Source organism: Candidatus Syntrophosphaera sp. (genome assembly GCA_019429425.1).
Taxonomy (GTDB): Bacteria; Cloacimonadota; Cloacimonadia; order Cloacimonadales; family Cloacimonadaceae; genus Syntrophosphaera.
Genome location: JAHYIU010000006.1, coordinates 1 through 56,656, shown reverse-complemented (window position 1 = coordinate 56,656; position 56,656 = coordinate 1). Strand labels below are relative to the sequence as shown.

The window sequence follows — 56,656 nt, the reverse complement described above, 5'->3', positions numbered from 1 at the left end:
AGGGACCGAACTGTCTCACGACGTTCTGAACCCAGCTCGCGTAACTCTTTAATCGGCGAACAGCCGAACCCTTGGGACCTTCTTCAGCCCCAGGATGAGTTGAGCCGACATCGAGGTGCCAAACACCGCCGTCGCTATGGACGCTTGGGCGGTATCAGCCTGTTATCCCCGGAGTACCTTTTATCCTTTGAGCAACGGCCCTTCCATTCAGGACCGCCGGATCACTAAGACCTGGTTTCCCACCTGCTCGACCCGTCAGTCTCGCAGTCAAGCTCCCTTATACCTTTATGCTCTGTGGCTGATTACCAACCAGCCGGAGGGAACCTTGGCAAGCCTCCGTTACTCTTTCGGAGGCGACCGCCCCAGTCAAACTGCCCACCTGGCAATGTCCGATCGCTTTACGATCGTTAGTAAATCAATACAATAAGGGTGGTATTTCAACGTCGGCTCCACACACACTAGCGTGCACGCTTCATAGCCTCCCACCTATCCTACACATACTGCACCAATTTACAATACCAAGCTACAGTAAAGGTTCACGGGGTCTTTCCGTCCGTTCGCGGGTAAGCGGCATCTTCACCGCTACTTCAATTTCACCGAGCCCCTGGTTGAGACAGCGCCCAAATCGTTACACCATTCGTGCAGGTCGGAACTTACCCGACAAGGAATTTCGCTACCTTAGGACCGTTATAGTTACGGCCGCCGTTTACCGGGGCTTCATTTCGAAGCTTCTCCCTCTTTTACGGAGTGCAGGATCGTGGATGCGTGCAGACGTGGAAGCGTGGAAGGGTGGAAGCATGTAACCTTGCTATGGACTTGCGATCACAAGTCCCGGCCTTGGTTGCACGTTTTCACGGCATATTTCACGTTTTCACGATCTGTTTCACCTTGTCACGAACCTCTGCGCTCGGTAAAAGAGGGATGACCTCTCCATTTAACCTTCCGGCACCGGGCAGGTGTCAGTCTATATACCGTGGGTTTCCCCTTCGCATAGACCTGTGTTTTTGATAAACAGTCGCTTGGGCCTCTTCACTGCGGCCCCCTCTCGCTTGGGATGTTCTCCTTCACGATAACGGGGCACCCCTTCTCCCGAAGTTACGGGGTTATTTTGCCTAGTTCCTTAACCAGAGTTCGCTCGAACACCTTAGGATATTCTCCTCGCCCACCTGAGTCGGTTTGCGGTACGGTCTGTGCATGACTGAAGCTTAGAAGCTATTTCTCGGCGACGTCTGTACACGGGCTTTGCGGCTTGCGCCTCGTCCCACGCCTCGGAGTATGCGTGACCCGGATTTGCCTGGATCACCTCCTACACGCGTTCAACTGCTATTCCAACAGCAGTCCCCGCTGCACCGTCGCGTCACTCCATCGCATCATACACAGGTTCAGGAATATTAACCTGATTCCCATCAGCTTCGCTATTCGCTACACCTTAGGGGCCGACTAACCCTGAGAAGATTAACTTTACTCAGGAATCCTCGGGCTTGTGGTGTGCGGGTTTCTCACCCGCATTGTCGTTACTCATGCCGACATGGTCTCTTGTGCTCGCTCCAGCATATCTTACAATACACCTTCGGCGCAGGCACAATGCTCTCCTACCAGCAACGCGCAAGCGCGCTGCTCCGCAGCTTCGGTAAGATGCTTATAGTCCCGATTATCTTCGGTGCTCTACCACTCGACCAGTGAGCTGTTACGCACTCTTTAAATCATGGCTGCTTCTGAGCCAAGATCCTGGCTGTCTGGGCAATTGAACATCCTTACGCACTAAGCATCTATTTGAGGACCTTAGCTGACAGTCTGGGTTGTTCCCCTCTCGCACGTGAAGCTTATCCCTCACGCCCTGTCTCCCAGGTATTGATTAACGGCATTCGGAGTTTGATTGGGTTCAGTAAGCTTGTGAGCCCCCTAGCCCATTCAGTGCTCTACCTCCGTTAATGTCCACCTGAGGCCATACCTAAATATGTTTCGGAGAGAACCAGCTATCTCCGGGTTTGTTTGGCCTTTCACCCCTACCCACAGTTCATCCACCGCTTTTTCAACAACGGTTGGTGCGGTCCTCCAGTTGGTTTTACCCAACCTTCAACCTGACCATGGGTAGATCACCCGGTTTCGGGTCTAATACCATAAACTTCACGCCCTGTTAAGACTCGCTTTCGCTACGGCTCCGTGCCTGTAACACTTAACCTCGCTTATGACATTAACTCGTCGGCTCATTATGCAAAAGGCACGCCATCACCAGCGCCAACGATATCCGTGAAAATCGTGGAGCAGTGGAAACGTGTAACATCCGGCCAAACCTCGCATCGAAGGCTTGAACCCGGGTTACACCCTTTCACGCTTGCACGTTTTCACGAACATTGTTGGCGCCAGCTCTGACCGCTTGTAGGCATACGGTTTCAGGTTCTATTTCACTCCCCTCCCGGGGTGCTTTTCACCTTTCCCTCACGGTACTGCTACGCTATCAGTCACCAAATGTATTTAGCCTTACGAGATGGTCCTCGCGGATTCACCCAGGATTTCTCGTGTCCCGGGCTACTCGGGATCCGGCTACCAATATCAACCCATTTCGACTACGGGACTTTCACCCCCTGCGGTCGAACTTTCCAGATCGGTTCGTCTATAAGTTGAGATCAGATGTCGCCGTCCCACAACCCCGGCCAAAAGGCCGGTTTAGGCTCTTCCCCGTTCGTTCGCCACTACTGAGGGAATCGTTTTTACTTTCTCTTCCTGGCGCTACTAAGATGTTTCAGTTCACGCCGTTCGCCTCCAGCACCGATTGAACACCCCATTCCGCTTCCCATTATCAGGAAACAGGGATGGTCAATCGGTGCCGGATGACAGGTCTTCAACCTGCCGGGTTGCCCCATTCGGAAATCCCCGGATCAAAGCTCGCTTACAGCTTCCCGGGGCTTATCGCAGTTCGCCACGTCCTTCTTCGCCATTTGGTGCGTAGGCATCCACCATACGCCCTTTGTGCTTTCACCAATGTATCCTTGTGTGTTATACTCTCTCTCTCACCGCGGATCCACTCTATATTCTGGTAAAGATCTAATCTAAACTTGTATGTATAAAAATGTTTATTGATGGTGGAGAATGACGGATTCGAACCGACGGCCTCCGCCTTGCAAAAGCGGCGCTCTCCCAGCTGAGCTAATTCCCCTTTATCATTATAGAGGTAGGAATGGAGGAAGGCTTCTTGCCTTTTTGCACCTTATAAAGGAGGTGATCCAGCCGCACCTTCCGGTACGGCTACCTTGTTACGACTTAGTCCTCCTCACGAAGCACACCTTCGAAAGCTGCTCCCCTTGCGGGTTGGCTCACCTCCTTCGGGTGCACTCCACTCGGCTGACTTGACGGGCGGTGTGTACAAGGCCCGGGAACGTATTCACCGCGTCATGATGTTACGCGATTACTAGCGATTCCAACTTCATGAGGTCGAGTTGCAGACCTCAATCCGAACTGAGGTAGCTTTTCTGAGATTCGCTCCACATTGCTGTCTCGCTCCCCTCTGTAACTACCATTGTAGCACGTGTGTAGCCCCGGTCATAAGGACCATGATGACTTGACGTCGTCCCCACCTTCCTCTGCGTTGTTACCGCAGCGGTCCTTCCAGAGTCCCCAACTTAATGATGGTAACTGGAAGCAGGGGTTGCGCTCGTTGCGGGACTTAACCCAACATCTCACGACACGAGCTGACGACAGCCATGCAGCACCTGTCTCGAAGTTCCGGCAAGCCGGCACTCCCTCATCTCTGAAGGATCCCTCGGATGTCAAGACCGGGTAAGGTTCTTCGCGTTGCTTCGAATTAAACCACATGCTCCACCGCTTGTGCGGGCCCCCGTCAATTCCTTTGAGTTTCAACCTTGCGATCGTACTCCCCAGGCGAATCACTTATCGCGTTAGCTACGGCACCGAATCCTCTACGAAACCGACACCTAGTGATTATCGTTTACTGTGTGGACTACCAGGGTATCTAATCCTGTTTGATACCCACACCTTCGCAGTTTAGCGTCAATAACGGCTTGGAAGACTGCCTTCGCCTTCGGTATTCCTCCTGATCTCTGCGCATTCCACCGCTACACCAGGAATTCTGTCTTCCCCAACCGCATTCCAGATCCACAGTATCTAATGCCGTACAACGGGTGAGCCGTTGCCTTAAACTTTAAACTTATGGATCCGCCTACCTGCCCTTTACGCCTAGTAATTCCGGACAACGCTCGCAACCCCCGTGTTACCGCGGCTGCTGGCACGGAGTTAGCCGTTGCTTATTCATATGCTAATATCTCTACACCCATGCTATTTACATGGATGTCACTGCTCACATATAAAAGAACTTTACACCCCGAAGGGCTTCTTCGTTCACGCGGCGTCGCACTATCAGTCTTTCGACCATTGTAGACTATTCTCGACTGCTGCCTCCCGTAGGAGTCTGGGCCGTATCTCAATCCCAGTGTGGGCGACCACCCGTTAAGGCCGCCTATCTATCATCGCCTTGGTAAGCCGTTACCTCACCAACTAACTAATAGAGCGCAGGCTCATCCCCAAACGGCAGCCCGAAAGCCACCTTTCAAATGTCCAAAAAGGACACTCACATCCGGTATTAGCCCAAGTTTCCCTGGGTTGTCCCCGTCTTGAGGGTAGATCACCTACGTGTTACTCACCCGTTCGCCACTCTCAGATCCCCGAAAGGATCCTACCGTTCGACTTGCATGCCTAATCCACGCCGCCAGCGTTCGTCCTGAGCCAGGATCAAACTCTCCATCATTTTATAATGATTGAATTGACAAGAGCTTTTCCTCTCATTCCCACTCTATAAACTGTTAAAGATCTAAGCGTTCTCAAATCTTGCGATCATCAAACGCACGTTTAGTCATAACTTTTCAGGGCCGTATTTTTGTCAATGGAAAAATTGCACCGAGCCGCATTTATTTTATTTTAGGACGCGCAACTGATTGTAGGGCATGGCAATAAAGATCAACGAAATAATTCTGGCAGTCCCCTTCCAGGATCTGAGATCAAGGTGGTTGACAGCTTTCATTGGATTGCGGACTTGGATTTTCTCCAGCGAAAATTCCGCACTTGACACAAACAGGCTGGTCCAATAAATGATAAACTGGATGGGAGAAGAATGAAAACAGAGCATAAAAGAGCAATAGTCCTCCTGAGCGGAGGAATGGACAGCTTGGTCACCGCCGCGGTCGCAAACCGTGACTGCGACGAGCTAAACTTTCTGCATGCCAGCTATGGCCAACGCACCCAGGCCAGAGAATTGGCAAGTTTCCAGGCCATGAGCGAGCACTACAAACCCCGGCGCAGCGAGGTCCTGAACTGGGATTGGTTTGAGAGGATCGGCGGATCGGCCCTGACCGATCAAGCCATGGAAGTTCCTGTTCATGGCCACAGCCAAGGGATTCCGATGACATATGTGCCCTTCCGCAACGCCAATTTGCTTTGCGCCGCAGTGGCCTGGGCTGAGGTCATCAAGGCCAGCTACATCTATATTGGGGCCGTGGAAGAAGACAGCAGCGGTTATCCCGACTGCCGGGAAGTGTTTTTCCGTGCCTTCCAGGAAACTATCACGGCCGGCACCCGGAACGACTGGGAAATCCGCTTGGCCACTCCCGTTTTGCACCTGAGAAAAACAGAGATAGTGAAACTGGGCAGGGAACTAAAAGCACCCTTTGAGCTTTCCTGGAGCTGCTATGTTGGCAATGAAACTGCCTGTGGCGAATGCGACAGCTGCCGGCTGCGCCGGAAAGCATTTGAACTGGCGGGGGTTGAAGATCCGATCCCATACCGCAACAAGAGATAAAGAAGACCTGCGATGAAAAAGAACATACTGATCATCCTGACCGGCGGAACGATATCCATGACCTCCAAAGGTTCGCTGGGCGTGGTTCCCAGCTCGGAACTGGCGGGGATATTACACGAATTTCCGCAATTGGAAAGCGTTGCCAATGTGGAGGTGCTCGATCATTTGAATCTCCCCAGTCCTTACATCACACCGGAGATGATGCTCGAACTGGCACAATTGATCGATCTGAAGATCATTGATTATGATGGAGTGGTGATCACTCATGGTACCGATACTTTGGAAGAATCTGCGTTTCTTTGTGATCTGGTCCTGACTACCCGCAAACCGGTGGTTTTCACAGCGGCCATGCGCAGCGGCAGTGACATCGGCTTGGACGGGCCACGCAACATCATCGGAGCGGTGAGGGTTGCCAGCCACCACGATTCTGCCGACAAGGGCGTATTGGTCGTGATGAACGATGAGATCCACACAGCCAGGGATGTCGTAAAATCCGATACCGGCAAGGTGGACGCCTTTCGCTCCATCGGATACGGGCCCTTGGGCAGCGTCGATCCGGATGCCATCGTATATCACCGTTCTGCTTTATACCGGGAAAACGTCTGGACCGACAAGCTCGACACCGCCGTTGACCTGATCAAGGCAGTGGCCGGCATGGATGGAAGATACATCCAAAGCTCCCTGGCAAACGGCGCCAAAGCCATAGTGATCGAAGCTTTCGGCAGAGGCAACGTGCCCCGAAGCCTCATTCCTGACATCCAGGACGCGCTGGCCAGGAATATTCTGGTGGTGATCAGTTCACGCACCTACACTGGCAGAGTGCTCTCAGAATATGGATACGAAGGCGGCGGAAAACATCTCTCCGATCTGGGCTGCATCCTGGCGGGTGATCTGAAAGGCGTCAAGGTTCGTCTCAAGCTGATGGCACTGTTCGGAAAATACCAGGATTCCGAGGTGGTGAGGCGTTTCTTTCTGCAGAGCAGGAACTAGAGGCAGGAGGATCGATGCGACAGGAAATTTGGAAAATAGCCATGCTGGGGCCCGCGCCTCCTTTTCGGGGCGGGATATCGCAATTCGCCCTGATGCTCGCCACAGAGTATCAAAGGCGGGGATACAATGTCAAAATGTTCAATTTTATCAGGCAATATCCCCAGATCCTTTTCCCGGGCGATTCCCAGACCACAGAGTTCAGTTCCCAGCCAGACCTGGACATCGAACCGGTGTTCACGCCCTATCTTTGCGGAACCTGGAATAGGGCCGTACAAGAGATCCGGAATTTTGAACCCGACGTCGTGATCGTTTCCTATTTTTTGCCCTGGTTCGCCCCCTCCTATGCCTGGATCTGCAAGCGCTTGCGGGGTATCAAGATCATCTGTCTGGCGCATAATGTTGATTTTCATGAAAAGTGGCCTGGGGCGGATGTCTTGACCAAAGCCTTTTTCAAGCATTGCAACAGGATCGTGGTCTTATCCGGGGCCAGCTTCAGAGACCTCCAGCGCAAAATGCCTGCGGCGGTCTCCTCCCGAGGCCTGCAGGCTTTTCATCCCATTTATGATTGTTATGGTGAAGTTGCGGCTTCTGACGGAAACAAACAGCCTGGAGACCCCACCCTGTTGTTTTTTGGCCTGATCAAGGAATACAAGGGGCTGGATGTCTTGCTCAAAGCAATGAAAAAGGCGGCCGGCAAGGTTTCCGGATTGAGGCTCATAGTTGCGGGCGAGGTCTACGGCAATCCAGCCCAATATCGGAAAATGATCCGGGAATTGGGGCTCGAAGACCGCGTGGAAGCGCATTTCCGTTACGTTACCGACCTGGAGATCGGAGGATTTTTCCGCAGCAGCCATGCTTGCGTACTGCCTTATAAAAGCGCCACGCAAAGCGGCGTTATCGCCACATCCTACAGTTTCAACGTGCCTGTGATCTGTTCAGACGTGGGCGGTTTGAGCGAGTATGTGCTGGCAAACGAAACTGGATTGTTGGTCCCTCCCAATGATCCTGATGCTTTGGCACGGGCGATCATTCGTTTCTTCAATGAGGGCTTGTTCCAGCCCATGAGCGCGAACATCCCGGCCTTCAAAGAACGCTATTCCTGGCAGACTCTGGCCGACATGATCCTGGAAGCCTGAATGCGCCTGCTTTTGATCACCTATTATTTTCCGCCCTGCGGCGGCGCTTCCGTGCAACGATGGTTGAAATGGCTGCCAGACCTTGTGCAAAGGGGGTTTGAGGTTACCGTTCTCACGACTCGGTCCGGGGATTATCCCTATCTGGATGATAGCCTGCTGGCAGAAATACCGCCTGAAGTCAAGGTCCTGCGCTCCCACGCACCCAGTTCCGGAAAGATCTGGAAATTGTTGATGGGCAGGAATAGCTCCCTTCCCCACGGAAACCTCGGTTCCATGAAAAACGCGGGGTTGAGGCACAAGATCATAGTCTGGCTCCGCTTGAACCTGGTCATACCGGATCTGCGCAAAGCATGGAACCCCAGTGCATACAAAACTGCGGTTGAGCATTTGCGCCACAACCCCACCGATATCGTGATCACAACCGGACCGCCCCACTCCACCCATTTGCTGGGCCTGAAACTCAAACAAAGGCACAAACTCAGATGGGTGGCGGATTGGCGGGATCCCTGGACCTCGATCTACTACCTGAAACTGAATCCGCCCTCAGCCCTGAGCATGCGCATCCACCGGCATCTGGAACGCAAAGTGGCCCTGGGTGCCGATCTGAATACCGTCGTCTCTGAGTACCTGGCAAAACAACTGCCAAGTGTTAACTCAAGTGTGGTCTACAACGGTTTTGATGCTCGCAAGTTTGATTCCTTGAGAGATCAGACCTTTGGCAATGAAAACGGGACCACCTTCAGGTTGAAGTATGTGGGAAACATCACGGAAGGCCAGGAAATTGGGCTCCTTATCCGGATGATAGCCGAAGCGCTGCAGGGTGAGAGGTATCAGCTGGTTTTCATTGGTACGCGCCTGAGTGATGAGCAGAGAGAATTGCTGCGGGATTTGATGCCCGGAAGCCATTTGGCCAGAGACTTCGTACCGCACCAGGAAGCCTTGGCGGAAATGGTCGATTCCGAAGTTTTACTGCTGTTGATCAACTATTATGAGGGCTCGGAAGGCATGCTAACCACCAAACTATTTGAATACCTGGCCTCAGGAACCAAGATCTTCTGCCTTGGCCCCAAAGGCGGGGAAGCGGAAAAGCTCATTCTTGGCTACGATGCAGGGGCATTCCTGGATGCGGAAGACACCAAAAACGGCCAGGATTACCTGAGAAAGCTGTTCAAGGCCTGGGAGCGGAAAGAGGATATCGAGAATCACAGGGATGTTTCTGCCTTAAGCTCACAGAATCAGGCACTTAAGCTGATCAAACAACTCGAGGGTATAAAAAGGGGTTGACAGAAACTGACCCCATTTATCTTTGTGACAAATGATTAAGAATATAAGAGGATAACCATGCCCCAACACAAGTCACCGCTAAAAAGAATGAAGACGGACGCCAAGCGCCAGGCCCGCAACAACTATGTCAAACACACTCTCCGGACTCTGGACAAGCAGATCAGAACCGACATGCCCGCTGAAGAGAAGAAGGCCATGTTGGATAGGATCTACTCCGAGCTGGATAAAGCCGCCAAGAAAGGTGTTATCCACAAACGCACAGCGTCCCGCCGCAAAGCCCGGGTGGCCGCTTTCATGAACAAAGAACAGGAAAAGGCCTGAGACAAGTTTTTCAGGCACCAGGATGGAGAGTTCAAAAGCTCCTGGCTGTCCGATTATAATCCTGCTTTCGCTTGCCTACTCACCCCATTGGCAAAATGAAGATTGCATATGAAACGTAAGCGCAGCCTGGTTGCACGGATCTTGCGTTTCATCCTGGGCCTGCATCTCTGGTTTTGGGCGATCATTGCCGCGCTTAGCCTCCTTTACAGCTTTGTGAACCCACCCGTGACGCCTCTGATGCTGCAAAGATACCTGGTCAGAGGCTATGACTGGCATAAACGCGAGTACATCAAGCTGGAGCATATCCCCCGCAGCACGGTCAACATGACCGTCACGATCGAGGACGGCAACTACTACAAGCATTTTGGGTTCGAATGGGAGATGATCAAGCAAGCCTGGCAGCGGAACCAGAAATCAGGCAAAATAAGGTTTGGGGCCAGCACCATCAGCAACCAGGTGGCTCGGACGATCTTTTTGACCACGGACAGAAATCTGCTGCGCAAATACCTGGAAGTTCAGGTGACCCTGATCATGGAACTGCTCATGAGCAAAGACCGCATGCTGGAACTCTATCTGAACTATGTCGAATGGGGCAAGGGAATTTACGGCATCCAAACCGCGTCTCTCCACTATTATGGAACCGGATGCCAAAACCTGGGCCGTGACCGATCAATGAAGCTGATCTCGATCCTCAGCAGTCCGATCAAACATTCTCCCCAAACCTACTATCAATCACGCTCAGCCAGGCAGCGCTACACCATGCTGCAGAGATACTATTAGTTCGTTTTCGCCGATGGAAGAGAAATTCCTCTACCATATCTGGGACGCCGGGCATCTGCTCACTCCGCTCAAAACTGTGAGCGGAAAAACCCTGCAAGTGAGTTACCAGGGCCAATACAACACCAACCGGGGCCCGGATTTCCGCAACGTGATCGTTTCCCTGGACGGTGAGATACTAAGGGGCGACGTGGAAATCCATATCAACAGCTACGATTGGAACGCCCACGAGCATCACGAGGATCCCCATTTCAACAATGTGATCCTGCATGTGGTAATGAATGCCGGCAAGCAGCAAATCACGATCAAGCAAAACGGGGAAACTGCCGAGATCCTGGAACTCAAGGACCAACTCAGCGAAGACATCCGCAAGCTGCTGGAATCTCCGCTTGTCCCCTCCGGCGAGGACCGGTCGACCTATTGCGAGCTCCTTTCAGCAATTGACAACGACCGGCTGCTGAGTATCCTTGCCAATTGGGGATTGCGCCGGTTTAAAAACAAAGTGCGCCGCTTCAACGCTTCGCTGCTGCTAAGCGATTTTGACCAGGTTTTTTATGAGGGCGTGATGGAGGCCCTGGGCTATGACAAAAACAAGCAAAACATGCTCAGCCTGGCCCAAACGGTCCACCTTAAAAGCATCCGCTCCTGGCAAGAGCAGGGCATGACGCCGCTGGAACTGGTCGCGATCTTCTGCTGCGCTTCCGGGCTCCTGGATAAAAGCCAAAATCGCCTGGAAGGGTCGCTGCTCGAACTTCTCCGGCAAACTTATGAGCGCCAAAAGTTCTACGCCAGAAAACTTGATCTGCCCTGGCAATTGTTCCGCATCCGTCCTGGTAACCATCCAATTTACCGCATCTTTGCCATGGGCAGCCTGATCGCCAGAACTTCTGAGCAAAGCTTTCTGAATTACTTTCTGGACCAATTTGAAACCGGCAGTTTCCAAGGCGGGAAATCCCGCTCCTCTTTTGCCAGGAGCTTTGCCCAAAGTACCTTGCCTGGAGCTGAAAAGCTGCCCAAACTCGGGCAGGGCCTGATCAGCAGCATCTTCGTCAATATTTTCCTGCCGATCAGTTACATGTATTATGACAAGCATGGCGATGCCGCTTCCCAGCAACGCGTGATGGCTGTGTATGCCGATTTCCCCGCCCTGCAGGAAAACCACATCACCCGCTTCATGGGCAGATACATGAGTGCCACGCACAGCAAGCTCGCTAACTCCAAGACGATATACCAGCAAGGCTTGATCGAGATCTTCCACCGTTTCTGCCATTATCACCTGTGTGCGGAGTGCGTGAATTCAATCACCGAGGAAGCGCCTCGCCCATGATCGAGCTTCGGTTCTGCCCGCGAAAAAAACTTGACGCCCTGGCCGGCATTTCTAGCGTGAATTTTATTCTTCCTATTCCAAGAAAACTGCCCTTGAAGCGACTTTGGTGTTCAAGCTGCCAATGACCTGCATACTGTTAAAAGGAACTATATGAAAATTAAGCATCTAATTCTGGCGATCCTGATCGGGTCCTTGTTTGTGGCTTCCTGCAAGAACAACGACAAGAGCAAGTTTCCGGACGCTCGCAACAGGGTCACCCAATTCGCTCCCATAGGTTCGTTCAAGTCGATGTTTCTCGCCCTTGACGGCCTGGGCAAAACACAAGAAAGTTTCTCGATAGGCATGATCGCCCCTTCCGCCCAGGATACGCTGCACAACGCTTTTGCCTGGGGCGTTCTGACCACGGACCTCCAATTGGCTGTGTTAAACCGGAATGGCCGTCAATTGGACGCGCTGCTGGCCCAGATCATTGGCTTGGGGCCCAAACTGGGTCTGGAGGACATCTCAGCAAAGCTCAGAGACAGTGTCAAACCGATGCTGGACTCAGAAGACTGGCCGATCCTGGAAAACACTCTGTACAACATGCAGTACTCCGTGGAGCAGACTTTGTTCGACAAAGAACGTTATGAAATGTACACTGTCATGTCCCTGGGAAGCTGGACAGAAGCCACAAACCAATTTGCCCGGAGAATGGGGGATGCTCGCAACGCAGACAGCTCCAGATTGCTTCTGCATCCGGAAACCTGGCAAAGCCTGTTGGATAACTTTCGTCTGATCAGTGACAAGCAATACACTGCGTCACCCGCTTTCCAAACAGCCCTTAAAGAGCTCAAGTCATTGGTGAAATTGATGGAAAAGCCTCCCGAGGAATTTCTGACCGGGGAAGAAATAGGCTCGATCATCAGCTCAACGTCAGCCATCAAAGCTGCCTTCGTCAAAGCCAAACCATAGAATTGGGGTATACATGAAGATTTTTTTTCTTGCCATTTTGCTCTCCCTCCTATCGCTCTCCTTGGGCGGGCAGGAAGCGCAGGCTGAGAAGTTCTCTGCAGAAGACCATCCCTGGGATGACGGCACGGCTGTCCTGCTCAAGTGGGACCTGGGCGGCCAGCGTGATTCCCTCAGCCTGCAGAAAGCGGATTCCCTGGGAGTCTACCAGGAGTTCTACAACGAGTTTGACCTCAGCCTGCAGTCGAACGAATTTGCCGTTGTCGGCCAATACAAGGATTCCAGCCTCAGTCCCGACACAGCCTATAAATACAGGTTGGTGGCCTATAGCCGGGACCGGGCCGACAGCGTGAGTTTCCTGGCCGAAACTGTCACCCGCCAGCAATGGTTCGCCATGGAAAAGCTATCCATGCTCATCCTGCTGACGCTCATCTGCGCGGCCATTCTCTACTATATTTTCTCTGCAAGGCGCGGTAAAGAGCTATTCATAAGGCGCATCGGTGGTTTGGACAGCATGGATGAGGCGGTCGGCCGGGCCACGGAAAAGGGCAAGCCGATCCTCTTTGTTCCCGGCATCAGCGATCTGGGCGACATTCAGACCATCGCGGCGCTGAACATTTTGAACCACCTGGCCGTCAAATCAGCGGAATACGGAGCGGAACTTCTCGTGCCCTGCCGCTTTTCCATGGTGCTCTCCGCTGCCCGGGAAACGGTCAAGGAAGCCTTCATGAAAGCCGGCCGGCCCGACGCCTATCGCGAGGAAAACATCTTTTACGTCACCGACGACCAATTCGGATTTGTCGCCGGTGTGGACGGAATCATGCTGCGGGAGCAGCCGGCGGCCAATTTCTTCCTGGGTGCCTTCTGGGCTGAATCCCTGATCCTGACGGAAACGGGTTTCGGCACAGGCGCGATCCAGACCGCGGGAACCGGGCAGCCCCACCAGATCCCCTTTTTCGTGGTTTCCTGCGATTACACCCTGATCGGCGAGGAGCTGTATGCAGCCTCGGCTTACCTTTCGCGCGATCCGCAACAGCTTGGAAGCCTCAAAGGCCACGACTTCGGCAAGCTGATGGTCATCGTTCTGGTCTTGGTGGGCATCGTGATGGAGATCGCCGGCTGGGGCTGGTTTAAAGAATTTCTGGCGGGAGGAAACGGATAATGAAAAAGAATGTACCCCTGATCCTGGCTTTCATCTCCGGCATGCTGATCCTCGTGGCCGGCTTCATTCCCCATTATCCGTTTGCCATGCTGGAAGAAACTCTCACCAATTGGTTCATGATCATCTCCAGCTTCGCCATCCTGCTTGGCCAAAGCAGCCTGATCCAGGCAAACGTCACCCGTGTGGCGCGCCGCAGCCCCAATTGGCAATATCACCTCGCCGGCCTGATCAGTTTCGGCCTGATGGTGGCCTTCGGTTTGCTGTGGGGAATGGAGCACACGCCTGGAATATTTGGCCATGGAGAGGCCGTGGTCCGCAATCTGGGTATCAAACCCTTCGATTACGTTTTTGAATACGCCTACATGCCCCTGTCCGCGACCATGTTTGCCCTGCTGGCTTTCTATATCGCCTCCGCGGCTTACAGGGCCTTCATCATCCGCAGCTTCGAATCCAATCTGCTGATGATCACAGCCGTGATCGTCATGCTGGGCAGAACAAGCTTCGCCACCCTGCTCACTAGTTGGATACCCCAGAGTTGGAGCTTCCTGCGCCTGCCCGAGATTACGGATTTCATCATGCAGTATCCCAATACCGCGGCCCAGAGGGCGATCCTGATCAGTGCCTCGCTGGGCATTGTCGGAGCTTCCTTGAGGATCATCCTGGGAATCGAAAGGTCCTACCTGGGAGGTGGCAAATGAGCAAGCTGGACAGAACCCAGATCGAACGCCGGATCGTCTTCCTGGTGCTGGTCATAGCTGTGGCCTTGCCGCTGATTTTTCCCCTTGGCATGAAAACCTATGGAACCCCCCTCACCAAAAAAGCCTACGACCTGGTGGAAAACACACCCCCCAAGTCGGTGGTGATCATTTCCTTCGATTATGACCCCTCCACAGTTACGGAACTGCAGCCCATGGCCCTGGCCGTGATCGAGCATGCCTGGAAAAAGGAGCACAGGGTGATCGCCACGGCAATGTGGCCCCAGGGCTCAAAAATGGCGGACCTGGCCTTTGCTGAAGTGCAGAAGAAATTCAACAATGAGAAGGTCTATGGGCTGGATTACGTTAACCTCGGCTACAAGGTCGGCGGGATGGTCGTGATCCAGGGCATGGGCCGTAATTTCAAGACTGTTTTTCCCAAAGACACCTCCGGCCTGGACTATGAGGACATCGAACTCCTCAGGCCGGTCAAATCCCTGCGGGACATCAAATACGTGGTTTCCCTCTCCGCCGGGGACCCCGGCCTCAGAGACTGGATCATGACGGCCAAGGGCAAGTACGACGTTCCCGTGGCCGGCGGCACCACAGCCGTCAGCGCTCCGGGTTTCCTGCCCTACGTGAATGACCAAAACCAACTCTACGGATTGATGGGAGGAATGAAGGCCGCGGCCGAGTATGAACTGCTGCTGGGCTATGAAGGCTCTGCCAGCCTGAACATGAATCCCCAGTCAGTGGCCCACATCCTGATCCTGATCCTCATCGCCATCGGCAATGTCAAGGCCTGGCGCAAAAGAAAAGCCGACGCCAAGCAAGGGGAGGTGAAAAATGGCTGACCTGATGACGGTCCTCGGTATCTGGCTGGGTGCTTTCTTCACCCTCAGCATCTTCAGTTTCCTGTATAAGGACAATCCTTTCTACAAACTGTCAGAGCAGATCTTCGTCGGCCTCTCCGCGGGTTATTGGCTGATCTACACGATCTACAATATCCTGGTGCCCAACCTGTTCAACCTGCTGCTCACCGATTTTGCCAACAACTGGCTGCTGCTCATACCCTTTGCCCTCGGCCTGATGATGCTGTTGCGCATGATCCCCTCCCTGCAATGGGTAAGCCGCTATCCGATCGCCATCATGGTGGGAACGACGGCCGCGATCTATATGCTGCTGAGTTTCAAGGCCGATTTCCTCAGCCAGATCGCCGCCACCATGATCAATCCCTTCAAATTCACTTCCGCGGTGGATGTCGTGGGTACCATCCTGCTGATCATCGGGACCCTTTGCGGGGTTTATTTCTTCTATTTCAGCAGGAAGAAAGAAGGCGTCTTTGCCGTTCCCTCCAAGATCGGAATCTGGTTTTTGATGGTCAGCTTCGGCGCTTCCTTCGGCTACACCGTCATGGCCCGTATATCCCTGCTCATCGGAAGGTTGGATTTCTTGTTGCGGGATTGGCTGCATATCATCCGATAAACCTCAAAGGAGTTTGTTATGTTACAATTGCATCAGCGCTTCATGCAGGTGGCAAAGAAAAGGCCGGGACATATCGCGGTCCATGACAAAGCCACCGACAAAGACTACACCTATGGCAGATTGCTGATCGCCTCGCTGATCCTCAAAGAACACATTGGCAAGATCAAGGGAAAATACGTGGGAATCCTTCTTCCCACCTCGACCGGATGCATGCTGGGCATCATCGGGAGCCTGATGAACGGCAAGATCCCCGTGATGATCAACTATTCCACGGGCGCGATCGAAAACTGCCGCTACGCCAGGGAAAAATGCGGATTCAAGACGATCATCACCAGCAAGAAACTGCTCGATAAGCTGAATCTCCCGGCAATTGACCACATGATCTTTGTCGAGGATATCCTCGCCAAGGTCACCATTGTGGCCAAACTCAAGGCCGCCGCGATCTCCAAGCTTCCCTTTGCCGTCCTCAAAGGAATGGTCCACAGCGGCAGCGAAAACGAGATCAGCGTGATCCTCTTCACCAGCGGCAGCGAAAAGGAGCCCAAGGCCGTGCAGCTTTCCCACCGCAACATCCTGCACAACGTGGATGCCGTGCCCCAATTGGTCAGGCTGGACCACACCGACGTTTTCATGGCCATGCTGCCCCTGTTCCACGTCTTTGGCCTCACCACCAATTTCTGGCTCCCCCTGCTATTGGGCTCGACCATGGTCACGCACCCCAACCCGCTTGAGTATAAAACGATCAGCGAATTGGTGCGCCAATACAAGGTGACTTTCATGACAGCCACGCCCTCATTTTTCTACGGTTACTTGCAAAAATCCGAACCGGGAGATTTCGCCAGCATCCGTTTAGCCATAGCCGGAGCGGACAAGCTTCCCAACAAGGTATATGAGGGATTCATCAGGAAACACGGGATCACGGTGTTTGAGGGCTACGGCACGACCGAGACCTCGCCGGTCATATCCACGACCTATCCTGGGGTACACAAACTCGGCAGCGTCGGCCCACCCCTGCCCGGAGTCCAGGTCCGCATCCAGGACATCAATACCGATAAGGTTCTGGGACCCAATCAGGAAGGAAAGGTCCTCGTCAAAGGCGACATGGTCATGGAAGGATACCTGGGCGATATTGAAGAGACCTCACTCCGCATCCACAATGGCTGGTACGACACCGGCGATATCGGCCTGATCGATGACGACGGCTATCTTTGGCATAAGGGCAGGCTCAAACGTTTCGTGAAAGTGGGCGGGGAAATGGTTTCCCTGGTCAGGGTGGAGGAAGTGCTCAGCCGCCTGCTGCCCGAGGATGTGATCTGCTGCGTGGTCGACGTTCCCAATCCAACCAAGGGCGCGGATGTCGTGGCCGCGGTCGCCAATGGCAATTTCGACATGCACAAGGTGCTCAAACAACTCAAGAAGGAATTGCCGTCCATTGCCGTGCCGCGCCAGTTCTACGTGATCGAGGACATCCCGATGATGGCCAGCGGCAAAGTCAATTTCCGCGCCGTGGAAAAGATCTGCCGCGAACGCAATACAAATGGAGATAAGGATTAGAGACTCTTTAGATCTTGGCGATCTGGTTGCAAATTCCGCTTGGCTACAAGAATTGATGGGCAGGATCAGGGCGGTCGCGGCGCAGATCAATCTGCGCGGCTGGTGCGAAGCCAACGCTGGCAACATCTCCGTCAACGTCAGCCCTGAACTGAACTCAATCATTGGCGACACCGCACAGTGGTTCATCGTTTCCCGCACGGGCAGCCGTTATCGCGATTTGGCCGTCGATCCGCTTTGCAACCTGGTCTTGATCTCGATCCAAAACGGCCTGGAACACATCCATCCCCAAGGGGGAAAACCCACATCCGAATGGCTCTGCCACCTCTCTCTGCAGCAGCATTTCCTCTCAGAGAACCGGGACGACAGGGTCGTCCTGCATTCCCATCCCGCCAGCGTGATCGTGCTTGGCGGTTTGGAACTCTATCAAAACGAGGGCCTGCTCAATCAGGCGCTGGATGATGCCCTGCCGGAACTTCACCTGTATTTGCCTCAGGGAGTGGCCACAACCCCGACATCCCCACCCGGCTCAAAAGAATTAGCCGAATGCAGCCTACGGGCTATCGGCTCCCGCAAGGTTCTGGTCTGGCAGGGCCACGGGATCGTCAGCACCGGCCTGGATCCAGACGAGGCCCTGGACTTTATGGAGGTCGCGGAAAAAGCCGCCCAGGTCCTGCTCCGCAAATTTAGCTTGACGAAATAAGCGCGGCAGGATATTTATGTCCTTACCTTTATAGGAGGTGTGAGATGCGCAAGCTAATATTTATTTTGCTTTGGCTGGCTTTGGCAGCCGTAATATATGGACAGCTCACTTTCACCAACGAGCTGCTCTCAGCGGCCCAGAAAGGTGGGGCGGAAGCGCAGTTCCAACTGGGGATCTGCTATCAGGACGGGCTGGGAGTTCAACAGGATATGATGATAGCCTATCAATGGTACGGCCTCGCAGCCGAGCAAGGCCATCCCGGTGCCCAGAACAACCTGGGCTATTGCTATTTCAATGGCGAGGGCGTGGCGCAGGACAAGAAAGAAGCCGTCAAATGGTACCGCCAGGCCGCTAACAAGGGTCTTGCCGCCGCCCAATTCAGCCTGGGAATGTGTTATGAAACCGGCGAGGGCATAGTCAAAAACAAAAAGGAAGCCCTGAAGTGGTATGAAATGGCCGCTGACCAGGGCCATGCCCGGGCCCAATATTTTCTGGGCAGGCTCTATTGTAACGGCGGTGGAGTGGATCAAGACAAATTTGAGGCCATAAAATGGTTCCGCCTGGCTGCAGCCCAGAATGAGATCGAGGCCATAAACGACCTGGCCTATTGCTATAAATATGGCGAAGGGACCGCTCCGGACCCAAAAGAGGCTGTGCGCTGGTACCGCCGCGGGGCGGAACTGGGTGACGCCCACTCCCAATACAATCTCGGGCTCGCCTACGCCAGCGGCGAGGGTATGAACCAAAACAAATCCGAAGCCCTGAGCTGGTATCTTTCAGCCGCCGAAAAGAACCATCCCGCAGCCCACTACAGCCTCGGCCTGGCCCATCTGAACGGAGAGGGAACCGCCAAAAACGCCACTGAAGCCGAAAAATGGCTGCTTTCCTCTGCCAACCTGAATTTCGCCGAAGCCCAGTATGCCCTGGGCAAAGAGTATTACACTGGCGCCAACCTTGCCAAAAACCACGCCGAAGCCGCAAAGTGGTTCCTGCGGGCCGCCGACCAAGGCCACTCCACCGCCCAATACGAGATCGGGCTTAGCTACGCCTTTGGCGACGGCGTTCCGGAAAACGCCTATGAAGCCTTCTTCTGGCTTTCCCTGGCTGCCGCGAAAGGTGAAGAGGATGCCGTCAGCGCACGTGATCTGCTCGCCTCGGAGTTTTCCGCCAAGGACATCGACAACATCCTCGAGCGGATCGAGGTCTGGTTCGGCGATCATTACACCGAATGAGTCATCAGCCTTGAACAGGCTCAGTACCTGATTTTCCAGTATCTTTACCCAGCTCCTTTGGCCCCCGGAACCAAGATTCCGGGGGTTCTTCTTATCACCCGCTTCCCTATGCGCATTGTTCCAGGCGGATACGTCAGACTGGTAAAGTACATTGTCCGCAAAACCAAGCCGGTTCTCTGAAATTCTTTCTCATTCGCCGTTCCCGCCCTATCCGGCCCCAGGATCACATCTCATTCCCAGGCTACATTCGCCCAACACATCCCCAATGTTGTTCGGGATGTGTACGCTGAGCATCCAATCGGGATGAGAAGAGAGGAAGAGGGCGAGATGGGCTAAAAGGCTGTGATATATGGATGTTGTGCTGTGTGTGGATTTATTTCGCCAAGATCAGGCCCAAAATTGTAAGATTCTGCTTGACAGAATATTGCAGAAGATTTTATTTAGGATAGACAGAGGTTTAATGCGCTTTCATTATGCGCATTGAAGATATTAGACAAGGATTTGTATATGTTTATGGCCCGATTGGATGCCCGGCATCCGGAACTTTTTTGGTTTTTACAAACGTCGTTCTATGATGGAACTGCCAAAAGCAGTCAACCTCAAGGTTCAATACCGCAATCAAAACAAGCAAAATCAACATAAGGAGATACTTATGAAAAGGACAGTTCTGTTTATCGTGTTCCTGGCCATGATGCTGGGAATGAGTTTCACCGCCCAGGCGGCCACATTCATTATTGGGGACGGCACTTCGACCCAAAGTTACATCCCCTTCTACGGGTATTATGATTACAGCTGGAGCAAGGTTATCTACACCGCCGCTGAAATGGCCGCGGCTGGCATGACTGCCGGGGATATCAACGGCATCGGCTATTACGTCGGCAACACTCCTGTCAACTACGTCAGTGTGGACCAACGCGTCTACATGCGCCACACAACTGCCGTGGAGTATGCCTCAACAGACAACACCTACCCCGACAACACTGCGTTTGGGCAGGTATTTCAAGGTGACTATACCTGGAACGGTGAAGGATGGCATAATGTCATATTCAGCAGCGCGTTCAATTGGAACGGCACCGACGGAGTCGAGATCCTTTGGGAAAACTGGGACGGCGTCTGGGCCAGCGGACCTAACTTCCGCTACACATCGACAACCCCAGTCTACAAGGCCGTATACAAATACGCAGACGTCACTTTCCCCGTCACTGCCGGCACCCTGACATATAATCGCGCCAATATCGCCTTCATCACTCCTTCGACTGATCCGATCTTCAGCATTGCGCCCCTCAGTTGGGATTTCGGGCAGGTTGAATTGGGCCTGGCAGCCACCAAGGAATTCACCATCACCAACAACGGCGGTGGCAGCCTCGACCTTACCAGTGTGACCATAGCTGGGGATTATTACAGCATAACCATCCCGCCAACTGACATGAATTTGGCGGAATACGAATCCACAAGTTTCACTGTCGAATTTGCCCCAACAATAGTTGGAACCCATTTGGGCACGGTCACAATCGTACATAACCTGGGTACAGCAACTGTTGACCTGACTGGCGAAGGCTATGTCCGTCCACCCGGATCTACCTGTGGCAATCCTTATCCGATAACTCTGCCCCTGGTTGACTTTGTGGATGACACAGCTCTTTATGGCGATGACTACAGCAGCACTTGGATCACACCAAGCTCCTCATACCTAAATGGAGATGATATGGTGCTGCAGTTCACTCTGACCGAAGCCAGCACCTTGAGCGGAGACCTCACCGCCCTAACCGGAAGCTGGATCGGTATGTTTATCCTGGATAGCTGCCCCGATCCTGACACTCCCGCCCCTGTGCTCAGAAGCGCTACAACCTCAAGCACAAGTTTGACGATGACCCCCGTCGATCTTGCCGCGGGATCATATTTCGTGATCCTTTCCACCTGGCCCTCTCCGCAGTCCTTCCAGTTCAGCCTGAACTTGAGCGCGGTGCCTCTGCCAACTGATCCAGAATTCAGCATCACGCCCACCAGCAAGGATTTTGGCATTGTGTTTGTGGGATCAACCGCTTCTCAAACATTCACTGTGACAAATACGGGGCAAGGAGCTTTGGGAATCACATCCATTGATCTCACTGCCGGTGACACTGGATACTTCTCCATTCTCAACAACACCTATACCGCGCCCCTGGGATTTAATGAAAGCTTCACCTTTGACGTCCAATTTGCTCCCACAATGATTGGCGATTTCGCAGTTACCTTGACTGTAACGGACGACCTGGCCAAGGTGGCTCATGACGTCCCCATCACGGGAACTGGCTACGATGCCACAGTTTACCCGCCTTATGCAGTTGATTTTGCAATTTGGCCTGTACCGGACTGGACGCAACTCAGCTTCTTTTACGGTGATCCCCCAGCCACCGGAACCCAATGGTTTCAGGATGACTGGTTGAACGTAACAGATCCCCTCAATAAAGCCGCCAAGATCAACATCTACGGAACCACGCGCCACGGCTGGCTGATCACTCCTCCCATCGATTTCGGCACCAGAGGCGATTTTGAACTCGTGTTTGACGCTGGCCTGGTTGCTTGGAATCAAACCACGCCTCCCACAGGCACCCAGGACGACGACAGGTTCATCGTGTTCATCAGTGACGATCCCATGATGGCCGATGCCGTTATCCTGAGGGAATGGAACAACACCGGCTCTGCCTGGGTGTTCAATGAAATCCCCGCTACAGGCGCGACCTTCACCATCCCGATCAATGGCGTGACTGGCATCAAATACCTCGCCTTCTATGGAGAATCGACTGTCAGCAATGGCGATAACGACCTGATGATTGACAATGTCTATATCGCCGCAGCCCAGGAACCTCCCACACCCGTGGAACTGAGCAGCTTCACGGCGACTCTGACGGCCCAGAACTATGTCCAGATTTCCTGGACGAGCCAGTCCGAAAGCCAGATGGTGGGCTATCGCGTGTATCGCGGCACCAGTAACGACCAAGCCGTTTCCAGCCTGATCAGCAATTCTCTGATCCCGGCAACCAACACCAGCACGACGCAAACCTACAGTGTGGTCGATGCCGAAGTCGAGATCGGAAATACCTACTACTACTGGCTGGAATCGGTCGACTACCAGAACAGCGATTTCCACGGCCCCGTCAGCGTGATCGTGGAAGGCAACGTGCCGCCGGTCCTGCCTAATGTCACATCGATGAAGAATGCCTATCCCAACCCCTTCAGGGCCAACACTGTCATCGAGGTCGCGCTCAAAGCCGGCGAGACCGGAACCGTGACCATCTATAACGTCGCCGGCCAGGTGGTGAGAAGCTATTCCGTCACGGAAGGCTATCACAACCTTAACTGGAACGGAAGAGATGCCAATGGCCAGGCCTGCGGAAGCGGGATCTACTTCTACAAACTGAGCACTCCATCTGTCAGCCAGACCCGGAAGATGATGCTCGTCAAGTGATCATAACCCGGGCCTCTAAGAGGTCCCGGACAATAAATGAACCCCGGAGTTTCTGCTCCGGGGTTTTTCTTGTTCCTTGAAAACCGATGCGTATCTGGATGGGTGTTTGTTCAGCCGCCGCTGATCAGGTGATAGACGCTTACATCCGCTCCGGAAGGGACTTCAGCCGTTTCCCAATCCTCTTTTTTGACCAGCCGGCCATCGATCTTGATCACCAGCATGGGAAAAGTGTAGTTCATTTTGGCCAGGACGCGGCGCACCGTCATGCCCTCCTCCCATTCCAGATCGTGTCCGTTGACCTTGATGCTGGGCATGGTCAGTCCTTTTGCCCCAAAAGCAGTTCCAGACAGAGATTTGCCTGCATGTTGGCCACCACCGCCACGCGGGCCGAGACCGGGCTGACACCCTCCTGCAGTTCGCTGACTCCATCGCCCACAATGAATAGAGTCCCCAGCCGCTCGGTGTGGATCAGCTCGTTTTTGCCCACTCCCGCGAGACCCGAAGCGGCGATTATATAGCGCTCCGGATACAGGCTCTGCCAGGTTTCGATCAGCATCTCCTTTTGACCGGCATCGTCAAAAGCCTCGATCAGGATGTCCGCCTTGCCAAAGACGCTCTCCAGATTGACCGGGGTGATCCGCACATTATATACGGAAACTTTGGTATAGGGGCTGATGCGGCGCAGAGTGTCCTGCAGCGCGGATACCTTGGGCAATCCCACCTGATTGAGGAAAAACTGCTGGCGATTGAGATTCGCGGCGGAAACCGAGTCGTGGTCAGCGATGATCAGGTTCCCGATCCCAGCCCGGGTCAGGGCCAGGGCCGCGTTTGAACCCAATCCGCCCGCCCCGGCGATGCCGACTGTCGCCTGGCGCCATTTTTCAAGTTGGGCAGGGTCATGCCCGGAAAAGAACTCAGTGTAAAGCTTGTCCATGCGTCATCTCTTGATCTGAATGGAGATGTCCCCTCGAGAGTCAATGCCCTTCAGGTTGTCCACAAAGGCCAGGACACAGTCCCGCAATAGATTTTGGACAAAGGGGACGATCGTGGCCTGTTTTCCGCCCACTTCCAGAACAAGGGAGTTTTGCCCGTCCAGCACGCAATCATCGCGGGTGGCCCTGCCTTGCACAATGTCCGCCGCCAGCTGCCAGCAGGATCTGCCGCAGGCGCTGCAGCAAGCGGGATCGCTCTGGGGCAGGATGGCAAAACTCTTTTGCAGTATAGCCTCAAGCAATTGCGGAGCTGACCTTTGCAGGCAGAACACCGGCAGGCCCCGATAGGAATCCATCTGGTCAGAAATCCTGCCACTAAGGGCAAAGACTGTATCATCGATCAGTTCATCCACCTGCTCAGTGGTGTCCGCGCAAATGATCTTGGGCACTGCAGCGCTCTTCAAGCCTTCGATGACCAGCCAATCGGCCTGAAGCAAGGCCAGCATGTTTGTCAGTTCTGGCGCCGGGGTCAGGATCAGGGCGGCATCATGTAATCCGCGGGCAAAAACCTGCGTTGCTCCGGCCCTGGCATGCTTCCAGGAGTTGGAACCCTCGCTGTCCGCGTGATAGTTTTCATTGTGAATGTCCTTGATCGAGGCAACCTTGAATCCCTGGCCGGACAATGCCGAGATCAGCTGCGTGGCCAGGGTGGTCTTGCCGGTGTGGTGATAGCCTATGATCCCCAGCGCTTTCATGTCTGCTCCACCAGCACCACGCAATAGCAGGAGATCCCCTCCCCATTGCCGGAAACGCCCAAACCTTCCTCGGTGGTGGCTTTCACGGAGATGAGGCCAACCGGGCACTTAAGATCTTCGGCCAGATTGGCGCGCATTTGCCCAATGAAGGGCTGCAATTTCGGCGCTGAGGCGCAGACCGTGCAATCCAGGTTATTCAGCTTGAATTGCCTGGCCGCAATAAGCGAAAAAGCCCTGCGGAGCAGGAACCGGCTGTCTATATCCTTATAGGCTGGGTCGTTGTCGGGAAAGTGGCTGCCAATGTCGCCCAATGAGAGCGCTCCGAGCAGGGCGTCGATCACGCTGTGAATCAGCACATCGGCATCTGAATGGCCCTCAAGACCCCGTTCATAGGGGATCTCCACCCCTCCCAGGACCAACTTCCGGTCCGGGACCAGGCGGTGGACATCGTAACCTAAACCTATGCGCAACATAGGCTAATCCACCGTTATCGACTTGGACACGTTTTTGGGAACGTCGGGATGGACGCCGTGGTCGAGCATGTTCAGCTTATCCAGCTTCTTCATCTTGCGGATGCTCATCCGCAGGGCCAATAGCTGCAAGGCGACCGTTGCGGAAAAACAGGTGAGCAGGCTGTCCCCGGTCTTGGGCAGCATCACATAGCCCCAGCCATAGTATTCTCCCTCGCGGGGATTGGCGCTGGCGTTCTTCAGCAGCTTGTCGTCCTCTTCGGCGATCACATAGGTATTGGCGCCGCGGATCTTGTGGGTGTTGATCTGGGATATGGTGAGGTTCACGTCCCTCTGGTCCGGGCCCGTCACATATATGAGGGGATAATTCCTGTATAGGGAGGAGAAGAAATCGTGCTCCTCAACCGTTTCGCGGAAGAGTCGGTCGGCTTCGGGAGAAAGGTTGAAAGGCCTGACCCGGGTGAAGATGTAGTCCACCATGGCTTTATAGATGTCCCGGGTTTCCCACCGGGAGATGTCGCGATTTTGGGATTCGGTATCGATGCGGTTGATCTGGTTCCCAAAGGCGCGCACAAAGCTGCGCACATGCTTGATCCCAAAGACCGTGTTCTTGCCCAGGATAGTGTTCGGCCCGTGCTTGAATTCGGAGGCCTCGCGTCCTTCAGCGTGGTTGAGCACGGTTTCGCGGATCTTGAGGGCTCCCTCCATCGCCACGCCGCTGATCTTGGTGGCCAGGATATGCAGCGAAGGCTCCATGTAGATCTTGGCGGCGATGGAATCAATCTCGTCCGCGTTGTTTTCCAGAGTTTCCCTGATCAGTGAAGGAATATTGGCAAGGGTTTGCTCACGCTGCTCCAGGATCTCCAGTTTTTTTCGCACGAGATCCGCATCTTCCCCGTCAGCCAGTTCCTGAAGCTTCATGCGGGCTGTGCGGATGGCCAGATAGTAGAAGAGGGTGATCTGGTTCATGAAGCTCTTGGTTGCGGGAACGGCGATCTCCGGCCCGCAGAGGATCTGGATCGCCAGGTCGCCTTTTTCCTGGCCCAGCGTGGAATTGAGGTTGTTGACCAATACCACTTTGCTGACGTTCACGTTGCTGCTTTCAATGTCATTGAAGATATCGATCAAGTCTTTGGTCTCGCCGGATTGGGAAACACCGATGATGAGGTCGTTGTCCTTGATGCAGTGTGAATATTCGCCCCGGAAATCTCCCGGCAGGATGGGAATGATCTCCACACCGGCGATCTCGTTGAAGAACAGGGCGCCGATCTTGGTGGCGTGAAAACTGGTCCCGCAGGCAATGGAATAGGCCACGCGGTTGTTCTGCAGGGTGTTTTTAACCTGAGAGAGAAAAGCTTGGACGCTGATCTCAAAATCTTCCACACTGTGGGCTTCGGAGAGGGAATCGAAAGCTTTGGCCAGCAAAAGCCTGCGGACGTCGAACTCTTTTCCCAGCAGGTCGATGAAGATGTTTTTCTCGGTCGAGAAGAAATATTTCTTCTCAAAATCTTCCTGGACGGCAACGTCGAAGATCTCCCGATACGACTTTTTGGCATTGATGAAGAACTGGGAAAACTCCTCGGAATCGATCAGAGCGTCAAACAGGGCCTGTTTGGGGACAAAATCCTCAGTTTCCAGAATCCGGGCCATCTTCTGGCAGAGCAGATCTCGCATCTGTTCCTGCTCGATCAGGTCAAGCATGCGTTTGCCGGTATTGGAGCCACCCTGGAAAAGCTTGATCAGTTTGCCGGTCGATTCCACCTGGGCATAGATCTCCTGCTCCATGAAGTATTCAAACTCCGGAAGCAGTTCCACATCCTCGGCCCGCAGCTTGGAAAACACCGGTTTGGTGTCGATCCTGTCACCTTTGTCATAGATTTCCGGAGGCTGGTTCAAACGCTTGAACCGCAGATTCTTCTGGGCAAAGATCTGGTAGTGGCTGGAATCGTATTCAATGAATTCACCTTCCCGCAGATTAACCAGCAGCTTGGTAAAACGCAAAACCGCCGTGAGGTCCGATGAAGCCAGCGCGAAAGGTTCCCCGTCCAGTTCGCCCACTCCGAAATAGAGGCTGCTCCCGGCTTTGATCGCCCACATGGTCTGGGTGGCTGGATCGACGATCACGGCCGCGTAGGAGCCGATGGTCTGATCGGCCGTATTGATGATGGCGCGCCGCATACAGGCTTTGCGTTCCTCTGTTTCCTGAGGGTTGCCGGCCTTGTCCATTTCAACGTCGAAATAGTGCTCGACCGTGTGCACGAGCATCTCGCCGTCGTTGTCGGAAAGCACTGTGTGTCCTTCTTTGGTAAGGAAAACCTTGAGCTCGCGGGTGTTGGTGATATTGCCGTTATGAGCGCCGTAGATATGGCGCTTGCATTTCACTTCGTGGGGTTGGGCGTTGGCCTTGTTCACAAAGCCGAAAGTGGCCCAGCGCACCTGCCCGCAGAAGAGTTTCCCGCTCTGTTTCTCGATCCCCAGGGTCTTGACCAGAGTGCTTGGCGCTCCCACATCCTTGAGCAGGACGATGTTCTGATCTTCTCCCTGGAATGCGGCCCCCGTGGAATCATAGCCCCTGTATTCAAGGGCCTTGAGCAGGCGGGAAGCGTATTGGCCCATATTGACCGAAACCTTGGGCAGGGCGAGTCCCAATACGCCGCATCCGATCCCCGGAACAGGCAGAAACAAGCGCAAGCCGTTCACGCGGTCGGCCAGTTTCCTCAGCCAACCATTGTATCCATCCAAAAATCCGCGCATATTGGCAAAGTCCTTTACACCAAAGCGTTGTCGATGATCTGCCGGGCGAAGAACAGGTCCAGCTCGTCGGTGATCTTGAGATTCAGGTCGGAACAGAACTGATAGCGGACCTTGCCGCCGTAATGCTCCACCAGCGCCGCATCATCCGTGCTGACGTAGCCTTCCTGATAGGCCTTGTCGTAGGCGGCCATGATCAGCTCATGGGAAAAGACCTGGGGCGTGAAAGCCTGGACCAGATTGTGCCGGGGGATCGTTTCCGCGATCCAGTCCGCCTCGATGCGCTTGATCGTGTTTTTCAGCCTGGCCACCGGTACCACGGCCTTCTCTTTTTTCACGATCTCATACAGCTCGCCCAAAAGGTCTTCCGTGATGAATGGCCGCACCGCGTCGTGGATGAACACATACTGCACCGAGGGCGGGCAGTTCTGCAGGGCCCCGAAAATGCTGTCCTGCCTCTCGATCCCGCCCGGCATTACCAGCCAGGGTTTGGCGCTATCTTCGAAAAACCTGGTCACCAGTTCTTCGGTATAGGCCAGTTGTTCTTCCGGGGCGGTGATGATAATATTGTCGATAAACGCGGAGTTGAAGAACTTCTCCAGGGTATGGACCAGAATGGGGATGCCGCCCAGTTCCAGAAATTGCTTCTTGACCGTGCCTCCCATCCGGCTGCCCGATCCAGCGGCGGTTATGATCGCCGTGTTCAGTGAATCCATGCGTAAAAAACTCCTCTCTTTTCTCGTTTGACGCTGATCTTCTGCTCGCCATGGAGCTGGCGCAGATATTTGCTCACCTCATTGATATGCAGGCCCAGCGAGGCGGCCAGGTCTTCCGCGGTCGAAGGACGCCTTTGCAGGGTGGCGGAGATCGAACGCTCCACATCCTCCGGCACGATCGTCTCGAACTGCTCCGCCTGGACTTTGGCTATGATCTCCACCGGCATAGCCAGCTTCGCCTCAAAGTGCTGCTTGACTCTGTTTAACGCCGCGTTGCCCGCAGCCTTGACCCATTCTTCCGCGCCCGGCCGGTCCAGGGAATTGATCTGCACCTTGTCCGGAGCGATCCTGGCTATGGCCTCGCTCAGGCAGTCCAGTTCAGTCTCAGTGTCATTGATGCCGGCGATGATGAACACTTCCAGCCAGATCTGGCCTTTGTATTCTTGGCGCAGTGTGGCCAATCCCAATACAAGATCTTCAGCCCTCAATGCCTGGTGGGGCCTGTTTATCCTTCTGTAGGTCTCCTGATTGCAGGCATCGAGGGAGGGCAGGATCAGGTCGCAGGGCAGGATCTCCTTTCTGATGGTGGCGTTATGGAGCAGAGTGCCATTGGTGAGCACAGCCAGTTTGTATTCAGGATAATGGCTTTTAATGAAGGATATGACCTCTCCGATCCTGCTATACAGGGTCGGCTCGCCTGCTCCGGAAAAGGTGATGTAATCAAGTTCCGGCCTGGCGGACAGGAAATCGGCCAGCTCAGAGGTGATCTCCTCCAGGGGAAAGAATTCCCTGCGGCGCAGGGTGAGGTGCGTGGTGCGCTGAACTTCGCAATAAACGCAGTTCAGCGGGCAATATTTGTAGGGGACCAGGTCCACGCCAAGCGACAATCCCAACCGGCGGGAATGAACGGGCCCAAAAAGGTGTTCATACTTCATCTAGAAGGTGGTGCCAAACTGCAGATGCGGTTCCCAATGCCCGTCTTCCAGGTTGTAGGCATAGTCAAATCCGATCAGGCCAAAGGGGCTGCGGATGCGGATCCCGGCACCAACGCCCTTTTTGAGTTTGAGGAAATTGAACTCCCGCAGGTGATTGTAGCTGTCCCCCGCGTCGAAGAATCCGATGGCGATGATCTGATCGCCCCCGATCGGATAACCGATTTCGCTGGAAAAGATCACTGCCCTGGATCCGCCGCCCTTTGGACCTATGGAACGGTCAGCGTAGCCGCGGACTCCGTCCACGCCAGTGCCCCCCAGATAGAATTTCTCGTCCGGAGGCGCGTCTTCAGATGAACCGTAGGGCGTGATATAGCCGAAGCGCCATTTGGTGCGCAGGGTGATCTTATACCAGGTCTCCATGTACCAGTTGACTTGGGCGATCTGCTTGAAATAGTCGAAATCCCCGCCCAGGAGACCGCCGGCAAGCTCAGAGAACAGGGTTAGCTGCGTGCCCCGCGTGGGAAAGAAAATGCTGTCGCGCGTGTCGCGGCTGACCGTGGCGCTGAGGGCACTGGTGTAGCGCCAATCCAATGAATCCAGTTCGATCAGCGGGCTGCCCGGATCCATGGTCTCCAGAAACCTGTCCATGTTTGTGATGCGGTATTTCTTCGCGTACAAGGAGTATCCGCCAACCAGCCTGGTGCGGTCGACCCAGGGAATGTATTGCCCCAGGCGGACGCTGCCGCCGCGGTTGTAGATCTCGTAGTAGAAAGAGCTCCAGGTCTTTTTGGTGTAATACAGGGAACTGCCCAGCAGCAGGTCCGAATCCAGCAGATTGGGATTGGTGAAGCTGAATTCAAAGTTTTGCGTGCTGCCGCCGAATTCCCACATCAAACTGCTGGACCAGTTATTGCCAAAGAGGTTGTTTTGCGAAACGGAAAGCTGCCCCACGACTCCATCCGCGCTGTTATAGCCGATACCGCCGTTGGCCGAGCCGGAAGATTTGTCGATCACGTCGAAAATCAGGTCGATATCGCCGTTTTCATTGATCTGGGAGTAATCCAGCTTGATGTCCGGCTCAAAGAAACCCAGATTGTAGATATTCTGCTGGGTGCGGATCACCTGCAACTGCCGGAAATAATCCCCGGGCGCGATATCCAGTTGGCGCCTAATCACCTTTTCCTTGGTGCGCTGGTTGCCGGTTATCTGGATCTGCCGGATGCGGGCGCGGTTGCCTTCACTCACCTGCAGTTCTATGTTCAGCTGGTCGCCCTCTTTCTTGATGTCCGGCTTGATCTCAGTGTAGATGTAGCCCTCGTCGAAATATTTGGAATAAACCCCTGCCAGTTGGCGGTCAAACTTTTCCTGGTCGAAGGGTTCTCCATACTTGAGGGTAAAAACGCTTTGGAGGGCTTCGCTGGTGAAATTTTCATTCCCGCTGATGCTGATGCTGCCAAGCATATACTTGATCCCTTCCTGGATGGTGATCACCAGTTCCAGATCCCTCTCGCCGATCTGTTTCAGCTCATAGGGGCCCACCCGAACGTCGATGAAGCCGTTTTTCTTGTAGTACGCGGCCAGGTTGACCAGGTCCTGATCGAATTTGGCCTGCTCGAAACGTCCGGACCGCAGCAGGTTCTTCGGTTTGGTCTTCATTCTCTTTAGGAGGGTCTTGTCGTCAAAATTCAGGTTGCCCACGAAAGTAACGCTGTTGATCGCCAGGCGGTGCCCTTCGTCCACCTTGACCGTCACCCGCACCTTGCCTTCCTCAGGAAATTCCTCGGTCACGTCCACCTTGGCGTTGCTGAAACCCTTGCTGTGATACTCGTCCCTGAGTTTTCTGATCAGCTCCTGTTTCTGCTGCTGCGACCAGAAAGTGCCGATCCGGACCGTGACCAACTCATCCAAGCGGCTCGGTTTGACCACGCTCATCCCGTCATAGCTGATCTGGGTAAGGACGGGATTCTCGGCCACCTGGAAGATCAGGTTCACCCCGTTCTGATAGGGCTCCGTGCTCACCCGGATATCGGAAAACACGCCCATCTTATAGAGCTGTTTGATCGATTTGGCCACTTCCTCAGGATCGAGGTCGTCGCCAATGCGCAAACTGATCGACGACGTCACCAGTTCCCTGGAAACCGTTCTGGCCCCGTCGACGCGGATCTCATATATCGTCTGGCCTGCCGCAAACAGGCTGCCCAAGCTGAAGACCAGCATCAGGCATAGCATTAGGCACCGTTCAAATCTGTGCATTTCTCCTCCATATAGAGTTGATGACTAAATCTGCCAATCCCCGTTTTTCGTAAAGTGTTTTTTTACCCGGTTCTGTATCTAAAGCCAACCCGGCTTCCTGAACCCCTGCCCCCATCGTCCGCGCAAACTTAGCTTGCCCTTGGGAACCTTAATTGCATATTAGAATTGCAGAAAATAATCTGACCATCCATAAATCATTGGGAGCCATGATCATGAAACATAAGATTGGCCTGCTCGTCCTGCTGGGATCATTCCTGGCCGCCGCTGCCTGGTCCGCGGTGGAAAGCCATCCGCGCAAGCCCTACGGGGATTTTTTCGCCCGCCAGATTGAAGCCAGGGCCGATTCCCTGACCGGATTCGACATCCAGAAATACGAGATCACCCTGGACATCAACCATCAGACCCATCAGATCGCCGGAAATGTGCTGGCCACCGTTTTGGCTGAAGATAACCTCAGCTCGATCCAATACAATCTCGTGGGCCTGACTGTCAGCAGCGTCCTGGTCAATGGCGTTGCTGCCGCCTATACCCACACCGGCGGGATCATCAATATCAGCCTGAACATCCCCTCCGGCCAGACTTTCAGCACCCAGGTCTTCTATTCCGGGGTCCCCCAGCTTTCCGGAGCGCCCTACAACATTGGCATGATCTTCAGCGCCAACACGGTCTTCACCATTTCGGACCCCGACGCCGGCCGCTATTGGTGGCCTTGTTACGACCATCCCTGGGACAAGGCCGTCGTGGATCTGCACATCACCCTGCGCGGCGACTGGAAGGTGGCCGCGAACGGCATCCGGACCTCAATCGTGGATAATGGCGACGGAACTTCCACCACCCACTGGATCGGAGAACATCCCATGACCACGTATCTGGTCTGCATCACGGCCGGACCTTACGTTGAGATCAACCAGACCGCGGGAGACATCCCCATCCAGAGCTTCGTTACGCAAAACCAGTACAACAACGCCCTGGTGGATTTTGCCAACGTGCCCGCCATGATCAACTATTTTTCCCAGGTCTTTGGCCCTTATCCCTTTGAGAAATACGGTCACGCAGTCGTGAGCATGAGCACCTATGGCGCCATGGAACACCAAACCATGACGACCCTGGGAAACTTCATCATCACGGGCAACGGGACCTATGAACTGATCATCGCCCACGAACTCGCGCACCAATGGTATGGCAACGCCGTTTCCTTCCTCACGTTCAAGGATGTCTGGCTCTCCGAGGGCTTTGCCACCTATTCAGAGCATCTCTGGGTCGACCATACCCTGGGCTGGCAAGCCGCCGCGGATTACATCTATACCAGTTACCACCAATACTATCTGAACTGGGCCGCCGGCGCGGGCCCCCAAACCATCTACGATCCTGCCTTTAACTACTATTTCGCGCCCCCGTCATACGAGAAAGCAGCCTCCGTGCTGCATATGCTGAGGCTCAAGATCGGCAACGCCAACTTCTTCCAGCTGCTGCAGGATTGGTTTTCCGCCTGGAGCGGTGGAAACGCGGTCACATCCGAATTCCAGGCCCTGGCGGAACAGATCAGCGGCCAGGACCTGAACCAATTCTTCCAGCAATGGATCTACGGATCGGGAACACCGGAGCTGGAATACAGCGTCTGGAACAATTCCAACAGCGATCAGCCGCTCCGGATCGAAGCCAGGACGAGATCCAACACCCCCACCAACTTTGAAATCCAAGTACCTTTCCGTTTTGTCAATGGCGCCGATTCCGACTCGCTGCTCGTAAACGCTTTCCCCAACGGGGTTTGCAATAGCTTCAGCCTGAACTATGATTCAGCCTCGGTCCTGGAACCGAACCACAACCACTGGGCCCTGTTGCGCAATGTCACGGAACTCAAACCCGCCCTAACGGAATGCCTGCCCTCAAACTCCGCCGTACTGCTCTCCTGGGAGCCTTTCCTGGACAACCAGAACCTCGCCTATTATGTTTACCGCCGTCCCTTGCAGGGCGTGCCGGAATGGCAGCAGATCAATCCTGAAGCACTGAACGAGCTCTCCTTCCTGGATTCCAGCGCGGAGAACGGCACTGCCTATCAATACGCGGTCCGCGCCATCGATGCCAGCGGCTATCTGAGCGAGATGTCCAATTTCATGGCCGCCACCCCCGTGGCCTTCAGCTTTGCCAACGACCTTCTGGTGGTGGATGAAACCCGCGACGGAACAGGCGCCAACATCAATCCCGACGACGCGATGGTGGATGCTTTCTATGCGGCCGCCCTCTCCCCCATCGTATACGAGGATTGGGATGTGGCCACCCAAGGCCTGCCGGGGCTTGACATTCTGGGCCAGTATCGTTTGATCCTCTGGCATGCCGACGACTTTGCCCAAAACCTGCTGATCGACCATCTGAACGTGCTTGGCGGCTATCTGCTGGGCGGCGGAAAGGTCCTCCTCTCGGGCTGGAAAACCACCTCGGTGCTGTCAGACACCTTCCTGCAGCGCTTTGGAGGAAACGTCGACCTGGTTTACGACAACTCCGCCGGCTTGATCGGCGCAGAGTCCACCCAGTATCCGGAACTGCTGGTCGATCCGCTCAAAACCATTCCCACCTGGAACCAAATGCTGCCTTATATCTACACCTTTCTGGGGACCTCAAATTCTCTCTACACGGCCAATATGAGCACCACCAGCCTGGGCAACGGAAACAGCATCGCCTTTCGCCGTTCGCTTCCGGCAAGCGGGTCCGAATTCGTCCTCCTCGGCCTGCCGCTCTATTTCATGCAAGCCGATGGTGTGCGCGGCTTCTTGCAGGCCATCATTCCGGACCTGCTCTCCCCCGTCGCCAACCACGATCCCGCCGTGCCTCCAATCTCTCTCAGCCTGAGCGTTTCACCCAATCCCTTCCAGTCGCGCACCATATTGCGCTTCACCCTGGCGGAGAAAGGATCCGCCCGCCTCGGGATCTACAACCTCAAGGGCCAGCTTGTCCGCGAACTCCTCTTTGGAGAGAAAAGCCATGGAACCTACGATATCGCTTTCGATGGCAGGGATGGCAAAGGCTCGCCCCTGGCCTCCGGCATTTACATCATTAGGATGGATTCCGGCGGCAAATCCATCAGCAAAAAGGTCAGTTTGATCAAGTAAAGCGGACGCCCTTTACCCCGGATGTAATCCTTATCCGTCGGTCTAACAAGAAATTACATCTTTCCGGCTTCCGCCTCCATCTTCTGGCTCCCCTTATCAATACGGTAAGACCTTTGCGTAATTGCTTTATACTGGCATGACAGGGCATGATTCGGAAAGTTATCTACAACATCCGGAGATTCATCGTCCCGATCGATGAAAAGTCCCTGGATTCCCCACTATTTTGTCACTATTTCAACCCATTTTGCCTTTTCCAAGTTGACGATCAAAACAGAGACCCAGACTCAGGAATTTTAACCCCGGAGAATACTTCGTAGAAAACCTTTCCCATCATTTCGGGATCGACGAGCCCAAGCATCCCCATTACCAGGCATATAAAAAATTAGAAGAACATTTGCGAGCTATGGGCGGAAAAGAACTGCTCACCGCCTCCAGCTTTGAGAAAAGGCAGGTGGCCAAGCCAGACGGAACCCCATTGAGGCTTACGCAAGCTGATACCCAGGAGGCCATGCCCCAAACTCATGAGGGAATCCGAAATCCTGAAACTGAATAATGATGATCCGATTTGACTAAATAGGTGAGAATACATACCGCGCGGGCAAACGCAGCAGGGGCGCGGAAACACAAATTGCTTGACGGGGAGAGGGGCTTTAAAAGATACGTAAATATCCATATCTGATTTTTTGCGAGGTTGAACATGAATTATGACGTGATGATCGTGGGCGCGGGCCCCGCCGGGCTGAGCGCTGCCATCTACAGTGCCAGGGGCGGATTGAAGACCGGCGTGTTTGAGAAAGGCATTGTGGGCGGACAGATAACCGTGACTGACGAGGTTGAGAACTATCCGGGCTTCATTGAACCCATCTCCGGATTTGAGCTGACGGACAAGATGAAACAGCAGGCGGAGCGGTTCCAAGCCCACTTCATCGACGAAGAGGTGACCGCCATCGGCATGGAAGGTCTCTGCAAGATCGTGGAGACCACCCAGAACAAGTACCGCGCCAAATCTCTGATCTTTTGCACCGGCGCGCATCCCCGGCTGCTCAACGTGCCCGGCGAAGAACATTTCACGGGACGCGGGGTTTCCTATTGCGCCACCTGCGACGGAGCGCTTTACCGGGATAAAATCGTGGCGGTGGTCGGTGGCGGCGATTCCGCGATCGAGGAAGCGATCTTTCTCACCCGCTTTGCCAAAAAAGTGATCGTCATCCACCGCCGGGACGAGCTGAGGGCGCAAAAGATCATCCAGGAACGGGCTTTCCGGAATCCCAAGATGGAATTCATCTGGGACACGGTGGTGCAGGAAATTCTCGGCAACACCAAGATCGAAAAGCTTGAGATCTTCAACCGCAAGACCCAGCAGATCACTTTCATAGAATTGGACGGCGTGTTCATCTATGTGGGCATCCTGCCCAACAACGAGCTGCTGGAATCCAGGATCGAACTGGACAGCGCGGGATTCGCCCTCACCGATGAATTCATGCACACCAACGTTCCGGGCATCTATGCCGCCGGCGATATCCGCCACACCGTGCTGCGCCAGGTCGTCACGGCCACCAGCGACGGCGCGATCGCGGCCTGGAGCGCGGAGAAATGGATCATGGAAAACTACGACTCGATCGAAGGGATAGTGCATGTGCCCAAAGCTTAGCAGCAAAGAGATCCGGCAGCAATTCCTGGATTTCTTTCTGGCTCGCGATCACGCCTTCGTGCCTTCCTCGCCGGTTGTGCCGGGCGATGATCCCACCCTGCTGTTCGCCAACGCGGGCATGAACCAGTTCAAGGACATCTTCCTCGGCCTGCGGGAACCTGAAGTTAAGAGGGCCGTGAACAGCCAGAAATGCATCCGCGCCGGCGGCAAGCACAACGACCTCGAGGAAGTGGGCAAAGACGGATATCACCACACCTTTTTTGAGATGCTGGGCAACTGGTCGTTCGGGGATTATTACAAGAAAGAGGCGATAGGGTGGGCGTGGGAACTGCTCACCGGGATCTGGAAACTGCCGCCTGACAAGCTTTACGCCACGGTCCACGACAGCGATTCCGAGGCCTTCGAACTATGGGAAAAGCACACCGACATCGATCCGGAGCACATTTCCTATCAGGGGGACAAGGATAATTTCTGGGAGATGGGGGAAACCGGCCCCTGCGGGCCCTGTAGCGAGATCCACATCGACCGGGGTCCCGCGCATTGCGAGAAACAGGGCGTCGCAGGCCACGTCTGCGCGGTTAATGGAGATTGCGCCCGCTACATCGAGCTCTGGAACCTTGTTTTCATCCAATACAAGCGGGAGGCGGACGGCTCGCTGATTCCCTTGAAAAGCAAATTTGTGGATACCGGAGCTGGTTTCGAACGCCTCGTCCAGGTGCTGCAGGACAAGCACAGCAACTACGAGACCGACCTGTTCCTGCCGATCATTGACAAGATCGCCGCCTTGAGCGGGATTCCCTACAATCCCCTGCAGAGCGTTTCCCACAGGGTTATCGCGGATCACGTCCGTTGCCTCTGTTTCGCCCTCGCCGACGGTGGATTTCCCTCCAATGAAGGCCGCGGCTACGTGATGCGCCGCATCCTGCGCCGGGCGGCCAGGCATGGACGGCTGCTCGGTTTCGCGGAACCCTTCATGTTCCATCTGGTGGACGAAGTCATCAGGATCATGGGACACCACTTTCCGGAGCTGAAGGGCAAGGAAGCCTACATCCGGATGGTGGTCAAAGCCGAGGAGGAGCGCTTCAACCAGACCCTGGACCGGGGGCTCGAGCAGCTCGACGAGATCTGCTCCAATCTGGAGGGGGACATCATTCCCGGTAAAGACGCCTTCATGCTATACGACACCTACGGTTTTCCGCTCGACCTCACTCTGATCCTGGCTTCTGAGAGGAACCTCAGGGTGGATACGCAAGGCTTTGAGACCGAAATGGTTGCCCAGCGCGAACGCGCCCGCAAGAGCTCAAAATTCACCTATGCCAGGGACGAGGCGGAGTGGGTCGAACTGGAACCGACCACCCCAACTGAGTTTCTCGGCTACGAACAGGACAAGGCCGAGGCCAGGATCCAGCGCTACCGGATCGCGGAGGACGGGTCCCTTCAGCTTCAGCTTGACCGGACTCCCTTCTATGCCGAATCCGGAGGCCAGATCGCGGACACGGGCAGGATCCATAACGAGGAGTTTGAACTGCGGGTCAATGACGTGAAAAAGAATGGCGAGGCATTCATCCACAGCGGGGAACTGGCGCGGGGAACGGTTTCTCCCCATCCCGTGACCGCTGAGATAGATCTGGCGCGCCGCAAGGACATCGCCAGAAACCACACCGCCACCCATCTTTTGCACAAAGCTCTGCGTACGGTCTTGGGCGAACACGTGCAGCAAAAGGGTTCGTTGGTGGATCCCGATTACCTGCGCTTTGATTTCACGCATATGAAAGCGCTGACCCGCCAGGAACTGGCAGCGATCGAAGCTGCCGTCAATTCCGCCATCCGGGACAACCGGCAGGTTTTGGTCGGGATCAAATCCCTGGCTGAGGCAAGAAAGGACGGCGCCATTGCCCTCTTTGGCGAAAAATACGCCGAGCAGGTGCGCGTGGTGAGCGTGCAGGACTTTTCCCAGGAACTTTGCGGCGGAATCCACGTTCAGGCCAGCGGAGAGATCGGGCTGTTCAAGATTGTGTCCGAGAGCTCTTCAGCCGCCGGGATCAGGCGCATCGAGGCCGTCACGGGTCGTGGCGCATTGGAATTCGTTTCCTCGCTGCAGGAGACCCTGGCGCGTCTGGCCGCCAGCCTGCACGTGCCGGAAAAACAGCTCGAGGCCAAGGCCGAAGCTTTGACCGCACGGATCCACGAACTGGAGCAGCGCCTCAAACAGAGTGAAGCGCAAAAGAGCAGTTCTGAGGCCGGGGAATTGCTTGACCGGATCGAGTCCCTGGACGGATTCAAACTGCTCAAGGCGCAGGTTTCCGCCGAGGGCGGCAAATTGCGCGAACTGGGGGATTCTCTGAAGGACAGGGCCAAAGACGCCATATCCCTGCTGTTTTCGCTTTCAGGCGACAAGGTCACCATCCTCTGCGTGGTCGGCTCAGACCTGCAATCCAGATTTCACGCCGGCAGGATCGTCAGCGCCGTGGCTGCAAGATTTGACGGCAAGGGTGGCGGCCGGCCCGATTCCGCCATGGCCGGAGGGAGTGGTCCAGACAGGCTGCCCGCGGTGCTGGAAGACCTGCCCGCGATCATCAAAAGCACCCTGTGATGCGCATCCTGGTCCTGAGGCTCAGTTCGCTGGGGGATATCATCCTCACGCAGCCCGTGGTTGCGGAACTGAGGCAGCTCCATCCCGAAGCGGAGATCGATTTCCTCTGCAAACCGGAATACGCGACGTTGCCAGGCCTGTTCGGGCTGGACCTGAAGGTCATCGAATATAGCAAAAACCTGGGCTGGCATCTGAGGCTGGCGGGGCACAAGTATGACCTCGTGATCGATCTGCACTCCAAGTTTTCCACCTGGCTGGTCAGCAGGCTGGTGCGGGCCAAACAGAAAGTGGCCTATGCCAAACAGCGGAAATTGCGGCGGGCCATCGTACGAGGGGACAGGAACGCCACGATCGAAGCCACTGTCCGCCTTTACTACTCAGCCCTGGAACGCCTGTATCCTGATGCTTTCAACAGCCGGACCCCGATCCGGTTTCCGGCTCTGGAATTGGCTGAACCAGTTGAATCAGGTCAAGGCGGCGGAAAAAAGCGGATCGGGCTGTTTTTGGGAGCGGCGCATGCCACCAAAGCCTATCCTGTGGAGCAATGGAGGGAGTTTCTGCGCCTGTCCGGGGATAGACATGAATTCCGGCTTTACGGGAACAAGGCTGACGGGATCCTGGCAAAGGATCTTTGCCGGGAGTTTCCAGAGTTGAAAGATTTATGCGGCAGCCTGGATCTGCTGGAATTGACGCGGGAGATCCAACTCTGTGATGCCATCATCAGCGGAGACAGCGGTCCGATGCACATCGCGGCTGCTTTAAGCAAGCCCCAGATCGCCATCTTCGGAGGCACTCATCCGCGCCTCGGGTTCGCCCCCCTGAATCACAAAGCCAGGACACTATCCGCCGATCTGGATTGCCAGCCCTGCTCACTGCACGGTCTGGAAAGCTGCCCCCAAGGGCATTTCAATTGCATGAAGGAGATTACGCCCAGCCGCCTGGCTGACGCCCTGAACGCTTTGTTGCGGTCCTGATCCGTATCTCTGACCCTCTTTAGCTCTTTTCCTCCTTTTTCCCAGCCCGTCCGCCTCTTGTCCGCCACCTGCCGACTACCCGCCAAATCGGCGGGAACTCGGCGGGAGGCATAAGGGAGGTAAGCGCGTCAGCCAAAAGGGGGAGAAGATGCCCTCAAACCCTGTTTACCAATCGACTTTGAGCATCAGCATCGGGCTCTTGTCTTTGACATCCATGTAGACCTGCGAACCGCTTTTCTCTGAAACGAAGCGCAGAACGTCTATCCCGCTGATCAGGTGGTTGACGATCAGCACGCCCACCGTCATGGACGCGTAATCGCGCAGGTCCTGGGTGCGGATGCGGACTTTGCTGTAGGCTGCGCGGTTGTCCACGCTGTCCCAATTCCAGGCATATGCGTCGGTGTAGATATTGGCATCGATGTAGGCCTGCTGGAGAACGGGGTCGTTGGGGTAAAGCTGGACCGCGTCCTGGAGCACTCCGGCGTTGTAACCTCCGGCGTCGTAGCCGCTGCTGCTATAGCGGCTCAGGTCGCGCCAATATTGGTCCGGGTAGTCTCCTGGTTGGATGTGGGCGTATTTCAGCGCGTATTCGTAGTATTCCTGGGTTTTGAGGACCTTCTCGGCATTCAGGTAGAGCAGGGTGGAAATTATCCCCGCTTCCGCGGCCAGCATGGCGTAACCGTAGTTCCTGCCGGCCCGGACCTGGCTCAAACCAGGAACCGCGAGGGATTGGACCAACTGCCAGCCTTTGCTTTCGGCCGCCAGCAAAGATGATATGACAAGGATGAGGACTGTCAGGACAAGGATCTTGGGTAGGGATCGCATTTAAAACTCCAGTCGGTAATTCAACATCAATCCGTCTGTTTCCAGAGGAGTGAAGTAGAGGGCTGTGCTTTTTGAGGGATCGCGGGAGATCAGGGCAACGTCGATGATGCTGATCACCCGGTTGAGGATGACCACCCCCAGGCTCAGGTTCTGATACATCTTGGTAGTCTGCGTCTTGCGCCGCAGCTTGCGGTAATGGTCCTGCTGCAGAGTGCTTTGCCAGGCCCAGGCCTCCTCTTCCGAATAGGTGTTCTCGAGCATATACTGGGCGAAGCCATCAGGGTCATATATGTATATCAAATAATAATTACGGGCGGCAAGTTCCACGCTTTGGTTGAACTCATCACTGCTAAGATATTCCTGGACATGCTGATAGTATCTTTCGCCCATATCTTCGGGAATGCCGGCATAGACCTGGGCATAGCGGGTGTAGGAATCGATCAGGTCGTTCTTTTGCCTGCCTGTCGCCCAGTAGGAGGAAAGGGCCAGAATGTCCAGACCCAGCAGGGCGGCGCCCCGGTTCGTTTGGCCCAGGGCGATCTGGCCGGTTCCGGGAACCAGGGCCGACATGCCCATGAAGGCTACCTTGGGCAGGGCCGCCAGGGGCAGAGCGATAAGCAGCAGGGATATGAAGAGCAGGGAAGGCTTCACCAGACTCAAGCCTCAAAAACGGTAGCTGAGGCCGAGGCTGGGTGTGAGCCTGTCGTTCCTCAGATCGGTGTAGTAATGGAGTTTGAAGTTGCTTTGGGTGATCGCGGTCCGGTTGACCCGGTTGGTGACGAGCACCGCGTCGATGGCCGAGGCAATGTGGTTGAAGGCCAGCCCGAAAGTGAAGTAGCGGGAATAAGCATACTGTTGATTGGCATCCTTGCGCATCTGGATATACTCGGTCCGGAAGGGCGAAGCCTCGTCACTGGAGGGGGAGATATGGTTGCTGGTGATCCCGTTCATCAGGTCTTCAATTGTGCGGTTCTTGATCCAGGTGAGGTCGTCGAAGATCCAGACATCGGCGTAAGCCGGATCGCCCAGGATAAAGGTGGCATTGGTGGAAGTGGGGTCGATGGCAAAGGTGTGGTACCAATCCGCCCAGCCAAAGATGTATTTGTTGTATTTGCCGATGTCTTCGTAGAAATGCTGGGAGTTGTTTTCATCCAGGCGGAAGAAGCTGCCGTCGTAGACATCGAGGGCGCTGACATCGGCCAAAATCGCCTGGACCTGGTTTTGGAAGCTTCTCTGATAGCGGGGGCCGGTGTAGGTGTAGCTGTAATCCACTCCATACACCTGATAGTTGAACGTGTGGGTGATGATCTCGCCGTTGGCGTAGTACTCGAAATCTTCAGTCCTTTTATTACCTTGATCCGAGAAATAGAGTATCCCGGCTATCATGCCCAATTCGATGACAGGAAAGAGATAGGCCGTGAAGGCGGATTTGGAGGCATAGAATTGCCCCGAGCCTGGCAGGATGGAAGAAAAGAGCATGGCCAGCCGCGCGTCCTTCTTCTGGAAATTCACTCTTACGAGATCGCTGGGAGGGGCCTCCTCCTCGAAGATGAGGTCATCGATGGTTTGGGCAAAGGCGAAGCTGAGCAAGCCCAGACTCAAGATTATAAGGATCAGCTTCTTCATGCGAACCTCCTGATAAGTCTATTTCTCCACGGCGAATTTCAGCCGTTTGCGCTGTTCGCCGCATTGGATGCTTAAAATGTACACGCCGGAGGAGAGCTTGCCGCTGTCCAGGATCAGGTCCCGGCGCAGGATGCCGTTGGCTGGAATGTTCAGGTTTTGCAGCAAAGACCCGTTTATGTCATAAATAACGAGCTTACAGGTTTGGTCGAAATTTCCGATCCGGACGCGAAACTGGGGCCCGGTCACGGGATTGGGGAAGACATAGGCGTAAAATTCCGAGTCAGCGCCAGATTGTTCTGTATCTTGCAGCCGGTAACCTTCGTAGCTTCCCCTGCCGCCATTCCTGAATCCGTTCCAGAGGCCAAACCCATTCAAAGGAACTTCAGTCCGGTGGATGAAGAGGTCTCCTTCGGGGTCCGCGTAATACCAAAACAGATTGCCAAAAAGCTGGTCCACCGGATCAAGCGTGAGTCGCGAACCACGCATCACGCCATCCAGAGCCAGGGATTGGTTCCAGATGATAGTTTCGTCAGCCACGGAATAAGCCGCGTGGCCCCTTCCCGCCAGGGGAAGATACAGATACAACTGCGGATGGTTTTGCATGGCGTAGACATGCTCTTGCGGAGTGAAAGATAGCGGGAAAGCCTCGTGGGGATAACCCCAGAGCAAGGTCCCGTCGTGTTTTGCTGCGTATATCTTGCTGCCGCAGGCCCAGAACAGCACTGGATTGATGGCAGGGGAGGAGTAGGTGTACCAATTGGTCAATCCCATCTGGGTGGGCCGGTTGGCAGAAGCGTTGTGAAAGATCTGCGTAAGCAGCCCGTCCTGAAATTTGTAGATATTGCCGCTATCGGCCATCAGGAAGAGCATCCGGACATTGTCCAGCGACGCGGAAAAGGAGACCGGTTCGTAGTTTCCGAAAGGCTCGGGCAATGCGATCTCCGACTTGACATACAACAAATGGTCCGAGGGATCAATAAGATACAGGATGTCTGAAGCCAGGGCGGCCCGATCGTTGCCATAAGAGCCCAGGCGCTTGACTCCGGAGATCGGCACGCAGCCGCTAACGGTATCGTTTTGAATGGAACTAAGGCTGCTGGCGGTGCTCACGATGAGCGTGCCATCCAAATACAATGGCGGGGTGGAAAGGTCATCAGGATAGTTGAAGGACATGCTGTGCAGGTTGTCGGTGGAAAATTCCAACAATTCGAGGGAATTGCCATGGACCAGGGCAAGTTCATAATAGCCGTTTCCGTTTTGGTCCGCTCTGATGACAGGATGATCGACGGGCTGGCCGTTCCAGGGAAAGGCGCCCATCAGGTCCACCCAATCGTTCCCATCGTAACTGAGGAGGCGGACGGAATCATTGCTCAGCAAAGGGATGTCCAGATCGCTGTAGCTGGAATTGATGGTTGGTCCGGGATACAGGCCGGGGCTTTGATAGGTTTCGATCTGGGTGTGGTCAAAGAATCCCGAGCGCAGGGTGAGGCTCATATTGGCAGCGGGATGCCCGATATCGCTGAGCCAATACTGGGAGCCGATCCCCCGGCTGTCCTGCAGGGGAGGGCTGGTTTCGCCGTTTAAAACAGGTTTCCAGTCTTCCTGAGACCATTGGACAAAGAAGCCAGATGCATCGAGGATGGGCTTTTTGCTGTGAAAATACTCGTACTGGGTGCCGGTCCAGTAATATGACCAGATATGGCCTATGTCTGCCAGGTTGTCAGCTTCGATGACCTGCACGCCACGCTGGGTGTACAGGGTGTTGACGGTATTGTTCTCAAAGTTGGAGTACCAGTTTCCCTGGCTGTCGGTAGCGCCTTGGTTGTAGATCACGTCGTCGTTGATCCGCCACACCAGCAAACCGCCGCCGATCGCGGCACCGTCCGCAGCCTGAAAGGAAGGCAGCAGGTAATCGTATTCATAGGTGGGATTGTTCTGGGGATCAGCGAAGGGAGTGGGGTAGAGGATCACGCGCCGGTCGTCGGTGGCGAAGACCGCCGTGCCGCCATCCCCGTCCGGATCGACGCTGCGGTTTTCCACGAGGATGTATTCGGTGGCGGAAAGAGGGATGCGCAGTATCTGGGGAATGGCCTGGTTTCCGTTCTGCTTGAGGCTGCTGGCTGCGATCTGCATGGGAGTGAACAGCTTGGCCTGCGCAAGATCGACCATATAACCATTATCCAGCAAGTAATCCTCAAACAGCAAGGCGCGGGACCAGGCACCCGGCAAAGCCGGCAAGGCTCCTTCGATCAGGATGTAGGACCCGTCGCTCAGTTCGTCCACAAGGATACCCGAGCCGCCGCTGTCCATGATGTCGAACACGCCCACCATGGGCTGGAACGTGAAAACATTGTAGAGATCGACCAAACCGATGGAATGGCCGAATTCATGGGCAATCACGGCATTGAGCGCGCCGTATCCGCCCCGGACGACCTGCCCGTCGGATTCCTGTGCGTAGAAATCCTGGGAGATGGTGGAAGGCACGTTGGAGGCATGGCTGATCAGCACGGATCCGCCGTCCACCACGGCTTCCTTGCCCTCGCCGACCTTGATGAAGAAGGACGGAATGTCCGAGGGCGTGTCGCCAAAGATGTCATGCTGCCAGTCGGAACCGGCGTGGATGATCATGAAGTGGCCATAGGCAGAGAAATCGATCTCGGGCGAAAGGCTGTCGGCAATTTCAAAGGAAGCCTTGAAATACTCCTCCATCCTTGCCACAAAGAGGTCTCCGCTGGCCCCCGGGGGATTGTAATAGCCCATTTGCCGCGGCAGGGTGTAGGCACCGGTCTGGGGATAGACCTCATATTCAAGGTCATAAGAGCCGTGGGACGCGGCCAGGTAATAATATCTGAGAGCTTCCAGATTGTCCAGAAAATAGGACCGGTTATGGGGTGGGCTGCCCACGGGATGGGGATAGCTGAGGTCCACCTGGGTCAGGAATTTCCCGTTCCCAGTGGTGTTGGGATCGTCTGGAACCTCTTCCTGGAAATCCACCAGGATCACCAGCAGTTTGTTGAAGTTGACAGACTTTCTGGCCTTCGGCGTTTGGGGATTATTGTTCAGGAGATGGGTGTGGGGATGCTGGCGCAGGGGTTGGTTTTGATAGAACTTCCCGGGGGTGAGCTTCACGGCTCCCAGGATGCCGGATGCCACAAGCAGGAGGGCGATGAAGCCTGATCTCATTGCCAAACCAAAGGAAAGACTCCCCGGAGCCGAAACTCCGGGGCGAGTCTGTCCAGAACGTTTGTTGTGCTTTAGAATTCGAAGCCTACGGAGAAGACTTTGTTATAGTCCGTGAGCTCGCCGGCGGTGATCATGGCAAAATCAGCCGTCAGTTTGTAGCGTTTGTCAAAGGTGTATTGGATCCCGGCGCCAAAGCTGGGTCCCACTATCTCTCCGGCTTGATCGAGGAAATACCCGCCCCGCAGGGAGATCAGTTCCAGATAGGTGTATTCGGCGCCAAAGCCATAGATGGTCTCATCAAAGTGCTCCCATCCCGAAACAAAGCGGGTGAGCAGTCCATCCTCGTTGGCCAGGATCTTGCTGGCTTCGGCCGAGATCAGGAACTTGTTCAGGGGTGAATCCAGGATCTGATAGGCCGCTCCAAGGCGCACGGTCATGGGCAGGGGATCGGACTGGGCCTGATCGACGTAAGTGACGTTCGGGCCGATGTTCTGGATCACCAGGGAAGTGTCGAGGCCTCTGATGAACAGGTCTTTGTACTTGGTCCCCAGATCAAAGGCAAATCCGAAGGCCTTGCCCTCATCCTCCGTCTGGCCAGTGCCCGGCCCCAGGTAGCTGTAGATGAGCTTGAAATTCGCTCCCACGCCCAGCTTGGCTGGAACGACCTCGTAGGCGTAGCCAAAGGCCCCGGCGAAGTCGAAGCTGTGGAATTCGCCGATCTCAATCCCATTCGGGTCAGTCTGCATCTGGGTTCCCAGGTCGGCCACAAGGAGATGCACGTTCATGTTTCCGATCCCGTCGAAATAACGATTGAAGCCCAGATATTCATAGAACATGTCGTCAAAACCGGCTCCGGCTCCCTGCAGCCAGGGAATGTGGTTTCCGCCGATCTGGGTTTTGCGGTTGAACGCGGTCGCACCGGGATTCCACCAAGGCGCGAAGGCATCGTCCGCCACGGCAGTATAGGCCCGGCCCATACCATTGGCGCGGGCCCCGGGCTCAAAGGTGAGGAACAAGAGGCCGGCCTGGGAGATCGCTCCCAGGGCGAGAGGCAGGCTCAGTATGGCAATTACTGCTGCCAGGATCACTAATTTATCTTTGGACATCATACCTCCATTGAGATATCAGATAGGGCCGGGGCGCTAAATATCCCCCGCCTGGTTTAATATTACATTATAATCAGGGGAGCAAAATACCCAATGCAAATGTTTGCGTTTCACTGCTATTCTACAGAAAATGCTGCTGGCTAGCAAATATCGGTTCCTTATTCTCCTTAAGGTCGTGGTGCCGAAGGCCGGAATCGAACCGGCACGGGATATGATCCCGGTGGATTTTGAGTCCACTGCGTCTACCTGTTTCACCACTTCGGCACATTTAACCCCTTTTCGCCGCGGTGCTTTCCTTGTCAAGCAGAATATCGCGCCGCATGCCGTTTACGGGAGCAATTGTCATGGTTTGCAGGTTTGGACCTCATTCCGGAAGCTGGCCTTTTTCCCTGGCGATCAGTTCCGCGAATTTGTCCGCGGCACCGTCCAGCGCTTCCTGCGGGGACAGGACGCCTTCCTTGGCCCTTTCCAGAAACTTCTTCAGTTCATCACGCGCCACAAACCAGGCAGGATGCTGCGGTTCGAAGACCGCGTTGTCCAATTGGGCGTAGATGCTGGCAAACTGGGGAAAGTCATCCAGGAACTGCTTGATGACGTCAGTTTCCATCGCGCTCTTGCGCAGGGGCATATAGCAGGTCCGGGCGCTCCATTTGGCAGTCTGTTCGGTGTCGGTGAACCACTTGATGAATTCCCAGGCCGCTTTTTCCCGGGCGGGATCGCCGCTTTTGAAGATCACGATATTGGCCCCGCTGATCGCGCTTCTATTGGTCCTATAGGTAGGCAGGGGGGCGTAGCCAATGTTGAAATTTATCGGCTGCTGGCGCATGTAGGTGATGGACACGCTGGAACCCTCGAACATGGCGACAGAGCCGGAAAGGAAAGCGTTTTGTCCGTCGTATTCGCGGGTGGAGCGGGCTGTGCCGCCATTGACGAGATTCAATGTGTAATTGAGCGCTTCCAGGCCTTCCGGCCCGTTCAAAACGGGTATGTTGTTTTCATTCAGGATGGTTCCGCCGGCTTGGTGAAGCAGATTGATGAACTGCCATTCGTTGACCGTGAAGTTTGCGCCCCAGGTCGCTGCAGAGGTCTGGGTCTGAGGTGAGGTCAGCATCCGGCAATAGTCTTCAAACTCTTTCCAGGTCTCGGGGAAGTGGTTGGGATCGAGCCCGGCCCGATAGAAGGCGTCCTTGTTGTAGAAATAGGCCCGGACGCTTTTATTAAAGGGGAAGGACCACTTTTTCCCCTGATAGGTGATCGATCTCATGAAGACAGGATAGAAATCCGCCATGTCCTCATCGGTGAAATCCTCGTCGTTGGCGATCAGTTCGTCGATGCTCACCAATACGTTGTCTTTCTGGAAAGTTGCCGCCCAGGATTCGAAAACTTGCGCCAGATCAGGCTGCTTGCCCACCTGCAGCGAGGCCGAAAGCTTCTGCGAGAGAGCGGTGTAACTGCTGATGGGGTTGGTGATCACCTCGATATCCGTGTGGCTGCGGTTGAATTCCCCGATCATTTCGTTGAGCACATCGCCCAGCGGTCCGCTCAAGCCATGCCAGAAACGGATCTGGACCTTGTCGGACCTGGCAGCTTTTCCGCATCCGACCAGCAATAGGGACAATAGCATCAAGGCTAATATTACGCGGCGCATTTCTCTCCTCTTCGTCAATGGGATCGTCTGTTTTTACAGTTTAAACCAGTATATTCAACCTTGCTTTTGCGGTCAATCTTTTTTTGCGAACGCTGTGCTACTGATGCCATGGCTTAAGGCTATTCGCCCATTCGGCCCTCATGCCCGCAACCCATGCCCCATGGACATTTGACGAACACATTCCCAACATTGTTCGGGATGTGTAGGGCGAATGTAGCAGAGGCATGGCTTGGAGGCATAAGAGGTGAGATGGGTTGGCGGGTTTCGGCCGGCCATTCAGAGCCAGTCTGAGCTATGCTCAATTCTGGCGGCTGGCCCGGCGCTTGTATTCCGTGAAAGTCAGTTTATAGCCGGTTTTTGAGGTGATCGCTTCGAAAAAAACGGTATCCCACTCATCGGTATCAAATTCCGGGAAATGGGAGTCGCCTTCGAATTCCGCGTCGATGCGCGTGATGAAGAGGCCCGAAGCGAGGGGCAGGAAAAGGCGGAAGACCTGGGCGCCGCCGATCACGAAGCATTCTCCGGAACCGCAATGCTCGAGGCACTCATCAGGGCTGTGGCAGATTATCGACCCCGGTATGGACAGTTTCCTGTCGCGGGTGAGGATAATGTTGGTGCGCCGGTCAAGTGTGCGGCCCAGGGACAGCCAGGTGTTTTTGCCCATGATGACGGTATGGCCCAGAGTTTTACGGCGAAAGTAGGCCAGGTCCTCCGGGATGTTCCAGGGCATCCGGTTTTCCTTTCCTATCAGGCGGTTGCGGTCCATGGCCGCGATGATGTTCAGCTCAGGACCAGTCATACTTTCCGGATTCGAAGAAAGTGTCTATACTGGGGATATTGGCTGCTTTGGCATCTTCGAGAGTGCCGTGGAAAACCAATTTGCCCTTATCCAGGAAAACCAACTTATCGGCAATGCGGTGGATGGAAGCCAATTCGTGGGTGACGACCACGATGGTCATGTTGAGTTTGTGCTTCAGTTCGAGGATCAGTTCGTCAAGCTGGGAAGAGGTGAGAGGATCGATACCGGCCGAAGGCTCGTCACAGAACAGGATCTCGGGATCGAGTGCCAGAGCCCTTGCCAAGCCGGCTCTTTTGACCATCCCGCCGGATAATTCCGCGGGCAGGAGATAGATGGCATTGTCCAGTTTTACGAGGCTGAGCTTGACCCGGATGATGCGCTCGATCACTTTTGGGGAGAGCTTGGTATGTAGCTCGAGGGGAATGGAGATGTTGTCAAACACGCTGATCGAGTTTAGCAAGGCTCCGCCCTGAAAGAGCATTCCGACCCGCTTGAGGACCTGTTGGAACCGAACCTCATCCATGCCGAGGATCTCTTCGCCCCAGAATTTGACACTGCCCCGGGTTGGTTCCACGAGCCGGGTGATGTTCTTTAAGAGAGTTGTCTTGCCGCTACCACTGCTGCCCAGAATAACTGTGATCTCGTTGGGGTAGATATCCAGATCGATGTCGCTGAGGATGGTGGTTTCACCATATTGAGCTTCGAGCCCCCGGATGCTGATGATCGGTTCCACGTTTTTCATAGGTAGAGCAGACTGAAAAGAGAATCAGCGATGATGATCGCGAAGATGGAAGTGACCACAGCAAAGGTGGTTGCCTTGCCCACTCCTTCGGCCCCGCCCTTCACCTGGAAGCCGTAGTGGGAGCCGATGATCACGATCAACCAGGCAAACACGGTGCTTTTGGAGAAAGTGACGATCAGGTCTTTGAGGGAAATGATGTCTATGGAGCGAGCGACAAAGGTTGTGGCGCTGAGATCAAGATATCCGAAGGCGATCACGGCACCCCCGATCCCGCCCATGATAATGGAAAAGGATACCAGGAGAGGCATCATCAGCGTGATGGCGTGAAACTTTGGCACCACGACGTAACGGACAGGATTCAAAGCCATCATCTTCAAAGCGTCCAATTCCTCGGAAACCTTCATGGTGCCAATCTCCGAAGCGATCGCTGAGCCGCTTCTTCCGGCAACGATTATGGCAGTGATGAGGGGAGACATTTCACGCACCATGGTGACGGCCAGAAGATCGGCGAGAAAGATATCCGCTCCGAAAGCCCGCAACTGTACCGCGGACTGGAGAGAAAGGATGAATCCGATAATGAAGGAAAGCAGGGCAACGATCGGCAGGGCATTGGAACCCAAAAGCTGGCTCTGATGGATCACGGCGCCCTTGCGCTGCGATTTGGAATCTACAATCCCGACGAGCGACCAGAAAAAAATATCTGAAGCCAGCAGGAGGATATTGTAAAAGCTCGAAAAGCGGATGACCAGCGAATCGCCCAAGTTTTCAAAGAAACCGGGTTCCGGTGAGGGTTTCTGCTCTGGCAGTTCAAGGGAGCGGAAAGTGTCCATCACAGCCTGTATCTCAGGTTTGGGAGGAATGATGGAAAGCTCGCCCTCCTGTGAGCAATCGATGATGATCTCCTCCAGAAAAGCGACTCCGGCGCTGTCTATGGATTCTATCCCTGAGAAATCAAGTCTGGAGATGCGGTTGTGCAGCATCTTGCCAGTGATCTTGTCCTGTATCTGCGAGACTTCCCGGGAAGTGAAAGTGCCGCTTAAGACCAACGCGTCTTCGGAATAGTCAACTTTGGCGATCATCAATAGTAGAGGGATAAACGCAGGTATGAGCCGAAATCGTAGACCACCCAATCGTTCTTGGATGTGTCATAATGAAAATTCAGTTTCATATCCAGGGAAACATTCCGGTAGATGCGAAAATTGACCCGGTTCTCGCTGTCGAAACTGGGATCACCGCCTGCTTTATTCAAAGGGAAGAGCACGTCAAAGGAGGAATTGACCGTCAGGAAATTAAGCAGATTGATGGCAGTGAGGACCAGAGTGCTTTCCAGCCCATGGTTGCTTTGATCCTTGCTTTCCCTATAGACGTCATATGCCAGGCCATCTGGCTCAGACAGGCTCGCGCCGCTTTTGGTGAACACGAAACTGCTTTTATTGTAAACCTGTTGCCAGCCATAACCGCCGCGCAGGCTGAGCGTGACTTTGGGGTTTATGGCCCAGCGGTAGGTGAGACCGGTGCCTTCCTTCAGGCGAAGCGGATAGCCGGCGATCTTGGTTTTCAATCTGTCCTGGCCGGTCCGGACATCCAGAGTGTCGCCAGCTGACGATATGAGGATCAGGTTTTTGTCTGCTGAGAAATACAGGTTTTCATCAAAGAAATGGGAGTAGATATCCCCGCGGCCATAGAATGAGAAATTTCTCAGGGTGTTTGAATTTTCCCAGGGGGTGAACAATTGCACATTCTTGAGGGAATAGGAGTCCGTGCTGATCCTCAGATCGGAGTTTGTGAAACGGTTCATACCCAAGTCGTAGTAGCTGCGGCCAGTGTAATGCAAGTTGGGGAAATTGGCATCCACCTTGTTATCCAGTTGGCCCGTAATGCTCAGTCCGTATGTGGGTTCGTGCATATCCACATTGTTGTTCGAGGAGAGGTTGAGATAGCCGTGAACGGCTCCTCTATGCACGATCGCGCGCCCCGGCAGGATGGGATCTTCACCCAGAATGCCGGCCCCCACCAGGAAATTGCCTTCACCGGAGGGATCGACAACCACGGTGAGTATATCGCTGTCGCCTTTGTTGACGTTCACAGTTGTGAAGTCGCGGAGATCGTTCCAGGAACCGCCCCTGAGTTTGATCATATAGGTCCCGGGCCTGAGGATCCACAATTTATCCGGTTGCCCCAAGTCGTCGTCACCGACGCTGATATCCGAGCCGTAGTGAGTGTAATCGTATTCATTTGGGTTTTTATACCAGATATCGTAGGAGAGGCGCACCCGGTTCTGGTTCTGGTCGATGATCTTGACCGCCAGTTCAGACCACTCTCCGCGGATCACCGTCCTCATTTTGGATCTGATCTCAGTGTCGATCTGAATTTCCTGGTTATCGCCGATCGTGACTCGATACTTGCCCGGATTCAAAGTCACTATTTCGTTGAATTCGAGGTTATTCCTGTATATCTGGCGGTCATTTTGTCCCGTCCCCTCGATGGAATACAGGATCTCGGTCACCTGGGGCGAGGTCAGCAACAGCAAGAGCTCGCCATCAGCCGTCATTTGAGCTGATTCCGAGGCTTCAGTATAGAGGAAAGCTTCCAAGGGTCTCAGCTCCGAATCGGGCGTCACGGCGGAAAACTCCTTGCCAGCGAGGAACAAGCTTATCCTGCCGGCCAGGATATCAGCTTCCTGCATGAGCATGGTGTTGTAGGTCTGGACCAGAAACACCGTGGAATCATCGGGAAGATCAGCATAGCGCTCCGCTTTATATGTCATGAGGATGTTTTGGTTGGGGTCGCGAAGGTAGAAATCGGCCCGCAAATACGCTCTGGGCTTGCCGGATTCAACTCTTTCCAGATTCTGGATATTGGTTTCCAGATAGTAATCCGGCTTGAAATCACCTGTGGAGCGATCCACCTGGTGGAAGATATTGTAAGCCTGAAAACGCCTCACCAATAGGTTCGGAACCGAGTCGCTGAGTCGGTTTGCCCACAAGTCATTGGGCAGATAGCGCACCCGCGTGAAATTATCCTTGACCACGATCTGGTTGCGCGCATAGGTTCGGTTCACGACCGCGTCCAAAACTTCCAGGGTTTTGGGGAAAGGTTCGCTTTGCCGCAGGGATGGGTTTTCCGTGCCTCTCTGATAATCAAGCACATAGTAGTTTGTAGGCATACGGGTGACCTTGCCGAAACAACCCCCCAACAAGAGCAGTGAAAGCAGGGCCAGCGACCCTGAAACTAGTCTATTAAGTCTCATAAGATGTCTCCTCATTCGTTCCCCCTCCAGATTATTGAGGGTTGCTCCGAGATCTGCCTGGTGAAATCGCTCAGGTTTTCGCTCGCTTCACGCAGGGATTCCAGGGTCTCGGCAAGATTGGCGCGGTTGCTGATCAATGCCCGGTCAAGGTTTGTGATGAGGGATCCCGCTGTGGTGGTGGTCTTGCTCAGCTCTTTGATCAGTTCATCAAGCTTCGCGTCCCTCAATTGAGCGGATATGGCATTAATATTCACCACCATGGAGTCAATTTCAGCAGATTGCAGTACATAATTAACCCTGTCTATGGACTGGTTCAGCTTTCTGCTCATTTCTGCGGTATTGGCTACAACTACATTCAGGTTTTGGAGGGTTTCGCCGATATTGGCAAGGCTGGCCTCATCGGTTATGGAACGGATGTTAACAGCGATCTGCTCAATCTTTTCTGCGATCGAGACTGCTCTGTCGGTGATGTCTTCAATCGCTGTGGTACCTTTTTTAATATAGCTTTTTGGCTTAAGTAGCCTGGACTCGTTCGTTCCTCCGCGGATCTCCACTGCCTTAACTCCAGTGATCCCCATCATGACCGTAACAGCTTCGCTGTCTTCCTTCACCGGAGTCCCCTTGGCAATGTTGATGGTCAGGATCACCTTGGTCACGTCTTTGGGGTTGATCTTGATATCAACAATTCTGCCCACCGGGACGCCATGATAATTCACGGCACCGCCCTCTTGGAGCCCACTCACGGAATAATTCTCAAACTCGATATAATAGGTGTCGACTCTTTCAATGATGCTCTTGCCGGCGACCACGATAAAAAACCCGAGCAGTAGTAATCCACCTGCGATCACAAATATGCCCAATCTGGTTTTTGCTGTTTTTGAAACCATGTAAACTTCCTTTTTACGGGTTGAAGACGATATCCCCGGTGAGCAGGCGGCTTTTGAGATGGACGGGATGGTCGGTGGAAAGGCTGACCCTGCCTTCGCAGATCACATCCTCGCCAAAGCTGATGTCGCCTGTGACCTTGAGCGAGGTGCAGCCCGTCAGAGACGGCACTCCTTCTTTAAAGCGGGACAGAAGCTGATCGATGCTGCCGTAATGGCGCTCGTCCAGCTCGATCGCGGGTATGGATTCCACGCCGCGCCGCATTACGACCTGGTATTGGTCGTTCAGTTCATAGAGGTCAGACCAGATGGCCAGCAGATCGTTGTTTTTCTTGACCGGTGCGAAACGGGACCGGGGAACGATCAAAGCCCGGGAGCCGTTGAAGACGCTGATCGCTGCTCCCATTGCCGTTTCAAGCTGATAGACAGGGGTGCCGTCCACGACCTTGGGATTGATGATCAGCGGCAGGAGCATGATCCCTTCTCCGGCGATCAGGTTCCATTGCAAGGCCTTGAGATCGATCCAGAGGTTGTTGGTGTTGAAATATTGATACTTCTGGATGTTCTGGAATTCTTCGAGCTCTTCCGGCGGGCATTGCGCGATCTCGCGCAACAGGAGCTGGCCGCCTTTGTCCTCGCTGAGGTGGCCGCCCTTGTTGTCGATTTCCGTGCGCCGGCAGACCTCCATCAGGAAATGGATGCCATTTTCCTCCATGTATGCCGGGATGCAGGTGTCGACGGTGGCGCCGAGGTTGTCCGAATTGGAAACAAAGGCGTAACGATAGCCGGAGTCGATCATCCTGTCCAGGAGCCCGGATGAACTGAGCGCGGCATAGATATCCCCATGGCCGGGGGGATTCCACATTTTGGCCTTGTCCTCATTCTCATAGGGTTTGAGATTGTCCTGCCGAATGCGGGGAAACTTGTTTTGCACAAAGGATATCGGCAGGGGCTGGCGCTCAAGGTCAGGATATTTCTTCAGGTATTCCAAGGTGTCGGATTCAGTGTTGTAGCTGTTCATGAACATCAGCAGGGCCTGATATCCCGTCCTTGCTCTGAGGGTCAGCACCTGGCGGGTGATGATATCCAGAAAATTCATGTTGCCTTTCACCGGCAGCAGGCTTTTGGCAGAACTCAGCCCCATGCTGGTTCCCAAGCCTCCGTTGAGTTTGATCACCGCGACGCTTTTGAGGATATTCTCGCGCCGCTGGGATAGCAGCGCTTCGTAGCTGAGCAGGTTTGTTTCCGACGGGGCCTTGATCTCAGACCCGGGGATCATTCCCTTTTCACCCTTGGCCAACATCCTGTAATAGGCGCCAAATGTTTTGATCACGCTATCGGGGAGCGAATTTGCCTTCATTTGCTTGACGAATTGATTCAACATCCTGTTTCCTCAGTCTTGGTTTTTTGCCAGCAGTTTCTTCACCAGCGCGTCGATCCGGCCATCATCCATGGCGCTGGGAACTGTGATGTGCCCCGCTTCGGAATGCGCCTCGTTCCAGGCTTGCACCGTGCTGACCGCGTTGGGGTTGCGGGCCCAGCCACGCCGGGCGACTCCACCCATCACATCCCAGGAAAGGCCTGAGCGAACCACCTTGTCCATGGCCTCGCTGCCGTCCAATACTATGCCGTTGCCGCCATTGACGGAGCGGCCGATCCCCACGCCGCCGCCATTGGAAAGCACAACCAGGGTCATGCCGCGGGCGATGTTTCCCCCGAAACAATGGGTGGCCATTTCCGCCATGACGTTGCTTCCGTCGCGGATGTTGGCAGTTTCCCGGAAGGGGGAGTCGGTGCCCGAGGTATCATGATGATCCCGTCCCAGCATCACGGGGCCGATCTCGCCTGACCGGACCATGTGATTGAATTTCAAAGCGATGCGCACCCTGCCTTCTTCATCGGCATAGAGTATGCGCGCCTTGGTGCCCACCACGAGCTTGTTTTCCCCGGCCCCGGCGATCCAGTTGTGGTTGTCCCGGTCCATGGAGTTGCGGTTTGGATCGATCAAGGCTTGCGCGGCCGCGTCGGTCTTTTGCAGGTCGCTGTCTTTCCCGCTCAGGCAAACCCAGCGGAACGGCCCATAGCCAAAGTCGAAACAGAGTGGGCCCATGATATCCTCCACATAGGAGGGGAAAATGAAGCCTTCGCTGGTGTTGACCCCGTTTCGCGCGATGCTGCGCTCGCCCGCGTCAAACACCGAGGCCATGAAACTGTTGCCATAGTCCCAAAACCGTGCCCCCTTGGCGCAGAGGCGCTGGATGACGTGGAAATGGCGTTTCAGCGACTCATCGACGTGCTGCCTGAAAAGTTCAGGGTCAGAGGACAGCAATGCCCGCCCTTGCTCAAAACTGAGCCCGGCCGGAGTGTATCCACCCTCATAGACGGCATGGCAGGAGGTTTGGTCGGAAAGCAGTTCCGCTTTGATGTCATATTTGTCAATATACTCCAGCAGATCGACTATGTTGCCGCTGTAAGCTATGGATAGCGGTTTTCCGCTCTGCCGGAACTCATCGGCCCAAGCGAAGATCTCGGCCAGGTCGGAAGATACCCTGCCCACCCAGCCCTGGCTGTGGCGGGTTTCGATCCGG

At 54.6% G+C, this 56,656-nt stretch carries 41 protein-coding genes, 2 tRNA genes and 2 rRNA genes; 20 read left to right on the top strand and 25 right to left on the bottom strand.

Annotation, left to right across the window (positions count from 1 at the left end):
* From K0B87_01485 to K0B87_01475, 3 genes are all read right to left on the bottom strand, one after another.
* Positions 1 to 2,981, bottom strand: a 23S ribosomal RNA gene (locus K0B87_01485); the annotation flags it as partial.
* Positions 2,982 to 3,081: 100 nt separating this feature from the next.
* Positions 3,082 to 3,157 (bottom strand) — tRNA-Ala (locus K0B87_01480).
* 55 nt (positions 3,158 to 3,212) lie between these two features.
* Positions 3,213 to 4,762 (bottom strand): 16S ribosomal RNA (locus tag K0B87_01475).
* 363 nt (positions 4,763 to 5,125) lie between these two features.
* Between K0B87_01475 and queC the strand changes: the two genes are divergently transcribed.
* The 16 genes from queC to K0B87_01395 all read left to right on the top strand — a co-directional run bounded on the left by queC (position 5,126) and on the right by K0B87_01395 (position 22,868).
* A complete protein-coding gene (gene queC, locus K0B87_01470) occupies positions 5,126 to 5,809 on the top strand; it encodes a 7-cyano-7-deazaguanine synthase QueC (GenBank protein MBW6513409.1) in 684 nt (227 codons plus the stop codon).
* Positions 5,810 to 5,821: 12 nt separating this feature from the next.
* Positions 5,822 to 6,799 carry an asparaginase gene (locus K0B87_01465; protein ID MBW6513408.1) on the top strand — a complete coding sequence of 326 codons (978 nt, stop codon included), beginning with the start codon at positions 5,822 to 5,824 and terminating at the stop codon, positions 6,797 to 6,799.
* 14 nt (positions 6,800 to 6,813) lie between these two features.
* Positions 6,814 to 7,935: a glycosyltransferase family 4 protein gene (locus K0B87_01460; GenBank protein MBW6513407.1), complete on the top strand. Its 1,122-nt coding sequence runs from the start codon at positions 6,814 to 6,816 to the stop codon at positions 7,933 to 7,935.
* Positions 7,936 to 9,219 (top strand): glycosyl transferase, encoded by a 1,284-nt coding sequence (locus K0B87_01455; GenBank protein MBW6513406.1) that lies wholly within the window; start codon positions 7,936 to 7,938, stop codon positions 9,217 to 9,219.
* A gap of 57 nt (positions 9,220 to 9,276) precedes the next feature.
* Entirely contained in the window at positions 9,277 to 9,540 is a 264-nt protein-coding gene (gene rpsT / locus K0B87_01450) for a 30S ribosomal protein S20 (protein MBW6513405.1), read from the top strand.
* 108 nt (positions 9,541 to 9,648) lie between these two features.
* Positions 9,649 to 10,320, top strand: a complete 672-nt coding sequence (locus K0B87_01445; GenBank protein ID MBW6513404.1) for a transglycosylase domain-containing protein — start codon at positions 9,649 to 9,651, stop codon at positions 10,318 to 10,320.
* 13 nt (positions 10,321 to 10,333) lie between these two features.
* A complete protein-coding gene (locus K0B87_01440; protein ID MBW6513403.1) occupies positions 10,334 to 11,644 on the top strand; it encodes a DUF2851 family protein in 1,311 nt (436 codons plus the stop codon).
* Positions 11,645 to 11,794: 150 nt separating this feature from the next.
* Positions 11,795 to 12,595: a hypothetical protein gene (locus tag K0B87_01435; protein ID MBW6513402.1), complete on the top strand. Its 801-nt coding sequence runs from the start codon at positions 11,795 to 11,797 to the stop codon at positions 12,593 to 12,595.
* A gap of 13 nt (positions 12,596 to 12,608) precedes the next feature.
* Complete coding sequence (locus K0B87_01430) at positions 12,609 to 13,754, top strand: hypothetical protein (protein MBW6513401.1); 1,146 nt, start codon at positions 12,609 to 12,611, stop codon at positions 13,752 to 13,754.
* On the top strand, positions 13,754 to 14,452 hold the full coding sequence (locus K0B87_01425) for a hypothetical protein (GenBank protein MBW6513400.1): 699 nt from the start codon (positions 13,754 to 13,756) through the stop codon (positions 14,450 to 14,452). Before K0B87_01430 ends, K0B87_01425 begins: the two co-directional genes overlap by 1 nt.
* The gene (locus K0B87_01420; protein MBW6513399.1) at positions 14,449 to 15,303 is read left to right on the top strand and encodes a hypothetical protein; all 855 of its coding nucleotides are present in this window, start codon (positions 14,449 to 14,451) and stop codon (positions 15,301 to 15,303) included. The genes K0B87_01425 and K0B87_01420 overlap by 4 nt, the downstream gene beginning before the upstream one ends.
* Complete coding sequence (locus tag K0B87_01415) at positions 15,296 to 15,934, top strand: hypothetical protein (protein ID MBW6513398.1); 639 nt, start codon at positions 15,296 to 15,298, stop codon at positions 15,932 to 15,934. The genes K0B87_01420 and K0B87_01415 overlap by 8 nt, the downstream gene beginning before the upstream one ends.
* 18 nt (positions 15,935 to 15,952) lie before the next feature.
* Positions 15,953 to 17,488, top strand: coding sequence for an AMP-binding protein (locus K0B87_01410; protein MBW6513397.1), 1,536 nt, complete (start codon positions 15,953 to 15,955; stop codon positions 17,486 to 17,488).
* Between the two features lie 55 nt (positions 17,489 to 17,543).
* A complete protein-coding gene (locus tag K0B87_01405; protein MBW6513396.1) occupies positions 17,544 to 18,188 on the top strand; it encodes a class II aldolase/adducin family protein in 645 nt (214 codons plus the stop codon).
* Between the two features lie 44 nt (positions 18,189 to 18,232).
* On the top strand, positions 18,233 to 19,420 hold the full coding sequence (locus K0B87_01400; GenBank protein MBW6513395.1) for a sel1 repeat family protein: 1,188 nt from the start codon (positions 18,233 to 18,235) through the stop codon (positions 19,418 to 19,420).
* Between the two features lie 652 nt (positions 19,421 to 20,072).
* The gene (locus tag K0B87_01395; protein ID MBW6513394.1) at positions 20,073 to 22,868 is read left to right on the top strand and encodes a choice-of-anchor D domain-containing protein; all 2,796 of its coding nucleotides are present in this window, start codon (positions 20,073 to 20,075) and stop codon (positions 22,866 to 22,868) included.
* A 110-nt stretch (positions 22,869 to 22,978) separates the two neighbouring features.
* Here K0B87_01395 and thiS read toward each other — a convergent pair whose 3' ends face one another.
* The 8 genes from thiS to bamA are packed head-to-tail and all read right to left on the bottom strand — an operon-like array spanning position 22,979 to position 31,680.
* The gene (gene thiS / locus K0B87_01390) at positions 22,979 to 23,182 is read right to left on the bottom strand and encodes a sulfur carrier protein ThiS (protein MBW6513393.1); all 204 of its coding nucleotides are present in this window, start codon (positions 23,180 to 23,182) and stop codon (positions 22,979 to 22,981) included.
* Positions 23,183 to 23,184: 2 nt separating this feature from the next.
* On the bottom strand, positions 23,185 to 23,802 hold the full coding sequence (gene thiF / locus K0B87_01385) for a sulfur carrier protein ThiS adenylyltransferase ThiF (GenBank protein ID MBW6513392.1): 618 nt from the start codon (positions 23,800 to 23,802) through the stop codon (positions 23,185 to 23,187).
* Positions 23,803 to 23,805: 3 nt separating this feature from the next.
* On the bottom strand, positions 23,806 to 24,555 hold the full coding sequence (locus K0B87_01380) for a molybdopterin-guanine dinucleotide biosynthesis protein MobB (protein ID MBW6513391.1): 750 nt from the start codon (positions 24,553 to 24,555) through the stop codon (positions 23,806 to 23,808).
* Complete coding sequence (ispF, locus tag K0B87_01375) at positions 24,552 to 25,025, bottom strand: 2-C-methyl-D-erythritol 2,4-cyclodiphosphate synthase (protein MBW6513390.1); 474 nt, start codon at positions 25,023 to 25,025, stop codon at positions 24,552 to 24,554. Before ispF ends, K0B87_01380 begins: the two co-directional genes overlap by 4 nt.
* A gap of 6 nt (positions 25,026 to 25,031) precedes the next feature.
* The gene (locus K0B87_01370; GenBank protein ID MBW6513389.1) at positions 25,032 to 27,779 is read right to left on the bottom strand and encodes an SIS domain-containing protein; all 2,748 of its coding nucleotides are present in this window, start codon (positions 27,777 to 27,779) and stop codon (positions 25,032 to 25,034) included.
* Positions 27,780 to 27,793: 14 nt separating this feature from the next.
* Complete coding sequence (ispD, locus tag K0B87_01365; protein MBW6513388.1) at positions 27,794 to 28,492, bottom strand: 2-C-methyl-D-erythritol 4-phosphate cytidylyltransferase; 699 nt, start codon at positions 28,490 to 28,492, stop codon at positions 27,794 to 27,796.
* The gene (locus K0B87_01360; GenBank protein MBW6513387.1) at positions 28,480 to 29,427 is read right to left on the bottom strand and encodes a radical SAM protein; all 948 of its coding nucleotides are present in this window, start codon (positions 29,425 to 29,427) and stop codon (positions 28,480 to 28,482) included. The genes ispD and K0B87_01360 overlap by 13 nt, the downstream gene beginning before the upstream one ends.
* Positions 29,428 to 31,680, bottom strand: a complete 2,253-nt coding sequence (bamA, locus tag K0B87_01355; GenBank protein ID MBW6513386.1) for an outer membrane protein assembly factor BamA — start codon at positions 31,678 to 31,680, stop codon at positions 29,428 to 29,430.
* Positions 31,681 to 31,892: 212 nt separating this feature from the next.
* On the opposite strand from bamA, the gene K0B87_01350 reads away from it, so the two are divergent.
* The 4 genes from K0B87_01350 (at position 31,893) to K0B87_01335 (ending at position 40,005) form a co-directional block, all read left to right on the top strand.
* Positions 31,893 to 34,787: a T9SS type A sorting domain-containing protein gene (locus K0B87_01350; protein MBW6513385.1), complete on the top strand. Its 2,895-nt coding sequence runs from the start codon at positions 31,893 to 31,895 to the stop codon at positions 34,785 to 34,787.
* Positions 34,788 to 35,484: 697 nt separating this feature from the next.
* Complete coding sequence (trxB, locus tag K0B87_01345) at positions 35,485 to 36,438, top strand: thioredoxin-disulfide reductase (protein MBW6513384.1); 954 nt, start codon at positions 35,485 to 35,487, stop codon at positions 36,436 to 36,438.
* Complete coding sequence (gene alaS / locus K0B87_01340; GenBank protein ID MBW6513383.1) at positions 36,422 to 39,031, top strand: alanine--tRNA ligase; 2,610 nt, start codon at positions 36,422 to 36,424, stop codon at positions 39,029 to 39,031. The genes trxB and alaS overlap by 17 nt, the downstream gene beginning before the upstream one ends.
* Positions 39,031 to 40,005 (top strand): glycosyltransferase family 9 protein, encoded by a 975-nt coding sequence (locus tag K0B87_01335; GenBank protein MBW6513382.1) that lies wholly within the window; start codon positions 39,031 to 39,033, stop codon positions 40,003 to 40,005. Before alaS ends, K0B87_01335 begins: the two co-directional genes overlap by 1 nt.
* A gap of 165 nt (positions 40,006 to 40,170) precedes the next feature.
* Here the strand turns inward: K0B87_01335 and K0B87_01330 are convergent, their stop codons facing one another.
* From K0B87_01330 to K0B87_01265, 14 genes are all read right to left on the bottom strand, one after another.
* Positions 40,171 to 40,830, bottom strand: a complete 660-nt coding sequence (locus tag K0B87_01330; protein MBW6513381.1) for a hypothetical protein — start codon at positions 40,828 to 40,830, stop codon at positions 40,171 to 40,173.
* Complete coding sequence (locus K0B87_01325; protein MBW6513380.1) at positions 40,831 to 41,481, bottom strand: hypothetical protein; 651 nt, start codon at positions 41,479 to 41,481, stop codon at positions 40,831 to 40,833. It abuts the gene before it with no gap.
* 12 nt (positions 41,482 to 41,493) lie between these two features.
* Positions 41,494 to 42,456 carry a hypothetical protein gene (locus K0B87_01320; GenBank protein ID MBW6513379.1) on the bottom strand — a complete coding sequence of 321 codons (963 nt, stop codon included), beginning with the start codon at positions 42,454 to 42,456 and terminating at the stop codon, positions 41,494 to 41,496.
* A gap of 18 nt (positions 42,457 to 42,474) precedes the next feature.
* Positions 42,475 to 45,639 (bottom strand): T9SS type A sorting domain-containing protein, encoded by a 3,165-nt coding sequence (locus K0B87_01315; protein MBW6513378.1) that lies wholly within the window; start codon positions 45,637 to 45,639, stop codon positions 42,475 to 42,477.
* Between the two features lie 71 nt (positions 45,640 to 45,710).
* The gene (locus tag K0B87_01310; protein MBW6513377.1) at positions 45,711 to 46,745 is read right to left on the bottom strand and encodes a PorV/PorQ family protein; all 1,035 of its coding nucleotides are present in this window, start codon (positions 46,743 to 46,745) and stop codon (positions 45,711 to 45,713) included.
* 176 nt (positions 46,746 to 46,921) lie between these two features.
* A tRNA-Leu gene (locus tag K0B87_01305) sits at positions 46,922 to 47,009 on the bottom strand.
* Positions 47,010 to 47,109: 100 nt separating this feature from the next.
* Positions 47,110 to 48,393, bottom strand: coding sequence for an ABC transporter substrate-binding protein (locus K0B87_01300; protein ID MBW6513376.1), 1,284 nt, complete (start codon positions 48,391 to 48,393; stop codon positions 47,110 to 47,112).
* A 298-nt stretch (positions 48,394 to 48,691) separates the two neighbouring features.
* On the bottom strand, positions 48,692 to 49,192 hold the full coding sequence (locus K0B87_01295; GenBank protein MBW6513375.1) for a dihydrofolate reductase: 501 nt from the start codon (positions 49,190 to 49,192) through the stop codon (positions 48,692 to 48,694).
* Positions 49,179 to 49,925 (bottom strand): ATP-binding cassette domain-containing protein, encoded by a 747-nt coding sequence (locus K0B87_01290; protein ID MBW6513374.1) that lies wholly within the window; start codon positions 49,923 to 49,925, stop codon positions 49,179 to 49,181. The genes K0B87_01295 and K0B87_01290 overlap by 14 nt, the downstream gene beginning before the upstream one ends.
* 5 nt (positions 49,926 to 49,930) lie before the next feature.
* Positions 49,931 to 50,914, bottom strand: a complete 984-nt coding sequence (locus tag K0B87_01285; GenBank protein ID MBW6513373.1) for an ABC transporter permease — start codon at positions 50,912 to 50,914, stop codon at positions 49,931 to 49,933.
* 98 nt (positions 50,915 to 51,012) lie between these two features.
* Positions 51,013 to 53,184, bottom strand: a complete 2,172-nt coding sequence (locus tag K0B87_01280) for a PqiC family protein (protein MBW6513372.1) — start codon at positions 53,182 to 53,184, stop codon at positions 51,013 to 51,015.
* Between the two features lie 11 nt (positions 53,185 to 53,195).
* A complete protein-coding gene (locus K0B87_01275; protein MBW6513371.1) occupies positions 53,196 to 54,071 on the bottom strand; it encodes an MCE family protein in 876 nt (291 codons plus the stop codon).
* A 13-nt stretch (positions 54,072 to 54,084) separates the two neighbouring features.
* Positions 54,085 to 55,452 (bottom strand): UTP--glucose-1-phosphate uridylyltransferase, encoded by a 1,368-nt coding sequence (locus K0B87_01270; GenBank protein MBW6513370.1) that lies wholly within the window; start codon positions 55,450 to 55,452, stop codon positions 54,085 to 54,087.
* A 9-nt stretch (positions 55,453 to 55,461) separates the two neighbouring features.
* Positions 55,462 to 56,656, bottom strand: a 1,195-nt coding sequence (locus K0B87_01265) for a urocanate hydratase (protein ID MBW6513369.1), incomplete at its 5' end; no start/stop codon positions are given.

Bases quoted from the DNA above. Each gene is read 5' to 3' on its own strand.
- K0B87_01350 (MBW6513385.1), top strand. From the start codon at position 31,893: ATGAAACATAAGATTGGCCTGCTCGTCCTGCTGGGATCATTCCTGGCC.
- rpsT (MBW6513405.1), top strand. From the start codon at position 9,277: ATGCCCCAACACAAGTCACCGCTAAAAAGAATGAAGACGGACGCCAAG.
- thiS (MBW6513393.1), bottom strand. From the start codon at position 23,182: ATGCCCAGCATCAAGGTCAACGGACACGATCTGGAATGGGAGGAGGGC.
- K0B87_01380 (MBW6513391.1), bottom strand. From the start codon at position 24,555: ATGAAAGCGCTGGGGATCATAGGCTATCACCACACCGGCAAGACCACC.
- bamA (MBW6513386.1), bottom strand. From the start codon at position 31,680: ATGCACAGATTTGAACGGTGCCTAATGCTATGCCTGATGCTGGTCTTC.
- trxB (MBW6513384.1), top strand. From the start codon at position 35,485: ATGAATTATGACGTGATGATCGTGGGCGCGGGCCCCGCCGGGCTGAGC.
- K0B87_01420 (MBW6513399.1), top strand. From the start codon at position 14,449: ATGAGCAAGCTGGACAGAACCCAGATCGAACGCCGGATCGTCTTCCTG.
- K0B87_01415 (MBW6513398.1), top strand. From the start codon at position 15,296: ATGGCTGACCTGATGACGGTCCTCGGTATCTGGCTGGGTGCTTTCTTC.
- alaS (MBW6513383.1), top strand. From the start codon at position 36,422: ATGTGCCCAAAGCTTAGCAGCAAAGAGATCCGGCAGCAATTCCTGGAT.
- K0B87_01445 (MBW6513404.1), top strand. From the start codon at position 9,649: ATGAAACGTAAGCGCAGCCTGGTTGCACGGATCTTGCGTTTCATCCTG.
- K0B87_01435 (MBW6513402.1), top strand. From the start codon at position 11,795: ATGAAAATTAAGCATCTAATTCTGGCGATCCTGATCGGGTCCTTGTTT.
- K0B87_01440 (MBW6513403.1), top strand. From the start codon at position 10,334: ATGGAAGAGAAATTCCTCTACCATATCTGGGACGCCGGGCATCTGCTC.
- K0B87_01285 (MBW6513373.1), bottom strand. From the start codon at position 50,914: ATGCTGCACAACCGCATCTCCAGACTTGATTTCTCAGGGATAGAATCC.
- ispD (MBW6513388.1), bottom strand. From the start codon at position 28,492: ATGGATTCACTGAACACGGCGATCATAACCGCCGCTGGATCGGGCAGC.
- K0B87_01455 (MBW6513406.1), top strand. From the start codon at position 7,936: ATGCGCCTGCTTTTGATCACCTATTATTTTCCGCCCTGCGGCGGCGCT.
- K0B87_01335 (MBW6513382.1), top strand. From the start codon at position 39,031: ATGCGCATCCTGGTCCTGAGGCTCAGTTCGCTGGGGGATATCATCCTC.
- K0B87_01330 (MBW6513381.1), bottom strand. From the start codon at position 40,830: ATGCGATCCCTACCCAAGATCCTTGTCCTGACAGTCCTCATCCTTGTC.
- K0B87_01315 (MBW6513378.1), bottom strand. From the start codon at position 45,639: ATGAGATCAGGCTTCATCGCCCTCCTGCTTGTGGCATCCGGCATCCTG.
- K0B87_01400 (MBW6513395.1), top strand. From the start codon at position 18,233: ATGCGCAAGCTAATATTTATTTTGCTTTGGCTGGCTTTGGCAGCCGTA.
- K0B87_01460 (MBW6513407.1), top strand. From the start codon at position 6,814: ATGCGACAGGAAATTTGGAAAATAGCCATGCTGGGGCCCGCGCCTCCT.
- thiF (MBW6513392.1), bottom strand. From the start codon at position 23,802: ATGGACAAGCTTTACACTGAGTTCTTTTCCGGGCATGACCCTGCCCAA.
- K0B87_01295 (MBW6513375.1), bottom strand. From the start codon at position 49,192: ATGACTGGTCCTGAGCTGAACATCATCGCGGCCATGGACCGCAACCGC.
- K0B87_01370 (MBW6513389.1), bottom strand. From the start codon at position 27,779: ATGCGCGGATTTTTGGATGGATACAATGGTTGGCTGAGGAAACTGGCC.
- K0B87_01465 (MBW6513408.1), top strand. From the start codon at position 5,822: ATGAAAAAGAACATACTGATCATCCTGACCGGCGGAACGATATCCATG.
- queC (MBW6513409.1), top strand. From the start codon at position 5,126: ATGAAAACAGAGCATAAAAGAGCAATAGTCCTCCTGAGCGGAGGAATG.
- K0B87_01270 (MBW6513370.1), bottom strand. From the start codon at position 55,452: ATGTTGAATCAATTCGTCAAGCAAATGAAGGCAAATTCGCTCCCCGAT.
- K0B87_01430 (MBW6513401.1), top strand. From the start codon at position 12,609: ATGAAGATTTTTTTTCTTGCCATTTTGCTCTCCCTCCTATCGCTCTCC.
- K0B87_01410 (MBW6513397.1), top strand. From the start codon at position 15,953: ATGTTACAATTGCATCAGCGCTTCATGCAGGTGGCAAAGAAAAGGCCG.
- K0B87_01360 (MBW6513387.1), bottom strand. From the start codon at position 29,427: ATGAAGTATGAACACCTTTTTGGGCCCGTTCATTCCCGCCGGTTGGGA.
- K0B87_01320 (MBW6513379.1), bottom strand. From the start codon at position 42,456: ATGAAGAAGCTGATCCTTATAATCTTGAGTCTGGGCTTGCTCAGCTTC.
- K0B87_01395 (MBW6513394.1), top strand. From the start codon at position 20,073: ATGAAAAGGACAGTTCTGTTTATCGTGTTCCTGGCCATGATGCTGGGA.
- K0B87_01310 (MBW6513377.1), bottom strand. From the start codon at position 46,745: ATGTCCAAAGATAAATTAGTGATCCTGGCAGCAGTAATTGCCATACTG.
- K0B87_01300 (MBW6513376.1), bottom strand. From the start codon at position 48,393: ATGCGCCGCGTAATATTAGCCTTGATGCTATTGTCCCTATTGCTGGTC.
- K0B87_01425 (MBW6513400.1), top strand. From the start codon at position 13,754: ATGAAAAAGAATGTACCCCTGATCCTGGCTTTCATCTCCGGCATGCTG.
- K0B87_01405 (MBW6513396.1), top strand. From the start codon at position 17,544: ATGGGCAGGATCAGGGCGGTCGCGGCGCAGATCAATCTGCGCGGCTGG.
- K0B87_01275 (MBW6513371.1), bottom strand. From the start codon at position 54,071: ATGGTTTCAAAAACAGCAAAAACCAGATTGGGCATATTTGTGATCGCA.
- K0B87_01280 (MBW6513372.1), bottom strand. From the start codon at position 53,184: ATGAGACTTAATAGACTAGTTTCAGGGTCGCTGGCCCTGCTTTCACTG.